Origin of the sequence: Pseudomonas linyingensis (assembly GCF_900109175.1) — a bacterium.
Taxonomy (GTDB): Bacteria; Pseudomonadota; Gammaproteobacteria; order Pseudomonadales; family Pseudomonadaceae; genus Geopseudomonas; species Geopseudomonas linyingensis.
In genome coordinates, this window is the sequence record NZ_FNZE01000008.1 from 169768 (window position 1) to 224562 (window position 54795).

Below are 54795 nucleotides of genomic sequence, written 5' to 3' on the forward strand. Positions count from 1 at the left end.
GCGCGCCGGCATCTACCTGCCGCACGCCTGCTGCCACGGCCTGTGCGCCACCTGCAAGGTGCAGGTCACCGACGGCGAGATCGACCACGGCGAAGCCTCCAGCTTCGCCCTGATGGACTTCGAGCGCGAGGAGCAGAAGTGCCTGGCCTGCTGCGCCACCGTGCAGAGCGATGTCACCATCGAGGCCGAGATCGAGGAAGACCCGGACGCCGAGAACCTGCCGGTACGCGACTTCCCGGGCACCGTCAGCCGCATCGAGAGCCTCACGCCGACCATCAAGGGCATCTGGCTCAAGCTCGACGCCCCGGAAGGCATGCACTTCCAGGCCGGACAGTACGTCAACCTGGAGCTGCCCAACGGCATCGGCAGCCGCGCCTTCTCCATCGCCAACGCGCCGCAAGAGGGCGGCGAGATCGAGCTGAACATCCGCATCGTCCCCGGCGGCAGCGGCACCACCTACGTGCACGAGCAGCTCAAGGTCGGCGACCGCCTGACCATCAGCGGCCCCTACGGGCGCTTCTTCGTGAAGAAGTCCGCCGAAGTGCCGGTGATCTTCATGGCTGGCGGCTCCGGCCTGTCCAGCCCGCGCTCGATGATCCTCGACCTGCTGGCCGAAGGCTTCAGCAAGCCGATTGCCCTGATCTACGGCCAGCGCAACCTCAGCGAGCTGTACTACCACGACGAGTTCCTCGCCCTGGCCGAACGGCACCCCAACTTCAAGTACGTGCCGGCGCTGTCTCACGAGGCGGAAGGCACCGACTGGCAGGGCTTCCGCGGCTTCGTCCACGAGGCGGCCAAGGAATACTTCGCCAACGACTTCCGCGGCCACAAGGCCTACCTGTGCGGCCCGCCGCTGATGATCGACTCCTGCATCACCACCCTGATGCAGGGCCGCCTGTTCGAGCGCGACATCTACACCGAGAAGTTCATCTCGGCAGCCGATGCGCAGCAGGTGCGTAGCCCGCTGTTCAAGGCGATCTGAGTCACCCCTTTTCGGCCGCCCACGGGCGGCCTCTTTTTTGGACCAGCCGTGGGAATCGCGTCCCGCTGTAGGGGCGAATTCATTCGCCTGACCGGGGTCACGCTGGCGAATGAATTCGCCCCTACAGCGGACTCGCGGTCGACCGTCGCTTCGGTTTTTCGGGCTACAGAGCAAGGAGATACAGAATGAGTGAAAACAAACTGGTCGGCGGCTGCGCCTGTGGCGCAGTGCGCTACGAAACTGCGGCCGAGCCGGTCATCGTCGCCCACTGCCATTGCCGCGACTGCCAGCGCGCCAGCGGCGCCGCCATGTCCACGGTGTTCGCCGTGCCCCGCGCCGCCTTCAGCCACAAGGGGCCGACCAGCACCTACGCCACCGCCGGCGACAGCGGCAACCCGGTGGTCCGCCACTTCTGTCCCGACTGCGGCTCGCCGCTGTTCTCGGACGTGACCGTGCTGCCCGACCTGCAGTTCGTCCGCGCCGCCAGCCTGGACGACCCGGCCGCGGTCAGCCCGACCATGCACATCTACTGCGACAGCGCCCAGCCGTGGGGCAGGCCGCTGGACGACCTGCCGCACTTTGCGAAGATGCCGGGCTGAGCAGCCCAGGCCGAGGTGCGCGTGAGCGCACCTCAGACATCCATGGTCGTGTTGGCGGCCAGCCAGACACATCCCACCTGACCAGCGGCAACTCGCCGCCTTGCCTCCTTTTCGGCAGAAGGATTCCGGCTCGCACCATTGATCCTTGCCAGGCTCACTGCGGTAAGTGAGAGCAAATAAGTTTCCGCGTATTTTCTGAAGCAGGCGGCTCCTGTGGAAGGCCGGCCACACAAGAGTTCTACGTGCGTGGCCGGCCGCTCAAAATATGCGAAGACTTTTTTCAGGTACTTAGTTGTATTGAACTCAGTCCCTGCAATTCCCAAGATTTAATCAGAACCTGTGAGTGTAATCAAGAACAAAGTTGTCTTGTGCGTGGCTGACGCGCATGGGAGCTGAAGTGTTTGGTAGGCTGGAGTTATCCATCGATTCTTTGAATGCATGGGAATAGGCAAAATCCACACTGTTCTCGTTCGAGAAATCATAGGTAAAGCCAGCCGAAGCATGCTTCCTTGGAATGGCGGGGATTACAGCAAACAACGTGTCGGAGCGGAGCGCTTGATCAGAGATGCGAGCTCCGGTGCGCAGCGTCCATTTACCCGTTTTGTAGGCCAGGCCAACTGCCAGAATATCCTGATCCTTGTAGTTTTGCGGAAGTAGGATATCTATATTTCCCCCACTGTCCGATGTGAATCCGACATTGATATCCTTCATTGCGTGTTTCCAGAATACGCGCGATACATCAACCGTAAAAAGCCACTGCGCGTTGAAATTGTGGCTGATGCCGAAGTCCAGCTTGGCGGGAGATTGGAAGTCACGCAGCTTGATCTTGCCATCCAGAGGTATCTGGCCTGCGATCCCGTCAATCGCGGTCAGCGTGGCCCGTCCATCCATATCACCCATCTGGCTTTCCAGGGTGTACGCTGCCCCCAGAATGGTGTTGTTGGACACTTTGTAGGTCATTCCGAAGCGCCCTCCAAAACCCCAGGCATCAACACCACTGTCAAGGGGTTGGTTTTTGCTCAAGCTGAAGTGCGCGCCACGAAGATCGGGTAAACCGCCAAGTACAGGTACAAGGCTACCGCTTACCCTGCCCGCGCCGATCAATGAGCCGACCTGGTCTGCGCCGAGGAGCAGTTCGAGGTTTAAGCCTTGCCACATGGCATCAAGGCTGGCGCCCACTGTCAGTTTATCGTTGACTTGGTAACTGACGGCGAAGGGGATGTTCAAGACCAGTAGTCGGCTCGAGTTCTCTAACGAAGTATCCAGGTTGCCGGAGGCGCGGGAAAGAAAGCTGTCGTTGCCATATTCTGTTCCCAGCCCGCCTTGGGCAAAGGCGCCGAGTCCCAGTGCAAGGGAGCCATTGTTGTAGGTATAAGCCAGCTGCGGTGCCAGATAAGGCCCGCGGTTCTTGGAGTGCGTGCTGGATGACGCCTTTTCGCCTGTTTCCAGGTTTTTTATGTCGATATCGGTAATCACTGCATCCATGCCCAAATGAAGCTCAGAGCCTTGGGGCATCAACGACAGTGTTGCGGGGTTGCTCATCATGCCCGCTGCGCCAACATTGAATGCCGTCGCGGTTCCGCCCATGCCGCGGGAAATTGCGCCGAAACCCTCCAGTCGGAAAACTTCGGTAGCCTGAGTCGCTTGTGAGCTGATGGCGAGAATTGCAGCTGAAAGCGTACAGATTTTTTTCATTGGCATATACCTTGCTTTATTGTTTTTTTAAGGTTGGCGTTGTTTGTGTTGCTGCTGGATGAGAGCCTTGTTTGCACTTTCGGGCTTTTAACGAGACTTCGAATTCACCGATAGGTTGTGGACGGTGTCGCGAGGCAGTGGGCAGGTACTGCGGTTGCGATCAGAAGAATCGATCGAAATGCACTTGGTCAAAAGGCACTCGATAGCCAACCATGAGCATTTCTTGCAGCGCTTTTGTCATGGGCGGCGGCCCGGCCAGATAAAACTCAAAGTCACTCATGCGGTCGTGAAGTTCTCGGCGTACCAGGTCGTGAACATAACCCGTTTCTCCGGACCAGATTTCGCCTGGATCCTGCTCGGGGAGAGATACCACCGGGTGGAAGTGGATGTTCTTGCCGAACTCGGTAAGTTGGCGCAACAAGGACTCGCCACAAATATCTCGTGGTGTACGACCGCCGTAGAAAAAGTGCAGGTTCCGCGTTTTCAGCAGGCCCGCTGCCGAGGCCCCACGTGCAATGGAGATCATCGGGGCAAGCCCTGAGCCTCCCGCAATGCAGGCGATGTCGCGCGAATTTTCCTCTCTTAGCCATGCCAGGCCATAGGGTCCATCGATTTCGATTTTGTCACCTATGGTCAGTTCGTGGAAAAGGCGCTCTGTTGCTTTTCCCGAAGGCACGCGGCGGATCTGGAAGTGCCACTCTCCCTGCGTGTTGGCCAGGTTGGACATGGAGTAGGCGCGTGGTGCTGCAACGCCGGGGATTGCTAGCGTGGCATATTGTCCAGGCAGAAAATCAGCATTGACTTCTGTGGCAAAGCGAAATTCACGAATGTCGTGAGTTAAGTCGACTGCGCCGATAAAGGTAGCGCTCCGGCGTTGCGGTGCAACAGGTGGAACATATTCTTGCGCGGGGCGCATCTTGATGCGCAAGTCTGACGTTGCCCGGCACTGGCATGCCAGCACGTAGTTTTTGCGCCGATCACGCTCAGTTAGGCCTGGTGCATCTGGCCACAAATTGTCGACTTCCCCCTCGAGCAGATCGAATTTGCAACTGCCGCAACCACCAGAGTTGCATTCGTAGGGAAAGCCCACGCCGGCCCGCAGAGCCGCACGCAACACGGTGTCGTGGCCCTCTTGCTGGAATTCGCAGGTGTTGCCATCGAGTGAAATTCGGTGAATAGCCATGATTTTTCCCACTTGTAGACTCTCCCTTCTCAACAAGCTGGCAAGCAATGTCGAGAAGGGAGAAAACGGCCAGTAACGGTCAATCCGACGGATCAGAGCTGTAGTGAACGCCGGAAGTCGCGTGTCGCGCTCTTGGCGTCGGCAGCTGCGTTGGGCGCATCGGACAGTGCCGAGCAATAGGCGTCGATCGCCTTGTCAGCCAGGGGCTCCCACTTGGCGATCCAGCCTTTGATGACTTCGGCGTTAGCCTGGTTATCCAGCGTCATCTTGACCAGTGCAGAAGCCCAGCGGCGGTGGCGGGTTGCATCGAGCAACTCGGCATCCGTCAACATGCCCAGCAAGGTGTCATTGTTATGCCGTGCCACCTCGCCCAGCTTGCGCAGGACGGTTTCCTCTATGGCCGGCTTGGCAACCAGGTTCAGGGCTACGAAGGCTTCACCCCAATCCCAGGTAGTCAGAACCTTCTCCATGAGCTCACGGAACCCCTGCCAGGCTTGATCGTTCTCCCAGTAATTCCGTTCGTCCTTGCCGAAGCCCTTGTCAGGGAATGTCAGCGACAGTTCTTTTGTCCGGTATGCCGTATGGCTCAGCCAGCGCAGCGAGTCGGCAGCCTGGAAGGCCACGCAGTTGGTGATGGTGCTGGCCGGTGACATTTGCTGCAGGTAGACCGAGGTCATCTGCACCGTGTGAAAGAGATAGCGCGCCGGTGTGTAGACCCGCGCGAGGGTGCCTGCCCAGTGAGCTTCCAGTGCTTTGTCATGCTCGCGTTCGTTGAACTGGTCAAGAAGGCCGAATACATAGGTTTCCTGGCCGTCCTGCAGCATGTTGTAGGTGCGATATACCAGCTCGTCAGGATCGCGAAAGGCATTCCAGTCGCCATGCTGCAGCGGGCTGGCGTTGCGGTACTGTTTGTACCAGCGATTCATGAACAGGTCGGGGTCGGCCTCGTAGGGCGCATTTTGATCGCGGGTGTTGTACAGCAGGTTGGCAGTTACTACCTCATATTCACTCGGCTTGCGACGACGCGCCGCCAAGTGACTCCAAGTTTTCAATGGCTTAAGTACTTCGACTTCGCTCATGGTTGGCATCCTCAGCAGTTCGGGTCAAAAGTGTTTGCTGTAATAGAAGCGGACGTGATCAACATGGGTGTCGATACGGCCGGCAAACGAAGATAGCTCCACTTCCAGCTCGTTCATGCTGAACGGGCGGCCAAGCATTTCCTCAATGGTTTTGCGATGGATGATCATCTCGTCATCGGCCTGGATGCGGAGGTAGGCAACTTTATCCTCGACGAGGATTTCCTTTCCCGGGTTGTCGATTTCAGCTGCCTCTGCAACTGCTACCGCCAGTTCGCCCTGGCGCATTACCGGTCCAACTTTGTTGTTCAGATGTGCCGAAGAAATTCCACTCACTTTGTTTTCCCCTCGTTGTGGTGGCGTCGCAGGTGTAGAAGCTGCCGCGACACCACCAGTCGGGTGCTGTGCGCCTTCAAGCCAATTCATGGCGCTGGCAGGCATGCACATTGGTCATTTGATCTGCAAGGCAGTCTTGGTGAGCCGGGAGATCAGTGTGCAAAGACAGGAGCAACGCCGTCGGTATCGACGAGCACGCTTTCACCATCGATCTTTACCGGGTACTCGGCCAAGCGGCAGTTGGCAGGATTGATGCTTTCGCCGGTGCAGCCATCGAATACCCACTGGTGCGCCCGGCAAATCACAACCTTGCCGTCGAAAGTGCCTTCTACCAGCGGGATGTCCTGGTGCGGGCATATGCCCTGGAAGGCGCGTATCTCGCTGCCCTCTGGACTCACCAGCAGGACTTCATGGCCATTGACCTCGAAAGACGCCATTTCGCCTTCCCAGAGATCATCCAGATTGCAAACTTTTAAAAATGCCATTGATCTTCACCAAAAATTGCAAATGAAACCCACGTTCTGGATTAGGGCGCTTCCCATACCACTTCGATACATTCCATGGGATTAAGATCTGTATCGTTGAGTTTCATCGTGCGTGGAAACGGCTTTTCCGAGCCTTGACGGCGGACTCGCATGATCTGTCCTGGACGGGCGGCGACACGCCTGCCCACCGAATGATGAGCAGCTGCAGCAGCAACTTCGTCCATGGTGTTTTCGCTATCCACGGCCAAGAGTTGCAAAACAAAATCCTCTTGGAAGTTGGAGATCAAGGGAAATAGTGCCATATCGATTGCCTCTCGAAATATCAGGTTTGCCGTGGCTCGCGGGGTGCGCAGAGTACGGCGTCCCTATGGGTCTGCAGTGTCGGAATTCAGGCCGTATTCTTCTTGTGGGCGGCCCGGAATTTTTCGACCCAGGCGTAGCCATGGGCATCGTCACCGATTTCCCCCGGTGCCAATTCCATGTATTTCAAGGCACCCTCTAGATTCATTGGCTGGATCATCCCGGCCAGGAAGCGATCAACGAGGGAAAGATGTCCGGCATAGCGTTCCGGCTCTTCCTCGAAGCACCACTTGCAGCCCTCTGAGCAGAAGTGATAGGTGCGGTCCTTATAGACCAGAGGAAAATCACGCACTTTCCAGGCTGGGCCAGGCGTCTGGTTGATCGGCAGCTGGCACATGTTGCAGACGACCGGCAGGGTTTCCGGATAGGTCAGTTCGCGCTTGCCAGCCAGCAGGTTTTCCGTGATGACATCCCAGTTTTTACCCCAGGTTGCATTCCAGCCCGGATATTTTTCCTCCAGCCAGTCACGCTCTTCCGGTGATACACCTGCTGCCGGATTCCACCATACCGTCGGCCGCCAGTACCAAACACCCAGGTGCATGCCATGGTGCTGAGAGTCGATCTCTTCCAGGAGCTGATTCCAGTACCAAGGGGTATCCAGGCCCAAATCGAGCAGCGAGCGTTCGAACTGGGTAACAATCCACTCCTGCATGAACTCCTTGAAGGACTGCTTGCGGTGCTCGAGCGGCGTGTAATAGTCCATCACCGGGCCGGTCAGTACCGAAAACAGCTTCCAGGCACGCCAGATGCCGATGTCCACCAGTTTTTGCGCTTCGGCTTTCTTGCCATTGGCAACCAGCACGGACACCAGAGGGGCGCCGATCTGGGCATGCCGCGATTCGTCAGTCTGAATGCTGGAAATCAGGTTCGAGAACGTCCAGTCGCCGGCTTCTGCGGCATCCGCCGCCAGACCCAGGAACTGCATGTTGGTGAAGCCGGTTTCGAAGGCGAAGGTGAGCATCAACGCGACACCCACCGCGCTGCGGGTGGTCATCATGTCGTCGAACATGTGGCGCGCGGCGATGATTGCCCATTCGTTGGTGCCATAAGACTTGTGGGCCCAGTCGAACTGACGATCCTTGGGGCAATGCTCGTGGGGGAAGAACAGCTGAATCTGGCCATGACGAATCTCGTCCATCATGCCGAGTGTCGCCATATTGCGCATGCCTGGCGCTTTACCGAAGCGTGCCATCCGCGCCTCGGCCGTAGAGGCTGAGTATTCGGCACGGGGAATGGCCCCGTAGTGTAACTTCATGACACTGAGCCAGCCCGGATCGGCCGTTTCGAACATCTTGCTGCGCTCCAGCGCAGCTTTTACCGAGTAAGCGCCGGCATCCTTTTCCCGCTGTACCTTGACGTACTCGTTATAGGTTTGCTTGTAGGGCTCGTCATAGTTTTCCCATTTCTCCATGCGGAGATCGAAGCTGCCACTCAGCTCCGGCGGGAACAACTCGTCTTCCGTGACATGCTTCGGCGTCCAGTTGGTCGTTCTGGCGATGTCGTACCAATCCATCCGGCTCAATACAGCCATGTCCGTCTCCTTTCTTATATTTATCAGTAAGGGCGGCGCTGCCCACCTAGGGAAGCCCATCAAGAGGGCCTGCGCGATTGAAGTATGCTGCGCGCAACCTTGTTCGGAACCTGTCAAAAAGGTGCACGGCGTTATACCAAGGTGTAACTGAATCGCCCGGCTTGACTGCCTTCCAGGCCGCTTCCCGAGGCCTATTAAGCAGGCGTGACGAGCCCGCGCGTCATGCCGAAGGGCTCAAGCACGGGACTATTGCGCAGGTTGCCGGTTGTTGGAGTGGTTGTTCGCCTGGGAATGTGCATGCACAGTTCGTAGCCGTGGATCTGGACGGCAAGCCGGATAAGAAACCGATCAAACGAACCTGCTATTGCAGCGGACGAAACCCGCTACGCTGCCGTCGACTGGCATCCTGTCGGACTTTGCGGTAAAGCTTGCACCACGTAGATTCTGCAGTGTTCGCCTCTTGCGGCGGAAATGCGCGTAGCAATGCTTGAATTTCTCACGCCCAACAGGCTTCTGGTGGCTGGAAGTCCTGCTGTTCACACGAAAGGTGAAACATGCCGACCATCAACCGCCAGCTATTCACGGACTCACCGATACTCCACGTCAGCGATGTGACGCTCTCCGCTACCGACGATCTCCAGGCCCACCGCGAGAAGCTCGCGCGCATCGTGTTGGATGAGATGTATCAGTTCGTAGGCCTGTTTGACGCGAACGGTATGACCCTCGAGATCAACCAGTCCGCGCTCGATGGGGCGGGTATCCAGCTGGATGACATTCAGGGAAAACCGTTCTGGGAGGCGCGCTGGTGGGCTGTCTCGAAGGAGACTCAGGACTTCCAGCGCGACTGCGTGCTCCGGGCAGGCCGGGGAGAGTTCGTGCAAAGCGAAGTCGAAATCTACGGTCAAGCCGCTGGCGAGGAAACGATCATCATCGACTTCTCGCTGCTGCCGATAAAAGACCAGAACGGCAGGATCATGTTTCTGCTCGCCGAAGGCCGCAACATCACCGAGAAGAAGCACGCCGAAGCCGAGATCGCGCGGAAGAACGAAGAGCTGCAAAGGTTGCTCGACAAGATCCGGCACATGGACGAACTGAAGAGCGACTTCTTCGCCAACATCAGCCATGAACTGCGCACGCCGCTGACTCTGATCCTCGGCCCGGTCGAGTCCATTCTCGCCAGCGGAGCGAATCTCGACGAGCTGCAGCGGCGCGACCTGGGGGTCATCCAGCGTAATGCCGCGACGCTGCTCAAGCATGTCAACGACCTGCTTGACCTCGCGAAGCTCGAGGCAGGCCAGATGACGGTCAATTACGCGCGCGTCGACCTGGCGCACGCCGTGCGTACGGTCGCCGCGCACTTCGACGCGCTGGCGCCGCAGCGCTCGCTTTCCTACGTGATCACCGCGCCCGACACGCTGGAAGCAGAAGTCGACCCGGAGAAATTCGACGGCATTCTGCTCAATCTGCTCTCCAACGCCTTCAAGTTCACGCCAGCCGGAGGCCGGATCAGGTGCGCCCTCGAGCTCAGCGGGAAGGATCGTCTGCTGCTCAGCGTCCAGGACAGCGGCTGCGGGGTCGCCCCCGAGATGCGCTCGACGATCTTTGACCGCTTCCGCCGGGCACAGGGGGGGAACACGCGCGAATTCGGCGGCACCGGCCTGGGCCTGGCGCTAGTCAAGGATTTCGTCGACCTGCACGGTGGCACCATAGTCACCCTGGATGCGCCGGGTGGCGGTGCGCTATTCCAGGTCGAGATGCCGCTGCGCGCCCCGCAGGGTGCTTACGTCCGCCATGCCGAAGCGCTCCTCGCCCCCCGGGAGAGCGGTGGCGTCGTCAACTTCGCCATCGAGGAGCTGCAGCGGACCACACTCGATACCCCTGCACCGCCATGCTCAGCGGACCGCCCGCAGGTTCTGGTGGTCGAAGATAATGGCGAAATGCAGCGTTTCATCGCCGAGGTGCTCGGCGACGAGTACCGTGTCGTGGCGGCCGCCAATGGTGCGGAGGCGCTGGAGCGAGCGCTTGCCGAACCACCGGATCTGGTGGTTTCCGACCTGATGATGCCGAAGCTTGGCGGTGACCGGCTGGTAGACGAGATGCGCGCGAGCCCAACCTTGCTTCACGTGCCGGTGCTCGTGCTGTCCGCCAAGGCAGACGAGGCGCTACGGCTGAAGCTGCTTTCCGAGTCGGTGCAGGACTACGTCACCAAACCGTTTTCCCCGCATGAACTGCGCGCCCGGGTTCGCAACCTGGTCATGATGAAGCGCGCGCGGGATGCGCTGCAGAAGGAGCTTTCGAGCCAGAACGAGGATCTGGCGCAGCTCACTCAGCAGCTCATTGCCAACAAACAGGCGCTGCAGCAGAGCCTAGCCGCTCAGCGCAAGTCCGAGCAGCTGTGGCGGGCCGTCTATGAGCACTCGGCCGCCGGTATTGCGTTGACCGAACCGGATGGACGGATACTGGCCGCGAACCCCGCCTTCCAAAAGATGCTCGGGTATACGGCAGAGGATCTGCAGAATCGCTTCCTGGCACAGATCACGCCCGAGGATGACCGTGAGATCACCCGCTCGCGCATTGACCAGCTGCTGACCGGCAAGGTCGATGAGTACTACGTGCAGCGCCGCTACGAGCACCGGGACGGCAGCATCATTTGGGCGAATGTGGGGGTATCGCTGATTCCCGGCAGCGAGGGTGGCGCCCCGATGCTCCTGCAAGTCGTCGAAGACATCACTGAGCGCAAACGGGCAGAGCAGGCGTTGGCAGATGCGCAGAACGAGCTGGCGTGCGTAACGCGGGTGACGGCCATGGGGGAGCTCGCCGCCTCCATTGCTCACGAAGTCAACCAGCCGCTTGCCGCTGTCGTCGCCAACGGGCATGCCGCTCAACGCTGGCTCAAGGTAGAGACTCCCAATGAACAGGAGGTGCATGATGCCATTCAGCGGATCATCCGCGATGCCAACCGGGCAAGTGAGGTGATCGCGAGGATTCGAGGGTTTCTCAAGAGGAAGGGGCCGGACAGGACCCAGGTTCACCTCGAGGAGGTCATCGGCGACGTTATCAGCCTGGTGCAAGACAAAGCCCGGACCCATGGCGTGTCGTTAAGCGTCAGATCGGCTGCAGGCCTCCCGCCGGTAATGGCGGATCGCGTGCAGTTGCAGCAGGTGGTGCTGAACCTCGTGATGAATGCCATTGATGCCATGAGTTCGGTCTCGGGGCGGGAGCCGGTATTGGAGATAGAAGCGGACCAGATTGGCCCGGACACCGTGCGGGTCACGGTACGAGATTCGGGGGGCGGGCTCGAACCGCAGGATAGGCTGCGGATTTTCGACGCCTTCTATACGACGAAGCCGGAAGGCTTGGGGATGGGGCTCGCGATCAGCAGCTCAATCGTTGAGGCACATGGTGGACGGCTGTGGGCGACGCCTAACGACGGCCCCGGCGAGACCTTTCAGTTCACTCTGCCGATCGGAGCACTATGCGGATCATGAAGCCAATAGATCCCACCGTTTTTGTTGTCGATGACGATTTGTCCGTACGCGAGGCTCTGAGCAGCCTGATCCGTTCGGTCGGCCTGCGTGTCGAAACCTTCGCTTCCGCGCAGGACTTCCTGCAATACCAGCGCCCTGACGCGGCGGCGTGCCTCGTGCTCGACGTGCGAATGCCCGGCCTGAGCGGACTCGATCTGCAGCGTGAGCTGGCCCATTCGCAGGAGCGGATTCCCATCATTTTCATCACGGGCCACGGTGACATCCCGATGAGCGTTCGCGCCATGAAGGCGGGGGCAATTGAATTCTTGCCGAAGCCTTTTCGTGATGAGGACTTGCTGGATGCCATTCGCGAGGGGCTCGAACGGAGCCAGGTAGCCCGGCAACAACGCGTCGAACTGGCTGAGATCCAGGAGAGGTACGCCACGCTCACATCCCGCGAGCGGGAGGTGATAATCCTGATCGTCAAAGGCATGCTCAACAAGCAGGTTGCTGCCGAGCTTGGCATCACGGAGATCACGATCAAGGTTCATCGCCGGCGCATACTGCAGAAAATGAACGCAAAGTCGCTGCCAGATCTGGTGCGTATGGTCGAAAAGCTCCGCCAGAGCGATCTCGCGGACAAAAACGCTCATACCTAGGCATTCCTGCCTGCAGGATCATCCACGCAACCCACCGACAATCGACTCGAACATGTGATCGGCCGCCGAGCGGCCATCGTGCAGCGGGTTGCAGAAGAGCGCCCAGGCATTGGCATGGTTGGTGTCCACTGCTTCGTCGATGTGCGGCTCGCCGGCGACATGCCACTTGCGGCCGAGCTGTGCCACCAGATCCGACGCATTCGACCGCCCCGGCTCGGCGCGCACGTTGATCCAGCAGTGGCAGTGCGGCGCCGGCCGGTGGTAGGGAATCCGCGAGCCCAGCCGCACCAGCAGCCCCGAACCCACCGGATCCAGGGTCACCAGCATCTCCACCCGATAGCCCCACTCGCTGAGCCGCTGCGACAGATGCGCGCCGCTCCAGGCGCCGAGGCTGTGGCCGACGATATAGATCGGCGTGGTCTTGTCGTGGATCTCGGCGGTTATCAGCCGACCGATGTCGATCGCGCTCCACATCTCGTGATAGCCCAGATAGAGCGACTGGTAGCCGTCCGCCACTCCGGCCTCGTCGATGCGCTGGTCGAAGGCGGCCAGCGCGTAGGCCATGTTGCGGTAGGGCCCGGCGAGGTAGTAGGACTTCTTATCGCCAGCGCCGCCGATGAACAGAGCGAGCGTCCGGTGTTCGGAGCCTGACGTAGCTCCGGAGCCTTGATCCTTGGCCGCAGAGGTCAGCCTCGGGTCGGGACGCGACTCTCGGGTTTCGCTGGGATGAAGGCGAGTGGTCCCCATCGTGGATTTCCCCGGATGTTTCAGGTGCCGTGACAGCAGCGCTTCAGCACAGCGCCGGATAGGTTCATGGTAGTCCCATCGCGCAAGGCTCAGTATCAGATGCTTGCCCCCGGGCAGCGTTATGGGAGGGGGCCAGCGCCGCGCAGCCGGCTATTCGTCTGGAGGACAAATCCGTCCCCCTGTCCATTTCGCAGCAGATCAAGTCACCGCAGGGCGAGCGGCCCAACCATACTTGCTGAAGTCCTCCAAGCCTGCACCGGAGCACTCGATGCCCGTTATCGACTCGATTGTCGCGCAAGCGCTACGCCTGGACATGGCCCTCCATGAGGCGAACGCCCGCATGGAGGCGCGCACCGACGACCAGGGGCTGCACGATCTGCGGGTCAAGGCCCGGCGCCTGAAAAGCCTGCTCAGGCCTATTCGCAAGCTGGACGACGTTAAGTCGCTCGATCAGGCCGCGTCGAAGTTCCTGAAGCTGACCAGTCCGCTGCGCGATCTCGAGGTTCTGGCCAATGAACTGGCGCGCAAGGGAGCGACCAAGCAGGCCCGCTCCCGACAGGCTGCCGTCGGCTCCGCTTATGCCGAGATCGTGCAGAGCCCGGAGCTTGAGCAGCTCTTTGCCGAGCTGGACGATTTCCCCTCGAACCTTCGCGCGGCCGATCGCAACGGAGAGCTGCGCCGGCTCAAGAAGCGGATCAGCCGGAAACTAAAGAAACAGCTGCGCCGCCTGCAGGCGGCACTGGACGCCCCGGACCATGACCGGCACAAGCTGCGCATCCTGATCAAGCGCCTGAGATACGCCCACAGAGCCTACCCCCAGCTGTTGCCCATCTCGAAAAAGACCGCCACCGCCCTCATGCATGCCCAGGCCGAGCTGGGCGACTGGCACGATCAGCACCTCTGGTCGCAGAACTCCAGCCAGGAGACGGACCTGCAACCCTTGCAGGCCGACTGGCTAACAGCCGCTGCCGCCGCACTCGAGGAGGCCGAAACAACCATCGCCGAACTCAGAACCCGGTTGCGGCGGGATAGCGAATGACGCGGCGCGAGGCCTACGGCAGCGCTGGAAGCCGCCGGAGCGTCGGCTAGAGTCGAACTACCACATGGGAACAGAGCGGAGACGACTATGCCTGCCCTGAGCAAGAACGATCTGACCCTGCTGCAGCTACGTGGCATCGAAGTCGAGAGCGGGCCCTCGGGAACGCGCTACGTCTTCTCGCTGACCGGGCTCTTCTGGCTGTTCAACCATCTGCGCGAGAAGCCCGCGAGGAGCCGCAAGCAGCGCCTCTCCATCCGCCTGCTCAAGGAGCTGGTCAGCGCCTCCATCAGGCCCGAGTGGCGCCAACTCCGGGTCAAGGCCATGGCGCTGCCGGTCTACTCCGAGAACCACTACCAGCTGGCGATCTACCTGAACGGCAGCCCGCCGCTGATGCTGCACATCCTCGACCTGCGCCGTGAGATCGAGTCGCAGGTCCCTTTCCTCGAACACTCGAGCTTCCTCGCCCCCGCCGAGGACACGGAAGTGGTGTGGAAAATCAGCGAAGAAGAGCGCAAACAGCTGGTTGCCGGCAAGTACCTGGCGTTTGGCGAAGTGGATCAGCCGTCGGTTCCGGGGTGAGGGCAGAGGCGGAACATCGATTCGAGCAGATGGCAGGGTGGTGTAGGGTGGGCAACTCGCGCAGCGATTGCCCACCTTCTGTCTCGGTAGGCGAGGCTGTGCTGTTGTCTAGCCTATGCGCTGTGGGCGCGTGACCAGAGGCTGATACGGCATGCTCGATACCTGTGAGGTATCGGATCAGAAGAAACAAAGTATTAGCTGGTATCGCTCCCTCTCCCTATCCTCACTCCCAAGGCCCAGCCCCTACGACCTCCACCCCGGTCGCCCTGGCTGGCCACCCCCAGAACAACAACGCGGAGTGACCATGCGCAAGATTGAGAACTTCATCGCCGGCGAGTACGTCGCCGCTGCCAGCGGCAAGCGTTTCGACAAGCGCTCGCCGCTCGATAACCGCGTGATCGCCTCCATTGCCGAGGCCGGGCGTGCCGAGGTGGATGCGGCGGTCAAGGCCGCGCGTGGCGCGCTGCACGGCGAGTGGGGCGGGCTGAGCACCGACCAGCGCGTCGAGCTGCTGTACGGCGTGGCCAACGAGATCACCCGTCGCTTCGACGACTTCGTCGAGGCCGAGATGGCCGACACTGGCCAGCCTTCGCACGTGATGAAGCACGTGTTCATCCCGCGTGGCGCGGCCAACTTCAAGGTGTTCGCCGACGTGATCAAGAACGTCGCCAGCGAATCCTTCCAGATGGCCACCCCGGACGGTCGCGGTGCCCTCAACTATTCCATGCGCGTGCCCAAGGGCGTGGTCGGCGTGATCTGCCCGTGGAACGCGCCGTTCATGCTGATGACCTGGAAGGTCGGCCCGGCGCTGGCCTGCGGCAACACCGTTATCGTCAAGCCGTCCGAGGAGTCGCCGCAGACCGCTGCGCTGCTCGGCGAGGTGATGAACGCCGTGGGCATCCCGAAGGGCGTGTACAACGTGGTGCACGGCTTCGGTCCGGATTCGGCCGGCGAGTTCATCACCCAGCATCCGGGCGTCAACGCCATCACCTTCACCGGTGAGACCCGCACCGGCGCGGCGATCATGAAAGCCGCCTCGGAAGGCATGCGCGACGTGTCCTTCGAGCTGGGGGGCAAGAACGCCGGCATCGTCTTCGCCGACGCCGATTTCGACGCGGCGGTGGACGGCATCTTCCGCTCCGCCTTCCTCAACTCCGGCCAGGTGTGCCTGGGCACCGAGCGCGTCTACGTCGAGCGGCCGATCTTCGAGCGCTTTGTGCAGGCGCTGAAGGTCAAGGCCGAGGGCGTCAAGTTCGGTCGCCCGGACGATCACAACGCCAACTACGGCCCGCTGATCAGCCAGGAGCATCGCGACAAGGTGCTGTCCTACTACCGCAAGGCGGTGGAAGAGGGCGCCACCGTGGTAACCGGCGGCGGCGTCCCGGAGATGCCGGGCGAGCTGGCCGAGGGTTCCTGGGTGCAGCCGACCATCTGGACCGGCCTGGCCGACGACTCGGCGGTGGTCACCGAGGAAATCTTCGGCCCGTGCTGCCACATCCGTCCGTTCGACAGCGAGAACGAAGTGGTCGCGCTGGCCAACGACAACGTCTACGGCCTGTCCACCACCATCTGGACCAACGACCTGGCCCGCGCCCACCGCATGGCGGCGCGCGTCGAGGTGGGCATCACCTGGATCAACAGCTGGTTCCTGCGCGACCTGCGCACCGCCTTCGGCGGCGCCAAGCAGTCGGGCATCGGTCGCGAAGGCGGGGTGCACTCGCTGGAGTTCTACACCGAGACGCGCAACGTCTGCGTGAAGCTGTAAGCCGCACCGCGGGTCTGTAGGGGCGAATTTATTCGTCAATGAGCATGAAGGCGAATGAATTCGCCCCTACAGGTCGGCCCTGCGCAGACATCCGAATGAATTCGCCCCTACGGGACAGAGACATGGACAACAACAAGATCGAGCAATACGGCGACGAGCTGTATGAAGCTTTCGTCGCCCGCCGTGCGGTGCCGCCGCTGCTGAGCCGCGAGCCGGACATCACCATCGAGGACGCCTACCGCATCCAGCAGCGCTTCGTCGCGCGCCGCCTTGAGGCCGGCGAGACGGTGGTCGGCAAGAAGATCGGCGCCACCAGCAAGCCGGTGCAGGATTTCCTCGGCGTGTACCAGCCGGACTTCGGCATCCTCACCTCGGGCATGGTCTACCAGGAGGGCGACACCATCGACCTCGGCGACCTGATCCAGCCCAAGGCCGAGGCGGAGCTGGCCTTCGTGCTCAAGCACGACCTCAAGGGCCCGGGCATCACCGCGATGGACGTGATCCGCGCCACCGACTACGTGCTGCCGTGCTTCGAGATCGTCGACTCGCGCATCACCAACTGGCAGATCAAGATCCAGGACACCGTGGCCGACAACGCCTCCTGCGGCGTGTACGTGCTGGGCAAGACCAAGGGCGACCCGCGCAAGCTGGACCTGACCCTGGCCGGCATGGTGCTGGAAAAGAACGGCGAGATCTTCTCCACCGGCGTCGGTGCCGCGGTGCAGGGTTCGCCGGCCAACGCGGTGGCCTGGCTGGCCAACACCCTCGGCGAGCTGGGCATCCCCTTCAAGGCCGGCGAGGTGATCCTCTCCGGCTCGCAGTCGGCGCTGGTGCCGGTGGTCGATGGCGACGAACTGGTGTGCACGGTCGGCGGTCTCGGCAGTTGCCGGGTGAAATTCTCCGGGAGGAGCGCAGCATGAGTAGCAACCTGACCCTGTCCCGCGAGGACATCGTGCGCCTGTGCGAGCGCGTCGAAGGCGCACAGACCCGCGCCTACGCGATCCCCAAGCTCACCGACGAATACCCGGACATGACCATCGCCGACGGATACGCCGTGCAGAGCGAGCTGCGTCGCCGCTTCATCGCCAAGGGCCACAAGCTGGTCGGCTGGAAGGCCGGTCTGACCTCCAAGGCCAAGATGCAGCAGATGGGCGTCAGCGTGCCGTCCATCGGCTTCCTCACCGACCGCATGGCGCGCCCGGAGAACTCGGCAATCTCCACCTCCGACCTGGTGCACCCGCGCGTCGAGTGCGAAGTGGCCTTCGTCATGAAGGAAACCCTGCAAGGCCCGGGTTGCACCGCGGCCGACGTGCTGGCGGCCACCGACTACGTGTTGCCGGCGGTGGAAATCATCGATTCGCGCTTCTCCGGCTTCAAGTTCGACCTGGCCAGCGTGATCGCCGACAACGGCTCCTCGGCGCGCTTCGTCGGCGGCGGCCGCCCGCGCTACGTCGAGGACCTCGACCTGCGCACCCTCGGCGTGGTCATGGAGAAGAACGGCGAGCTGGTCGGCATGGCCGCCAGCGCCGCGGTGCTTGGCCATCCGGCCGAGGCGGTGGCGATGCTGGTGAACATCCTCGCCGAGCTGGGCGAGAACCTGCCGGCCGGCAGCTTCGTGATGAGCGGCGGGATCACCGAGGCCGTGCCGGTCAAGCCGGGCGACAGCGTGGTCGCGCGCTTCCAGGAGCTCGGCTCCGTTTCCATGCGCTTCGTCGAATAACAACAATCAGGAATACAGCCATGCCCATCATTGAAATGCACATGATCGAAGGCCGCACCGTGGAGCAGAAGCAGCGCGTCGCCGCCGCCGTTACCGCCGCGGTCGCCGAGAGCCTGGATTGCAGCCCGGAAACCGTGCGCATCCTGATCACCGAACACCGCCAGCACGAGTTCTACGTCGCCGGGCTGAGCAAGCCGCAGCGCGCCGCACTGCAGGAGCAGGGACAATGAAGAAGATCCGTTGCGCACTGATTGGCTCGGGCAACATCGGCACCGACCTGATCTACAAGATCCAGCGCAGTGAAGTGCTGGAGCCGGTGTGGATGGTCGGCATCGACCCCGAGTCCGAAGGTCTGGCGCGCGCCCGCGAGATGGGCCTGAAGACCACCGCCGAAGGCGTGGACGGCCTGCTGCCGCACGTGCTGGAAGACAACATCCAGATCGCCTTCGACGCCACCAGCGCCTACGTGCACGCCGAGAACAGCCGCAAGCTCAACGCGCTGGGCGTGCTGATGATCGACCTGACCCCGGCGGCCATCGGCCCGCTGTGCGTGCCGCCGGTGAACCTGCGCCAGCACGCCGACAAGCTGGAGATGAACGTCAACATGATCTCCTGCGCCGGCCAGGCGACTATCCCGGTCGTGCACGCGGTGTCGCGCATCCAGAGCGTCGGCTACGCCGAGATCGTCGCCAGTCTGGCGTCCAAGTCGATCGGCCCGGGCACCCGCGCCAACCTCGACGAGTTCACCTACACCACCTCCAACGCCATCGAGAAGGTCGGCGGGGCGCGCAAGGGCAAGGCGCTGGCGATCATCAACCCGGCCGAGCCGCCGATGATCATGCGCAACACCATCTCCTGCCTGACCGACGACGAGCCGGACCAGGAGCGCATCACCGCCTCGATCCTCGAGATGATCGGCGAGGTGCAGAAGTACGTGCCGGGCTACCGCCTGGTCAACGGCCCGCTGTTCGACGGCAACAAGGTGGCGGTGTTCATGGAAGTGGCCGGTCTCGGCGACTACCTGCCGACCTATGCCGGCAACCTCGACATCATGACCGCGGCGGCCACCCGTACCGCCGAGATGTTCGCCGAGGAAATCCTCAAAGGAACCATCCAGCTGCCAGCCCCGGAGGTCGCGTGATGAGCGAGTCCAACAGTCTCAAAGGCCGCAAGGTCATCCTCCACGACATGTGCCTGCGTGACGGCATGCACGCCAAGCGCGAGCAGATCAGCATCGAGCAGATGGTCAAGGTCGCCACCGCCCTCGACGCCTCCGGCGTGCCCTACATCCAGGTCACCCACGGCGCGGGCCTGGGCGGCAACTCGCTGCAGCACGGCTTCGCCCCGCACAGCAACGAGGAGTACATCAGCGCGGTCGCCGCGCAGATGAAGCAGGCCAAGGTCTCGGTGCTGCTGATTCCGGGCCTGGGCACCATGAAGGAACTGCAGTCGGCCTATGACTGCGGCGCGCGCAGCGTGCACGTGGCCACCCACTGCACCGAGGCGGACACCTCGCCGCAGCACATCGCCTTCGCCCGCAAGCTGGGCATGGACACCTCGGGCTTCCTGATGATGGCCCACCTCAACGACCCGGCCGGCATCGCCAAGCAGGGCAAGCTGATGGAGTCCTACGGCGCGCAGACCGTGTACGTCACCGACTCGGCCGGCTACATGCTGCCCGAGGACGTCAAGGCGCGCATCGGCGCCCTGCGTGAAGTGCTCAACCCGGAAACCGAGATCGGCTTCCACGGCCACCACAACCTGGGCATGGGCATCGCCAACTCCATCGCCGCCATCGAAGCCGGCGCCAGCCGCATCGACGGCTCGGCGGCGGGTCTCGGCGCCGGCGCCGGCAACACTCCGTTGGAAGTGTTCGCCGCGGTGTGCGAGCGCATGGGCATCGAGACCGGCGTCGACCTGTTCAAGCTGATGGACGTGGCCGAAGACATCATCGTGCCGATGATGGAGCACGTGGTGCGTGTCGACCGCGAGTCGCTGACCCTCGGCTACGCCGGCGTCTACTCGACCTTCCTGCTGCACTCCAAGCGCGCTTCCGAGCGCTTCGGCGTGCCGGCGCGCGACATCCTGGTCGAGCTGGGCCGCAAGAAGATGATCGGCGGCCAGGAGGACATGATCCTCGATACGGCGATGACCATGGCCAAGGAACGCGGGCTGCTGAAGAGCGCCTGATGAGCACGCCGGACGGGGCAACCCATCCGGCGTTTCCGTTTATGGAGGTGACCATGAGTGCGAACCAGGAACTGGCCGTGGTGGTGGGTGCCACCGGCGCCTTCGGCCAGGCGATAGTCGCCAAGCTGTGCGCCGCAGGCCTGGACGTGGTGGCGGTGGCGCGCAGCGCGGAGAGCATCGACGCGCTGGCCAGCCGGCAGCCCGGCGTGATTGCCTGCGTGGCCGACATCGCCAGCGACGAGTCCATCGCCGCGATTGCCGCCGCCGTCGACCGCCCGGTGCGCATGATCGTGCACGGGCCGGGCGTGGCGGTGGCCGGCGGGGTGCTCGACGCGCCAACCAGCGCTCTGGTCGATGCGGTGAATATCAAGGTCGGTGGCCTGCTGCGCCTGGTGCGCGCGGTGGATTCCCGGCTGGTCAAGGGCTCGCGGCTGGTCGCCATCGGCGGCCACTACGGCTTCGAGCCGACCGCCTACGCCGCGGCGGCCGGAGTGGCCAACGCCGCGCTGGCCAACGCCAGCCGCCAGCTCAGCCTGGCCTATGGCCCGCGTGGGGTCACCGCGCACCTGATCGCCCCCGGCCCGGCCGATACCGAGCGTCTGCACCGCGTTGCCGCCGACCGGGCCGCGCTGCGCGGGATTACCACTGATGCCGTGCTGGCCGAGATGTGTGCCGAATCGTCCATCGGCGCCCTCACCACCCCGGAGCAGGTGGCCTGGGCGGTATCGCTGCTGCTGGCGCCGGAAGCCGATGCGATGACCGGATCGACCTTGATGCTGGATTCGGGAAGGCGGCGCGGCTTACCTTGATCGATAGCTCCAACGTAGTCACGCGCACATAAAAATAACTGGAGATGCGCCATGCCTGTCGTGAACTTCCACCTGCTGGCGGGGCATAGCTCCGCGGAGCAGGACGAACGCCTGCTCAAGGAAGCCTCCCGGCTCTATGCCGAGGTGCTCAAGGCACCCATGGAGCGGGTGCGGGCTCTCATCACTACCTATCCCGCCAGCCAATTCGCCGTCGCCGGCGCGCCGTGCAGCGCCAACGGTCTGCACGCTCCCTTCTTCGAGTTCATCGTCCTTGAGGGCCGCTCGCTGGAGGATCGCCAGCAGCTGCACCAGGGCTTCACCGAGCTGCTGGTGGAGGTGCTCGACGTGAGCCGCGAGCTGGTGCGCGGTATGTGCCGTCGCGTGGCGCCGGAGGACTGGTCCATCGGCGGTGCGCCGGCCAGCGTGCTGCGCGCCGGGGAAGTGGCAGCGCGCGCCCGTGCTGTAGCCGGGGAGGGCGCCGCATGAAGCACGAGATCCATATCGAGGATACCGGCGAGCGCTACGCCTGCGACGAGCAGGAGACCGTGCTCAACGGCATGGCCAAGCTCGGCCGCAAGGGCATTCCGGTCGGCTGCCGCGGCGGCGGTTGCGGGGTGTGCAAGGTGCAGGTCACCAGCGGCACCTACCAGACCACCCGTACCATGAGCCGCCAGCATGTCAGCCGCGACGAGGAGGAGCACGGCACCGTGCTGGCCTGCTGCATCCAGGCGCAGAGCAGCCTGAGCCTCAAGGTGGTCGGCAAGCTGCACAAGGCGGTGTGCCGGGGGCTGATGCCGCTGGCGCCGACACAGGCGCCGGGGAATCACCTGACCCTGTAGGGGTGAATTCATTCGCCGTTACGGGGTACTTTGGCGAATGAATTCGCCCCTTCAGGATCAAGGAGAGAAGCACCCATGAAGGTACTGATCGTCCACGCCCACCACGAACCGCGCTCGTTCAACAGCGCGCTCAAGGACTGCGCCGTCGAGCAACTCAGCGCTGCGGGCCACGAGGTGCAGGTCTCCGACCTCCATGCGATGGAGTGGAACCCGGTGGCCAGCGCCGCCGACTTCGGCTGCCGGGCCAATCCGGACTATCTGGTCTACGCCCTGGAACAGCGTCACAACTACGAGGCCGGCACCCTGGCGCCGGACATCGCCGCCGAGATCGCCAAGGTGCAGTGGTGCGACCTCTTGATCCTCAACTTCCCGCTGTACTGGTTCTCGATGCCGGCGGTCCTCAAGGGCTGGATCGACCGGGTGATGATTTCCGGGGTGTTCTACGGCGGCAAGCGCATCTACGACCGCGGCGGCATGCGCGGCAAGCGCGCGCTGGTGACCCTGACCCTCGGCGGGCGCGAGCACATGTTCGGTCCCGAGGCGATCCACGGCGAGATCCACACCCTGCTGCGCCCGCTGCTGCAGGGCAGCCTAGCCTACTGCGGCTTCGAGGTGCTGCCGCCGTTCATCGGCTACCACGTGCCCTATGTCAGCGCCGAGGCGCGGGGGCAGATCCTTGCCGACTACGGCCAGCACCTGCAGGGCCTCGACGACCTGCAGCCGCTGGTGTTCCCGAGCATGAACGACTTCGACGACAAGCTGATGCCGCTGCAGCGCTAAGGGCGCCTCACCCTGCTGGCCCCGGTTGGGGCCAGACCTGACCGGGCCGACCTCAGTCGTGCTGCACGCCGGCGCGCTTGAGCAGCTGCTTGCAGCGCTCGGACAGGTGCAGCACGCGCAGGTGCTTGCCGGCCTTGGCGTAGCGCTCGCGCAGGGTCTTCAGCGCGGCGATGGCCGAGTAGTCGACGAAGCTCAGGTGGCGACAGTCGAGAGTCACCTGGTCAGGGTCGCCCGCCGGGTCGAACTGGTTGAGGAAGGGCGTGCTGGAGGCGAAGAACAGCGTGCCGTGCAGGCGGTAGAGCTTGCTGCCGTCGGCCTCCAGATGACTGTCGGCATACAGCTCGCGGGCCTGCTGCCAGGCGAAGTTCAGCGCGGCGATGACGATCCCGCACAGCACGGCGGTGGCCAGGTCGGTGAACACGGTGATGATGGTCACCGCGAAGATCACCAGCGCATCGTGCAGCGGCACCTTGCCAAGCACCCGCAGCGAGGCCCAGGCGAAGGTCTGCTGGGCCACCACGAACATCACCCCGACCAGCGCGGCGAGCGGGATGCGCTCGATCAGCGGCGAGAGGAACAGCACGAACAGCAGGATCATCACCCCGGCAACCACGCCGGAGAGCCGGCCGCGGCCGCCGGAGCTGAGGTTGATCATGGTCTGGCCGATCATCGCGCAACCGCCCATGCCGCCGAACACACCGGACACCATGTTGGCCGCGCCGAGGGTCACGCACTCGCGATCCGGGTAGCCACGGCTCTCGGTGATCTCGTCGGTGAGGTTCAGCGTCAGCAGGGTTTCCAGCAGGCCGACCAGGGCCATCAGGATTGCGTAGGGGGCGATGATGCCCAGGGTTTCCAGGTTCCAGGGGATGTCCGGCAGGGCCAGGGTCGGCAGGCCGCCGGCGATTTTCGCCATGTCGCCCAGGGTGTGGGTCGGCAGGTCGAGCAGGTAGACCGCCAGACCGACGCCAAGGATCGCCACCAGCGCCGGCGGCACGGCGCGGGTCAGGCGCGGCAGCAGGTAGACGATAGCCATGGTAACCGCCACCAGCCCCAGCATCAGGTAGAGCGGCGTCCCGCTCAGCCAGGCCTCGCCGTGCTTGAAGTGCTCCTGCTGGGACAGAGCGATGACGATCGCCAGGCCGTTGACGAAGCCGAGCATCACCGGGTGCGGCACCATGCGGATCAGCTTGCCGAGGCGCAGCAGGCCGAAGGCGATCATCAGCAGGCCGCCCAGCAGCACGGTGGCGAGCAGGTACTGGGCGCCGTGCTGCACCACCAGCGCGACAATCACCACGGCCATCGAGCCGGCGGCGCCGGACACCATGCCCGGCCGCCCGCCGAACAGCGCGGTCAGGGTGCAGATGATGAAGGCGCCGTAGAGGCCCATCAGCGGATTGAGCTGGGCGACCAGGGCGAAGGCGATGCACTCGGGCACCAGGGCGAAGGAGGTGGTGAGTCCGGCCAGGACATCGGCGCGCAGACGGTTTGCTTTCATGGCTTACCTTGAAGACACAGACCGGCATAGCCGGCCGCAGCGAGTGGCGGAAAAAGGGCTGGGGATGTTACGGAACTGGAGGCGGTCCGGCCAGTGCGCACTCTACTTCGATTCCGCCCGCGGACTGAAAGGGCCAGCCAGGAAGTCCTGACCGGCCCTTTTGCTTCCTGGATGGCTCGTCGATTCACAAGGAAACGGCAGTTGCCTTGTTTTCCTGCTCCGCTGCCTCTGTCGGTGCGAGGCGAAACCACAATGCATACAGCGCCGGTACGAACAGCAGGGTGATCGCCGTGCCGACCGCTACGCCACCGATCAGCACGTAGGCCAGCGGCCCCCAGAAGCTGTCCTGGGTGAGCGGCACGAAAGCGAACACCGCGGCCAGGGCGGTCAGCAGCACCGGGCGGGCGCGCTGCACCGCCGCTTCCACCACGCCCTCGAACGCCGGCATGCCGGCCTTGAAGTTGTCGGCCACCTGCTGGGTGAGGATCAGGGTGTTGCGCATCAGGATGCCGGCCAGACCGGTCAGGCCGAGCAGGGCGACGAAGCCGAACGGCTGGTCGAACAGCAGCAGCGCGAGCACCGCGCCGATCAGGCCCAACGGGGCGGTGGCCAGCACGATGAAGGTGCCGGAGAAGGAGCGCATCTGCAGCATGATGAGGATCAGCATGAAGGCCACCATCGCCGGCTGCAGCTTCTGGATCGAGGCATCGGCCTTGCCCGACTCCTCGACCGCGCCGGCGGTGTCGATGCGGTAGCCTGCGGGCAGCTGGGCGCGCACGTCGCCGAGCGCCTGCCATACGGCGGCGGTCACGTCGTTGGGCTGGGCGCCCCGGACGTCGCCCTGCACGGTCAGGAACGGCTCGCGGTTGTAGCGCTTGATCACCGGGTCCTCGAAGCGCACCTCGACCTCGCCCAGCTGGCTGAACGGCAGCTTGTGGCCGTCGCGAGTCAGCACTTCCAGTTCGTCGAGACTGTCGGCGTCGAGCCGGCGGCCGTCGCTGCTGCCGCGGGCGATCACCTCGACGCTGCGGATGTCCTGGCGCAGCTGGGTGACTGGCACGCCGTCGAGCTGGAACTGCAGTTGCTGCGCCACCTCCTGCGGGGTAAGCCCCAGCAGGCGCAGGCGCTCCTCGTCCATGGCCAGATGCTGCACCGGGGTGCGCTCGTCCCATTCCAGGTGCGGGTCGACCACATGCTCATCGGCGGCCATCACCGCGCGGACCCGATGGGCGATATCGCGCAGCACCAGCGGATCGGGGCCGATGACGCGGAAGGCGACCGGCCAGATCACCGGCGGGCCGAACAGCAGCTGGTACACCCGCACCCGCGCCTCGGGGAATTCGCCCTGATCGATGTGCTGCTGCAGGGTGGCCATGACCTTGTCCCGCGCCGCGGGATCCTGCGCCACGGCAACGATCTTGGCGAAGGCGGGCGAGGGCGGCTCGGGGTTGGCGCCGAGGAAGAAGCGCGGCGCCCCGGCGCCGACGTAGGCGGACAGGCTGCGTACCTCAGGCAGCGGGGCGAGAATGGCCTCGAGCTTCCTGACCGTAGCATCCGTGGCGCCGACGCTGCTGCCCTGTGGAAGGTAGACGGCGACCAGCACTTCCGGGCGGTCCGAACTGGGGAAGAACTGCTTCTGCACCAGCAGGGCCATGCCGGCGATGGACAGCGCCAGTAACGCCACGGTCGCGCCGACCACCGTCTTGCGCCGGGTCACGCACCAGGTCACGACGCTGCGCAGGCGCCGGTACAGCGGGGTTTGGTAGGCCCCGGCGTGGCCGTGGCCGGTTGCCTTGGGAAAGTCCGGCAGCATCCTGACGCCCAGCCAGGGTGCGAACACCACGGCGACCAGCCAGGACACCAGCAGCGCGATGGCCAGCACCCAGAAGATGTTGCCGGCGTACTCGCCGACCCCCGAGCGGGCGAAGCCGATGGGAAAGAAGCCCGCCACCGTCACCAGGGTGCCGTAGAGCATGGGCGCGGCGGTGACCGTCCAGGCATGGGCGGCGGCGCGCACGCGGTCCCAGCCTTCTTCCATCTTCACCAGCATCATTTCCACCGCGATGATGGCGTCGTCGACCAGCAGCCCCAGGGCGATGATCAGCGCGCCCAGGGTGATGCGGTCGAGGTCGATGCCCATCAGCATCATCACCAGGAAGGTGATGCCCAGGGTCAGCGGTACGGCGATGCCGACGATCAAGCCGGCGCGCAGGCCGATGGCCAGCATGCTGACCGCCACCACCACGACCACCGCTATCAGGAACTTGACCTGGAACAGGTTGACCGCCCCGCTGATGGCGTCGGCCTGGTTGGTCAGCACGTCCAGCGCCATGCCCAGCGGCAGGCGCTGGCGCTCGGCGTCGAGGAAGGCGGCGAGCCGCTCGCCCAGTTCCAGGCCGTTTTCGCCCTTGGCCATGACCACGCCGAGCAGCAGCGCATCCTGCCCGCGCGAGCGCACCAGGTAGCTGGGCGGGTCCTCGTAGCCGCGGCGGATGGTGGCGATGTCGGCGAGCTTGAGCACTCGCTCGCCGATGCGCACCGGCACCGCGGCCAGCTGCTCGGGATCGGACAGGTCGGCGTCCAGGCGCAGATGCAGGCGCGGGCCGTCGGTCTCCATGCGTCCCGCCGGCAGCAGGCGGTTGCTGGCGTCGATGGCGTCGAACACCGCCTGCGGGGCAATCCCCAGGTTGATCAGCCGCGCATTGTCGAACTCGAGATACACGCGCTCGGTGCGCTCGCCCAGCAGCATGGCCTTGTGCACGCCGGCGACGCGCTGCAGGCGGTCGCGGATCGCCTCTGCGTCGCGGGTCAGTTCGCGCATCGGCAGGCCCGGGGCGGTGACGGCGATCAGGCTGAAGTACACGTCGGAGAAGTCGTCGTTGACGATCGGGCCGATCACCCCGGGCGGCAGGTTGCCGGCCTCTTCCTGCATGCGCTTGCGCACCTGGTAGAACAGGTCGGGGACCCTGGCCTGCGGCGAGTAGTCGTGGAACTCGATCTGCAGGTTGGCCTGCCCCGGGCGGATGGTGGTGTCGATCCGGTAGAGGTACTCCACCTCCTGGATGCGCTTCTCCAGGCGGTCGACCACCTGGCTCTGCAACTCCTCGGGCGTGGCGCCGGGCCACACTGCGGTGACCACCATGGCCCGCACGGTGAAGGAGGGGTCTTCCGCCCGACCGAGGGCAAGGAAGGCATAGATGCCGGAGAGCACGGCGAGGATCAGCAGGAACAGCGTCAACGAGCGCTCGCGCACGGCCAGCGCCGAGAGGTTGGGGAAGCTCATTGGCCGAGTTCCCTCACCTGCATGTTCTCGTCGAGCAGATGGGCGCCCAGCGCCACCACCCGGTCACCGGCCGTCAGCGGGCCGCGGATGCGCGCGGTTTCGCCATCCAGCGCCAGCACGCTGACGGCGACGGGCACGACGCGTCCCTCGCGCAGCCGCCAGACCCGCGGGCCCTGGCCTCGCTCGTCGAGGGCGCCGATGGGCACCGCGAAGTCGCTGGCGTTGGCATCCTGGGCAGCGAAGCGGGTGCGTAGCACCGCGCCGAGCACCAGGGCGTGCGACGGATCAAGAACCGTATAGCGGGCGCGCCGGGTGCGCCCCTGCGGATCGACGGCGCCGGCCGTTTCGCGCAGGCGCAGCGGCAGGTTTGCCCCGTCGTCGGCAACCACCTCGCCGTGTTCGGGCGGTGTCACGTCCTCGGGGAAGTACACCTCGATTTCGCGCTCCGCGGCCTGGGCGAGCAGGGCCACGGCCTGGCCGGCGGCGACCACCTGGCCGGCCTCGCCGGTCACGTCGATCAGCACCCCGGCGACCGGTGCCTGCAGGCGGCCGTAGCCGAGGGCATTGCGTGCCTGGACCAGGCGCGCCGTGGCGGCGTCGCGGCGGGTCTGGGCTTCGCGGCGGGCGAGTTCGGCACGCTCCAGGGCCTGGGCGCTGACGAAGTTCTGCGTTTCCAGCTGGCGATGACGGGCCAGGTCGGACTCGGCGGTGGCGAGCGCCGCGTTGGCGGCGGCCAGGTCCGCTGCGGCCGCGCCGACCGACTGCGCCAGATCGCGGGTATCCAGCTCGAACAGCACCTGGCCGGCGCGCACGGCCTGCCCGGCATCCACCGCGCGCCGGGCAATGCGCCCGCCCACCTGGAAGGCCAGCGGCGACTCGACCCGCGCGCGCACCGTGCCGGACAGTCCGAGCGTGGTACCCGCGCCTGTGCGCACGGTCACGGTCTTGACGAACGGCGGCAGGGCGGCAGTCGCAGCGGGCTCGGGGGTATCATTACAGGCTGTGAGAAATAGCACGTATACAGCGAGCAACAGCGGCGAGACACGCATGTGAATTCCGTTTCAAGGATTAATGTACGCGAATGTACAGTAATCGTTTTTACCCATCCAGCACCCTAAACAGGCCCTTAGCCATGTCAGCAAAAGCAGGACGGCCCATCGACCACCAGAAGGATCTGGACATCCTCCATGTCGCCCGGCAACTGGTATTTGCCGAGGGGCCGCAGGCCCTGACCATGGACAAGGTGGCCACCCTCGCCGGCATCTCCAAGGTGACCCTGTATGCCCGCTATGCCAACCGCTACGAGTTGCTGCGCGCGGTGGTGAGCAGTGAGGCGTTCGGTATCCACAAGTCGCTCGGACGCATTCCCGTAAACCGCGAGGAGCTGTGCGCCGATCTATGTGATCTGATCGAAGCGATCACCGCCTTCATTGGCAGCGACCGGCACCAGTGCCTGATGCAGGCCCTGGGCTCGATACCGCAACAGGCCCAGGATCTCAGCGAGGTGTACCGCAACGGCCCGGAACGCACCCATCGGGTCCTCGCCGAGTATCTGCAGGAGGCGGCGCAGCGCGGACTGATCCGCTGTCCCGAGCCGGTGGAAAGTGCGGAGATGCTGATGGGCATGGTGACCGGGCTCGACCTGCTGCGCGGACTCTACCGCGTGCCGCTCGAAGGGCGCTCCGAGGAGGTACGCCGGCAGCATGCGCTGCGGATCATGACGGCCTTCATGGCAATTCATGCCTGACGCGAGCAGGTGATGGTCAGTCCGTTCGACCGCACGCTACTGCTTCGCCCACACGCAGAGCGACCAAATGGAACCGCTTGACAGCGGTTCTGTGCAGTTCCTAGGATGTGAATCGGCGCCGATTTAAAACAGCAACTTGCGGGGCGCCAGTTCGGTGACGCTGCGTGACCGGATCAGAAATTCCGCTAAAGCGCTGGTCCGGTGCCGCCTCCCACCGTCGCCAGTCAAGCCTGGCGAGGTGGAGAGTCCCGATGAATAGCCCACAACCTCTGATACGTCTGGCGCCGATCACTACCGGTCTCGTATGCCGCAATCCACGCGTCCTGCTCGCGGGTCAGCATCAGCCGACCCTGCTGCGCTACCTCGATGGCTGGCCGAAACGCTGGTCCTCCCCACGCACCTTCCTGATCCAGTTCGCCCGCAGCGAAGCTGAAGATCTGCAGCGCTTCGCACCCGATCACTTCGACTTCGCGGTGATTCACGCACCCTGCGCGGAACAACTCGAATCGACCATCAGTGCCTTGGTGCGCGTGGCGCGCCAGGGGCTGATCACGCGCCGCCAGGGCTAGCTGTTCTCCCTGCCAGCGCTCACCCGCAGGGCTCCACAGAGCCAGACAATAGCTTGGGCGAATGCGGAGCCATCCAGTGGTTGACCGGTCGTCCGCAACCACTTGAGCATGGGCACTTACCTGCGAGTTGGCGGTCACTTCAAGCATCGAGGGATGCGCGGAGACACTGGGCAGGAGGGGCCGCTGGCGCTGCGACCCAGCGCGTTGCCGGGGATCCTGTCCTGGTTTCTGCGCTTCCTGGGCTGCTGGAACTCGAGAACATTGCCAGCGGTGTTCTACTCGCCAATGGGGGCCGCTATCCGGCCAGCAAGGTCGTGGTGGCAGCCGGCACTGGATCGCGCCGGCTGTTCGAACAACTGGCTGTCGACATTCCGCTGATCGGGATTGCCGGCCACCAGACATTGCTACCCGATCCCAGCGTTGAGATTCGCCATTCCGTCATCTACCAGCGGTCATGGTCAGTCGATTTTTCGCCAGCGGCTGCTAACCTTCAAGAGTTGTTCCTCTCGTTGGCTGGGACCGTTGCGGCGGTGTAGCCGGCAATGTGGAGGCTGCCCATGTCTCGTCCGATCGTTCGGGGGCCTGCCGATGCGGCCAGTGCCTCGCTCGGCGATAACTCAGCGAGTGCCCAGCTCGAATACTGGCTGGGCGAGCGCTGGTGGGCGTGCGCGCTGTTTCTCGATGTCGACGGCACCCTTCTGGATATCGCCGAGTCCCCCGAGGCGGTTCGCGTGCCGGGTGAACTGCGCGGCGCACTGCACATCCTTCATGAGCGTCTGGGCGGAGCGCTGGCCCTGATCAGCGGCCGAACACTGGACAATCTCGACCGCCTGTTCGCCCCCTTGCACCTGCCTGCCAGCGGTGGCCACGGCGCCCAATGGCGCGCGCGCGCCGACGAGTCGCAGCACGTTGCAACCGTTGCGCGTCTAGCCGCCCCGGTCCGCGAGCGTTTGCATGCTCTCGCCCGAGCCCATGCCGGCGTTCTGCTCGAGGACAAGGGCAGCAGCATCGCCTTGCACTACCGTGCGGCGCCGGACGCCGGCCCGCTGCTGGCGCCCGCCCTGCATGGCTTGCTGAGCGAGCCGCAGGCCGCGGGGCTGCGCCTGCTGCCCGGCAAGATGGTATTCGAGCTGCTTGCCCACGGCAGCGACAAGGCCCAGGCGATCAGGCGCCTGCTGGAGAAACCACCCTTCGCCGGCCGGCGTCCGCTGTTCATCGGTGACGATGTGACCGACGAGCCTGCCTTGGCGATGATGGCCGATCTGGACGGCCTGGCGCTGTCGGTCGGTCGCCGGCTTCCCGGCGCGAGCGCTGCCTTCGCCGATCCGGCAGCGGTGCGGGCCGCCCTGATCAGAGCCGCAGGAGGGATACCCCGATGAATGTCCCCCGTCACCACGGTGCCCTGGAACTCGGCCTCATCGGCAATTGCCACGTGGCCGCCCTGGTGAACACGCTGGGGCAGCTGGTGTGGTGGTGCTATCCGAACTTCGATGGCGATCCGGCCTTTTCGCGCCTGCTCGCCGGCGACGAGGAGAAGGGCTTCAGCGACTGCCTGCTGGACGGAATGAGCAGCAGCCATTCGGAGTACGTGCGCAACACGGCGATCATCTGCACCACCCTTGAAGACGCAGCCGGCAACGCCGTACGCATCACCGACTTCGCGCCACGCTTCACCCAATACGGTCGTCAGTTCCGGCCGGCGCAGTTGTGCCGCCTCATCGAGCCGCTGCGCGGCTTGCCGCGCGTGACGTTGCGCATTCGTCCCACCCATCACTACGGCAAGCCGTGCACGGCCTTTTCCGGATCCAATCACATCCTTTATGTGGGCGGCGAAAATACCATCCGTCTCACCACCGATGCGCCGCTGTCCTACATCCAGCGCGAGACGCCGTTTGTCCTGCGTCGCCCGATCAGCATGGTGATCGGCCTCGACGAGCCGCTGGACAATGCTCCGGGGGAAGTCGTCAAGACGTTCCTGAAGCACACCTTCACCTACTGGTACGAATGGGTGCGCGCCCTGGCGATCCCCTTCGAATGGCAGGAGGTGGTGATCCGCGCCGCCATCACCCTCAAGCTCTGCAGCTTCGAGGAGACCGGCGCGGTCATCGCGGCGGTCACCACCTCGATCCCCGAGGCGCCCGATTCGGGACGCAACTGGGATTATCGCTATTGCTGGTTGCGCGACGCCTATTTCGTGATCATGGCGCTCAACCGCCTCGGCGCGACCAAGACGATGGAGCGTTACGTCGACTTCATCGCTACCGTGGCCTCCGGGAATGCCGACCTCAAACCCCTGTACGGCATCGTTCCCGATCTGGACCTGACCGAGCGGATCGAGCCGGACCTGGCGGGTTTTCTCGGTCACGGGCCGGTGCGGGTCGGCAACCAGGCCGTCGAGCAGATACAGCACGACGTATTCGGCTCCGTGGTGCTGGCCGTGGCGCAGAGCTTCGTCGACCAGCGTCTGCCCAATCCGGGCGATGAAGGCATGCTGCGCATCCTCGAGCCGTTGGTCGCGCGGGCGGCCCGGCTGGCCTTCGAACCCGATGCCGGCATTTGGGAGTATCGCGGCCGGCAGCGCGTGCATACCCATTCGGCGCTGTTGTGCTGGGCCGCCTGTGATCGGGTCGGACATATTTCCGAGCGGCTGGGCCTGGCGCAAACGGCCGATCACTGGCGCAAGGAGGCGAAACGCCTGCGTGAAGTCATCCTGCGCGATGCCTGGAGCGACAGCCGCCAGACCTTTACCGGGACTTTCGGTCACGACGCCCTCGACGCCAGCGTGTTGCTGATGAGCGAACTCGGCCTGATCAACGCCAAAGACCCGCGCTTCGTCGCCACAGTGGAGTGCATCGGACGCGAACTCAACGTCAATGGCCATCTGCTGCGCTACGCCACGGCCGACGATTTCGGCCTGCCGGAAACCGCGTTCATGGTGGTGAAGTTCTGGTATCTGGACGCCCTGGCGGCCATCGGCCGCCGCGAAGAGGCCCGAGAGCTCTATTGCGAGCTGATCGGCGCACGCAATACATACGGATTGCTGTCCGAGGATATCCACCCACAAACCGGGGAGATGTGGGGCAATATTCCGCAAACCTATTCGATGGCCGGGTTGATAAACAGTGCAATGCGCCTGTCCATGAGCTGGGAGGAAGGGCTATGTCGCGACTCGTGGTGATTTCCAACCGGGTGGCGGTTCCCGACGAGCAAGGATGCCCGGCGCCGGGGGGCCTTGCCGTGGCGGTGCATGCCACCATGCAGGAGCGCGAGGGCCTCTGGTTTGGCTGGAGCGGGCAGGTGTCCGATGAGCCGCCACCACCCACGACCATCGATGGTGGGCACTTGAAGTACGTCCTGACCGACGTGCGCACGCGCGACTTCGATGAGTACTACAACGGCTTCGCCAACCGGGTGCTGTGGCCGATCCTGCACTACCGGGTCGATCTGGCGGAGTTCAGCGAGGCCGATTTCGGTGGTTACCAGCGGGTCAACGAGTTCTTTGCCGAGCGCCTGGGTCCGTTCCTCGCAGCGGACGACATTCTCTGGGTGCACGACTACCACCTGATCCCCCTGGCGCAGGCCTTGCGTACTCAGGGGCACAACAACCGCATCGGTTTCTTCCTGCATATCCCCATGCCGCCGCCCGACCTGCTGACCACGCTGCCCCACCATCTGGAGCTGGTCGGCGCACTCGCCGACTACGACCTGATCGGTTTCCAGACCGACAACGATGCCGGCAACTTCGCCCGCTATCTGACCCGCGTCGTCGGCGCGGCAACCCCCGACGGCCGCAACTACCAACTGGGCCAGCGCCGCTTTCGTGTCGGCGTGTTCCCGGTGGGGATCGACACCGATGGGTTCCGGCGCCTGGCAGAGGCTTCGATGCACAGCCCTGCTGCCGAGGAGTTCAGGGAAAGTCTTGTCGGTCGCGCGCTGATCGTCGGCGTCGACCGCCTCGACTATTCAAAGGGCATCGTCAACCGCCTGGATGGCTTCGAGCGCCTGCTCGAGAAATACCCGGAGTGGCACGGACGCATCACATACCTGCAGATTTCCCCCTGCAGTCGCCAGGAAATTCCCGAATACATCGATATCGACGCCGCGGTCAGCGCCAAGGTAGGACACATCAACGGCCGCTTCGGGGCCGTGTCCTGGTCGCCGGTGCGTTACGTGAGCCGCAACCACCAGCGTGAGGACATCGCCATGGTCATGCGCGTGGCGCGCATCGGCCTGGTAACGCCGCTGCGCGACGGCATGAACCTGGTGGCCAAGGAGTTCGTCGCCGCCCAGGATCCGGAGGACCCCGGTGTGCTGATCCTCTCGCAGTTCGCTGGCGCTGCCGCCGAACTGGATGCGGCACTGCTGATCAACCCGCACGACCGGGACGCGGTGGCCGACGCGATCCACACCGCGTTGCAAATGCCGCTGGAGGAGCGGCGCAGCCGATTTCAGGAGATGTATGCGGTGCTGGAATCCAACGACATCCGCTATTGGGGACAGCGCTTCGTCGACGCCCTGACTCGACCGGGACGCGGACCTACCTGGTAGGCGAGCCGGGGCGTCTGTCCGGGCCACCAAGGCTTGCGGATCGATGCGCCCCGGCGCGCCGAGAGGAACACCTCAGGCGATGCTCTCGACGATGCCGCCCTCGACGCGCAGGGCCGCGCCGGTGGTGGCGCTGGCCTGGGGGGAGGCGGCGTAGACGCACATGCTGGCCACTTCCTCGGGGTTGGCGAAGCGGCGCAGCAGCGTCGAGGGGCGGTTTTCCTTGAGGAACAGTGCTTCCATCTCCTCGAGGGTTACGCCGCGCTCGCGGGCCATCTCGCCGATGAAGGCGTTGACGCCCTCGGTGCGGGTCGGCCCCGGTAGGATGGTGTTGACGGTCACGCCGCTGCCGGCGAGCACCTTGGCCAGCCCGCGCGAAAGCCCCTGCAACGCCGCCTTGCTGACGCCGTAGTGGACCATCTCGCTCGGGATGTTCAGCGCCGATTCGCTGGAAATGAACTGGATCCGCCCCCAGCCGCGAGCCTGCATGCCCTGGGCATAGTGGCGCGACAGGCGCACGCCGCTCATCACGTTGACCTGGAAGATCTCCTCCCAGTCGGCGTCGCCAATCGCGAAGAAGTCCTTGGCGCCGTAGATCCCCAGATTGTTGACCAGGATGTCGGCCGCAGGCTCGGCGGCGATCAGCGTCTTGCAACCTGCAGCGCTGCCAAGGTCGGCGACCACGCCACGGGCCAGAGCGCCGGCCTTGGTGGGGCGCAGGGCAGCCAATGCCGTATCGACACGGCTCTGCTCGCGGCCGCAGACGACCACGCTGGCGCCGGCGTTGGCGAGTCCCTGAGCGATGGCCAGGCCGATGCCACCGGTGGAGCCGGTGACGATGGCGGTCTTGCCGGAAAGATCGATGATCATTAACGAACTCCTGTAGTTTCAGACAGATGAGCGGCGGAAAGGTCGACTTCCATTGCGTCTGCGGATACTACCTTGCCTGCGTGCGTTGCTCGACCACCTGCGCCTGCATCCGCCGGGCTTGCCCAGCACCGAGCAGGATCAGCGTCTGCTGCAGGTGGCGTCCCGGACTGAAGCGGAGCAGGTGAGGCTTGCGGCCATCTGGCCGACATCGCAAAAACTGACGCAAATCAAAACCACACCTAATCCCGCAGGAAATATCCGGGATTAGTCATGAAATGAAAAACCACTGTCGCCGATTGCAAAGTCGACATCGGGGCACACTCATAAATTCTCCTCACGGCCGCCGCGGCACGCCTGCCTTCCCGGCAGTTGGCGCGGCTGGCGCAATGCCCGGCCGAACGACCTTCGCCCCTGAGGAGAACAACAAGATGCGCGTAGAACCACTCACCTGCAGTATCGGCGCCGAGCTGATCGGCGTGAACCTCGCCGATGCCGTCCACGACGACGGTCTGTTCAACGAGATCAAGGGACTGCTGCTGCAGAACAAGGTGCTGTTCCTGCGCGATCAGGACATTTCGCGTCCGGATCACGTGGCCTTCGCCCGCCGCTTCGGCGAGCTGGAGGACCACCCGATGGCGCCGACCCATCCGCAGGCGCCGGGCCTGGTGCAGATCTACAAACGCCCCGACCAGCCGATCGACCGCTACGAGAACGCCTGGCACACCGACGGCACCTGGCGCGAGACCCCCGCCATGGGTTGCGTGCTGCGCTGCGTGGAGTGCCCGCCGGTCGGTGGCGACACCATGTGGGCCAACATGGCGCTGGCCTACGAGAAGCTGCCGATGGAGGTCAAGGAGCAGATCGAGGGCCTGCGCGCCAACCACAGCTTCGAGTCGTCCTTCGCTGCCGCCATGCCGCTCGACAAGCGCCTGGCGATGAAGGCCCAGTACCCGGACGCCGAGCACCCGGTGGTGCGCATTCACCCGGAAACCGGCGAGAAGATCCTCTTCGTCAATGCCTTCACCACCCACTTCACCAACTACCACACCCGGGAGCGCGTGCGCTTCGGCCAGGACGCCAACCCCGGCGCCAGCGACCTGCTGCGCTACCTGGTGAGCCAGGCGTTCATTCCGGAGTACCAGGTGCGCTGGCGCTGGAAGCCGAACAGCATCGCCATCTGGGACAACCGCAGCACCCAGCACTACGCCGTCATGGACTACCCGGCCTGCCATCGCAAGATGGAGCGCGCGGCCATCGTCGGCGACAAGCCTTTCTGATCCTCCCGAAAAACAAGCACAACACCGCTAATCCGAGGAAAACGCCATGAACTTCATCGATGGTTCGCTGTTTGTCGAAAACATGCAGAAACTGGTCATCACCGCCGCGCCCTACGGTCCGGAATGGCAGCCGTCCGACTTCCCGGAAGACATCCCGGTATCGCTCGAGGCGCAGATCCAGAAGGCCGTCGACTGCTACAACGCCGGTGCCACCGTGCTCCACGTGCATGGTCGCGAAGCCGATGGCAAGGGCTCCAAGCGTCTGTCCTTCACCAATGAACTGATCGCCGGCATCCGCGAAGCCTGCCCGGACATGATCCTGCAGGTCGGTGGCTCGATCTCCTTCGCCCCGGAAACCGAAGGCGACGTCGCCAAGTGGCTGAGCGACGACACCCGCCACATGCTGGCCGAGATCAAGCCGACCCCGGACCAGGTGACCATCGCCATCAACACCAACCAGATGAACGTGGTCGAGCAGATGTGCGCCGCCGACGTCAGGGGTACCTCGCTGGATGTCGGCACCCCCGGCTACGAGGCCTACCGCGAGATGACCATCCCGGCCGGCCCGGCCTGGGTTGAGGAGCACATCAAGCGCCTCAGCGACAACAAGATCCAGACCCACTTCCAACTGGCCAACATCGCCCAGCTGGAAACCGTCGAGCGCATGATGCGCCGCGGTGTGTGCAACGTGCCGCTGATCCTTACCTGGGTGGCCATCGGCGGTGGCTTCGAGGCGCCGAACATCTACAACCTGGCCAACTTCGTGCGTGCCTGCCCGGACGGCTCGGTGCTGACCCTGGAAACCTCCATGCTCAACACCCTGCCGCTGAACATGATGGCCATGGCCCTGGGCCTGCACGTGCGCTGCGGCATCGAGGACAACATCTGGACCCAGGACCGCTCGCGCAAGATGTCCACCGTCGAGCAGATCGAGCAGCTGGTGCGCATCTCCCGCGAGTTCGGCCGTGGGGTGGCCAACGGCAAGGAGGCGCGCGAGATCTACCGGATCGGCACCTTCTACAAGGACGCCGACGAGACCCTGGCCAAGAACGGCTTCGCGCCCAACCGCAAGCCGGGTCAAGTGGGCTTCACCCAGCACGCCTGATTCCCTGAGCAGCCAGCGCTGAGACTGGCTGCGCCTTGCCGGTGTGCCCGGCAGGACCTGCATGGTGGTGCAGGCCTGTCGCGCGCACCGGCTTTTTTTTTACATGAAGCACGCGCAGGTGCAGGAATCCCCGACGGCTGTCATGAAATGAATAATCACTGTCGCCTGATGAGAAGCGCAGTCCGGGGCAACTCCCTAAATTCCCTAGTACACGAGCGACATTGCTCAACAAGAATGCATTTGGGAGACAAGCATGGCCAAAGCCGTACGCTTCTATGAAACCGGTGGTCCCGAGGTCCTGCGCTACGAGGACGTCGAGGTCGGCGAACCCGGTCCCGGTCAGGTCCGTCTGCGCCATGTGGCGGTCGGCCTGAACTATGCCGACACCTATTTCCGCAACGGCACCTACCCGATCCCGCTGCCCAACGGCATGGGCGTGGAAGCCTCCGGCGTGGTGGAGGCGGTGGGCGAGGGCGTCACCAACGTGGCGGTGGGCGATCGTGTCACCTACACCGGCTTCCTCAACACCCTCGGCGCCTACTCGACCGAGCGTCTGATCCCGGCCGAGCCGCTGATCAAGCTGCCGGAGACCATCTCCTTCGAGACCGCCGCGGCCATGACCATGCGCGGCCTGACCTCGTCGTACCTGATGCGCCGCATCTATGACTTCAAGGCCGGCGACACCATCCTGCTGCACGCCGCCGCCGGCGGCGTCGGCCTGATCGTATCGCAGTGGGCCAAGCTGCTCGGCCTGACCGTGATCGGTACCGTGTCCACCGAGGCCAAGGCCGAAGTGGCCCGCGCCCACGGTTGCGACCACACCATCAACTACAGCCATGAAGACGTCGCCAAGCGCGTGCGCGAGCTGACCGATGGGGTCGGCGTCAACGTGGTGTTCGACAGCGTCGGCAAGAACACCTTCATGGCCTCGCTTGACTCGCTCAAGCGTCGCGGCCTGCTGGTCTGCGTCGGCACCGCCTCCGGCCCGATCCCGGCCTTCGACCCGGTGCTGCTGGCGATGAAGGGCTCGCTGTACCTGACCCGCCCGGCGCTGGCCGACTACATCGCCGACCCGGCCGAGAAGGCCGCCCTGGCCGGCGAGCTGTTCGACCACGTCGGTAGCGGCCGCATCAAGATCGAGATCAACCAGCACTACGCCCTGCAGGACGCCGTGGAAGCCCACCGCGACCTGGAGTCGCGCAAGACCACCGGCTCGTCGATCTTCGTCATCTGAGGAGGCCACTGCCATGCAAGTCGAACAACTGACCTGTGCCATCGGTGCCGAACTGGTCGGCGTCAAGCTGGCCGACGCCATCCACGACGATGGCCTGTTTGCCGAGATCCGCGCCCAGCTGCTCAAGCATCGCGTGCTGTTCCTGCGTGACCAGGACTTCAGTCGCGCCGAGCATGTGGCCTTCGCCCGCCGCTTCGGCGAGCTGGAGGACCATCCGGTGGCCGGCAGCGACCCGGAGCATCCAGGCCTGGTGCAGATCTACAAGCGCCCCGACCAGCCGATGGACCGCTACGAGAACGCCTGGCACACCGACGCCACCTGGCGCGAGGCGCCGCCGCTGGGCTGCGTGCTGCGCTGCATCGAGTGCCCGCCGGTCGGTGGCGACACCATGTGGGCCAATATGGTGCTGGCCTACGAGAACCTGCCGGCCGACGTGAAGGCGAAGATCGAAGGCCTGCGTGCCCGCCACAGCATCGAGGCGAGCTTCGGCGCCGCCATGCCGATCGACAAGCGCCTGGCGCTCAAGGCCCAGTACCCGGACGCCGAGCACCCGGTGGTGCGCACCCATCCGGAAACCGGTGAGAGGGTGCTGTTCGTCAACGCCTTCACCACCCACTTCAGCAACTACCACACTCCCGAGCGCGTGCGCTTCGGTCAGGACGCCAACCCCGGCGCTGCCGACCTGCTGCGCTACCTGATCAGCCAGGCGTACATCCCGGAGTACCAGGTGCGCTGGCGCTGGAAGCCGAACAGCGTGGCGATCTGGGACAACCGCAGCACCCAGCACTACGCCGTCATGGACTACCCGCCGTGCCATCGCAAGATGGAGCGCGCCGGGATCATCGGCGACAAGACCTTCTGATTCACCTTACGTGCACTTAACTGCCGTCCGCCGGCTCGACCCGGCGGGCGCACTACAAGAAAGCCCGAGGACCACAACATGCAATTCTTCGACGATTCCCTGCACCCCGAAAACATGGAAAAGGTGGTTATCACCGTCGCGCCCTACGGCCCGGAGTGGATGCCGGAAGACTTCCCGGAAGACATTCCCCTGACCATGGAAGAGCAGGTGCAAAAGGCCGTCGATTGCTACGAGGCCGGCGCCACAGTGCTGCACCTGCACGTACGCGAGCTGGACGGCAAGGGTTCCAAGCGCCTGTCCAAGTTCAACGAACTGATCGCCGGCGTGCGTGAAGCCGTGCCGGACATGATCATCCAGGTGGGCGGCTCGATTTCCTTCGCCCCGGAAAGCGAAGGCGAAGGCGCCCTGTGGCTGAGCGACGACACCCGCCACCTGCTGGCCGAGCTGACCCCGCGGCCGGATCAGGTCACCATCGCCATCAACACCACCCAGATGAACATCATGGAGCTGCTCTATCCGGAATACCTGGAAGGCACCTCCCTGGCCAACCCGGCCTACCAGGCCGCCTACAGCGAGATGACCGTGCCGGCCGGCCCGGGCTGGGTCGCCGAGCACTTGAAGCGCCTGTGTGCCAACGGCATCCAGCCGCACTTCCAGCTGACCGGCATGCACGCCCTGGAAACCCTCGAGCGCCTGGTGCGCAAGGGCGTCTACATGGGCCCGCTGAACCTGACCTGGATCGGCATCGGCGGCGGCTTCGACGGCCCCAACCCGTTCAACTTCTTCAACTTCATCCACCGCGCGCCGGACGGTTGCACCATCACCGCCGAATCGCTGCTGAAGAACGTGCTGCCGTTCAACGCCATGGCCCTGGCCATGGGCCTGCACCCGCGCTGCGGCATCGAGGACACCATCATCGACCAGCACGGCAAGCGCTTCACCTCCGTGCAGCAGATCCAGCAGACCGTGCGCGTCGCCCACGAGCTGGGCCGTGAAATCGCCAACGGCAAGGAAGCCCGTGCGATCTACCGCATCGGTGAGCAGTACAGCAGCATCGAGGAAACCCTGCTGGCCAACGGCATGGCGCCGAACCGCAAGCCAGGGCAGAAGGGCGTGCCGCAGCGCGGCTGAGCCAGGTCGGGTCGGGAGGCCAGTGGCTTCCCGACCCCCCTACGCTCCATAGCGGTTCTGCAAAGGCTTCACCCTGGGGCGAAGCCTTTGCAGAACCCGGTCAGGCATGACCCATAACAATAATTACCTTCGCCAGACAGACATAAGGAGGCAGCATGGCCGCCTACCACCCCACCGCCGACGACGGCGAAGACACCTCGATCGGCATCCCGCGCCGCTATGCCTGGATCGTCTTCGCGCTGACCTTCGGCCTGCTGATCTCCGACTACATGTCGCGGCAGGTACTCAATGCCGTGTTCCCGCTGCTGAAAGGCGAATGGGCGCTGTCCGACAGCCAGCTCGGCCTGCTCAGCGGCATAGTCGCGCTGATGGTCGGCCTGCTGACCTTCCCGCTGTCGCTGCTCGCCGACCGTTTCGGCCGGGTCAAGAGCCTGGCGATCATGGCCGTGCTGTGGAGCATGGCCACCCTTGGCTGCGCGCTGGCGCAGAACTACGAGCAGATGTTCATCGCCCGCTTCCTGGTCGGCGTCGGCGAGGCGGCCTACGGCAGCGTCGGCATCGCCGTGGTGGTGTCGGTGTTCCCCCGCGAGATGCGCGCCACCCTGTCCGGCGCCTTCATCTCCGGCGGCATGTTCGGCTCGGTGCTGGGCATGGCCCTCGGCGGGGTGATGGCCCAGCACTTCGGCTGGCGCTGGGCGTTCGCCGGTATGGCCTTGTTCGGCCTGGCGCTGGCGCTGCTCTATCCGGTGATCGTCCGTGAAGCGCGCATTGCGCCCCAGCGTGTCGCCGACGCCGCCAGCAAGGCGGCGCTCAAGGCCCAGCGCCCGCTGCGCACCCTGTACTCAAGTCGTTCGGTGATCTCGGCCTATGTCGGTAGCGGCCTGCAGCTGTTCGTCGGTGGCACCGTGATCGTCTGGATGCCGAGCTTCCTGAACCGCTACTACGGCATGGGTACCGACCAGGCCGGCGGCGTCGCCGCCATCATCGTGCTGTGCAGCGGTGTCGGCATGGTCCTCTGCGGCATGCTCAGCGACCGCATGTGCCGCAACCGCCCGGACCGCAAGATCAGCCTGGCGATCGCCTACTGCCTGGGCAGCTGCCTGCTGCTTTCGGTGGCCTTCGCCTTGCCGGTCGGCCCGGCCCAACTGGTGATGATCTGCCTGGGTATGTTGATCGCCGCCGGCACCTCCGGCCCGGCCGGCGCCATGGTCGCCAACCTGACCCACTACACCGTGCACGGCACCGCGTTCGCCACCCTGACCCTGGCCAACAACATGCTGGGGCTGGCCACCGGCCCGCTGCTCACCGGCAAGGTCTCCGACCTGATCGGCCTGGACAACGCCTTCCAGCTGGTGCCGCTGGTCAGCATCGGCGCGGCAGCGGTGTTCTTCTACGCCAAGCGTTACTACCTCGACGACATGGCCCGCCTCAAGGACAAGGGCGTCGACGATTCGGCGACCGAGGCTGTGCTGGAGGTGCAGTCGTGAGCCGCAGTCTGCATATCGAGGTGTTCTTCGACTTCATCTGCCCCTGGTGCCTGATCGGCATGCGCCAGCTGGAGCGCGCGCTGACCGAGCTGCGCGCCAGCCAGCCGGATGTCGAGGTGAGCCTGGAGTGGCACGGTGTGCAGTTGCTGCCCGACATGCCGGTCGCCGGCCTGCCGTTTGCCGAGTTCTACTTGCGCCGGCTGGGCAGCGAGCAGGCCGTGCAGATGCGCCAGGCCCAGGTCCGCGAGGCGGCTGCGGCAGCCGGGCTGAACATCGACTTCGCCCGCATCCTGCGCATGCCCAATACCGCCGATGCCCATCGCCTGCTGCAGCGTGCCACCGCGCTGGGCAGTGCGGAACAGGTCGAGGCCCTCCTGGAGCGGCTGTTCGCCGCCTACTTCCACAATGGCGAGAACCTCGGCGATCCCGCCACCCTGCGGGTCATCGCCGAAGACTGCGGTTTCGCGCCTGTGGACCTGGTCGACAGCCTGCGCGGCGACGGCAGTCCCTTCTTTGGCGATGAGGCCGGCATGGCCGCCAACGGCGTGCCGTATTTCGTCTTCGACCGCCGCCTGGCGGTATCCGGCTCGCAGTCGACCGAGGTGCTGCTCGGTGCCATGAACGCAGCCCTGGCCCGTTCGGCGAGACAGCAGGCATGAGCCGGCGCATCGCGGTTGCGGCCGAGAAGGTCCCGGCGCTCGGCATGCGCACGCTGGTCGAGTCCGACGGCAAGAGCCTGGCGCTGTTCAACGTCGACGGCCAGTTCTATGCCATCGACGACAGCTGCCCGCATCAGGGCGCCTCGCTGTGCGGCGGCCGTCTGGAGGGCAAGGTGATCCAGTGCTGCGCCCACGGCCTGCGCTTCAACCTGGCCAGCGGCTACCTGCTCAACTCGACCGCGCTCAAGGTCGCCAGCTATCCGGTCGAGGTCCAGGAGGACGGCCGGGTGTTCATCGTCATCGCTTCCGAGGAGTCCGCGCCATGAGCGCCATCGCTCTCGTTTCCATCAACAGCCGCGTGCGCGAACTGGCGCCCGGCTTCATGGTCAGCCTGATCGTCGCCGCGGCGGCGACCTTCCTCTCCGAGCATTACGACGCGCCGGTCATGCTGTTCGCCCTGCTGCTCGGCATGGCGCTCAACTTCCTGTCCGCCGACGGTAAGTGCAAGGCCGGCATCGAGTTCACCGCGCGCACCGTGCTGCGCATCGGCGTGGCCCTGCTGGGCATGCGCATCACCCTGGAGCAGATCGCCGGACTCGGCTGGAAGCCGGTGGCGCTGGTGGTGATCCTGGTGGCGGTGACCATCAGCGTGTCGGTGGTGGCGGCCAAGGCGCTCGGCTTCCAGCGCCTGTTCGGCATGCTCACCGGCGGCGCCACCGCCATCTGCGGCGCTTCGGCCGCGCTGGCGCTGGCCGCCGCGCTGCCCAACCACCCGCAGAAGGAGCGCGCCACCCTGTTCACGGTGATCGGGGTATCGGCGCTGTCGACCATGGCGATGATCGTCTACCCGATGATCGCCAACTGGTTCGCCCTGTCGCCGCAGGAGGCCGGGGTATTCCTCGGCGCCACCATCCACGACGTCGCCCAGGTGGTCGGCGCCGGCTACAGCATGTCCCCGGAGACCGGCGACACCGCCACCGTGGTCAAGCTGATGCGCGTCGCCATGCTGCTGCCGGTGATCGTCTGCGCGGCGATGATCACCCGCATGCAAGGTGCCGACCCGACCGGCAAGCGTCCGCCGCTGCTGCCCTGGTTCGCCGTCGGCTTCTTGATCCTCGCCTGCGTCAACAGCACCGGCTGGGTGCCGACGCTGGTGCAGGGCGGGGTCAACGAGCTGTCGCGCTGGTGCCTGGTCATCTCGATCAGCGCCCTGGGCATGAAGACCCAACTCAAGGAGCTGGCCTCGGTGGGCATCAAGCCGATCCTGCTGATGGTGGGCGAGACCGTCTTCCTGGTCGCGCTGGTATTGGCGCTGATGCACTGGGGCCTGTGATCGCAGGGCAATCGTAGGGGCGAATTCATTCGCCAAATTGCCTCGCCAAGGCGAATGAATTCGCCCCTACAGCGGACTCCCGGGCTGCGTGTAATCAACAAGAAAGAGACGATGCGATGAACAAGCTTTATCCCAACGCCCACGCCGCCCTCGACGGGCTGGTCGAGGACGGCATCACCCTGGCGGTCGGCGGCTTCGGCCTGTGCGGTATCCCCGAGGCGCTGATCGAGGCGCTGCGCGAGACCGGCAAGAAGGACTTCACCATCATCAGCAACAACTGCGGGGTGGACGACTTCGGCCTCGGCCCGCTGCTCTACAGCCGGCAGATCAAGCGGATGATTTCCTCCTACGTGGGCGGCAACAAGGAGTTCGAGCGCCAGTACCTGGCCGGCGAGCTGGAGCTGGAGTTCACCCCGCAGGGCACCCTGGCCGAGAAGCTGCGCGCCGGCGGCGCTGGCATCCCGGCGTTCTTCACCCGCACCGGCTACGGCACCCTGGTCGCCGAGGGCAAGGAGACCCGCCAGTTCGACGGCCACTGGTACGTCATGGAACGTGCGCTGACCGCCGACGTGGCGCTGATCAAGGGCGCCAAGGCCGACAAGGCCGGCAACCTGGTGTTCGACAAGACCGCGCGCAACTTCAACCCGCTGTGCGCCAAGGCCGGCAAGGTGTGCGTCGCCGAGGTGGAGGAGATCGTCGAGATCGGCGAGCTGGATCCGGACCAGATCCACCTGCCGGGCATCTACGTGCAGCGCCTGGTGCTCAACGCCAACCCGGAAAAACGCATCGAAGTCCGCACGGTGAGGAACTGAACATGGCCTGGACCCGCGAAGAAATGGCGCAGCGCGCCGCCCAGGAGCTGCAGGACGGCTTCTACGTCAACCTCGGCATCGGCCTGCCGACCCTGGTGGCCAACTACATTCCCGAGGGCATGGACGTCTGGCTGCAGAGCGAGAACGGCCTGCTCGGCATCGGCCCGTTCCCGACCGAGGAGGAGGTCGATGCCGACCTGATCAACGCCGGCAAGCAGACCGTCACCACCCTGCCGGGCAGCAGCTTCTTCGACAGCGCGGAAAGTTTCGCGATGATCCGTGGCGGCCACATCAACCTGGCCCTGCTCGGCGCCATGCAGGTATCGGAGCAGGGCGACCTGGCCAACTGGATGATTCCCGGCAAGCTGGTCAAGGGCATGGGCGGCGCCATGGACCTGGTGGCTGGCGTGCGTCGCGTGGTGGTGCTGATGGAGCACACCGCCAAGAACGGCGACCACAAGATCCTCGCGCGCTGCGACCTGCCGCTGACCGGCGTTGGCGTGGTAGATCGCATCATCAGCGATCTGGCCGTGCTCGACGTTACCGAGCAGGGCCTGAAACTGGTGGAGATGGCCCCGGACGTCGACTTCGACGCACTGCAGGCCGCTACCGGCTGCAACATCCTGCGCTGATCGGCCATTCTACCGCTTTCCCTGGCGGCGTCCCTGATGGGCGTCGTCGGGAGCGCGTGCCCGGCACCATGCCGGCCTCCGCCGATCCCTGAATCGGCCGCATGACCTGAATAACAACAAAAGAAGAGGGAAGGGACTATGCGAAGCAAACTGCTGCTCTGTGCACTGCTTGTGCTGACCTCGCAGGCCCAGGCCGACCAACGCAGCGCGTTGCAGTTGAGCGAGCTGGACAGCCGCAGCCAGCTGCTCGGCGCCAGCGCCATGCTCTACTTCGACCCCAAGGATCGCACGCCCGATCCACGCCAGCTCACCTCGGTATTCCAGCACCTGCGCACGCTGCAGACCGACGTGCAGCAGCTCGGCCAGCCACCCGAGCTGGCCGGGCCGGTGCAGGCCATGCAGCAGGTGTTCACCCAGCTAGAAGGCCTGCCCGCGGTGCGCCGGCGGGAGTATCCGCTGCTGGTGCGGCAACTGCTGGTCCACCAGCGCGATCTGCGCAAGGCGACGGACGCCGCCTTTGCCCGCGAGCAGCGCGCACTGTCCGACGAGGCTTCCGCACTGCTGTTCAGCGAGCAGAGCCGGGCGCTGGCCAGCTTCCTGTTCGACTACCAGTTGCGCCATTACCCCGTGACGGACAAGGCGCAGTGGCTGCTGTCGGCCGAGCAGCTGCGGACCTTGGACCTGGATATCGAGGAGCGCTTCACCCTGCTGAGCCAGCGGCATGCCGAGCACGGCGAAGCCCTCGACAAGATCCGTGGCAGCTACCAGTTCGTGCGCAGCCAGTTGCAGAAGGCCGGCAAGCGGGCCAACGGCGGCGCCGAGTTCTATCTGGGCCGCGCGGTGATCGATCTGGACGAGCTGGCGCTGACGGTGGCGCAGAGCGCGCCCTGAGCGAATCACTAGGTCTCGCGGCGCGACCTGATGGTCGCGCCCGCGTTGGCCGGTCTGCTGTCCGTTCCACCAGGTTGACTTCCCCGATGCCCAGTTCTTCGCTGTTCGTCCTTCTGGTCTCCGCGCTGGCCGCCATGGGCCAGTTCGCCATCGCCACCTACCTGCCGGCGTTCGACGCCATCGGTGCCGATCTGGCGGCCAGTCCTGACCAGGTGCAGCAGACTCTCACCGCCTATCTTCTGCCCTTCGCCCTGGCCATCGTCTGGCACGGCGCCATCTCCGATGCGCTCGGCCGGCGCAGCTTCATTCTCTGCGCTCAGCTGCTGTTCCTCGCCGGCTCCCTGGTCTGTGCGCTGGCGCCGAGCATCGACTGGCTGCTCGCCGGGCGCGTGCTGCAGGGACTGTCCGCCGGCGTCGGCATCGTGGTCGGTCGCGCCATGCTGCGCGACCGCTTCGACGGTGTGCTGGCGCAGAAGCAGCTGGCCATGGTGGCGATCCTGTTTTCCCTGGCACCGGCGCTGGCCCCGGTCTGCGGCGGATGGCTGCTGCCGCTGGTCGGTTGGCGCGGCATCTTCGCCTTTCTCGCCGTGCTCAGTGCACTGCTCTGGCTGGGTTGCTGGCGCTACCTGGACGAGACCCTGCCGGCGGAGCGGCGTCAATCGTTGCGCCCGCTGGCGCTGACCCGCGGCTTCGTTGGCCTGCTGCGCGACGGCCGCTACCTGCTGGTGTGCCTGGCCAACGCTGGGGTGAACACCGCCATCTACCTGTACGTGCTGGGCGCACCGACCTTCGTCACCCGTCATCTCGGCCTTGGTCCGCAGTCCTTCGCCTGGCTGTTCCTGCCGATCGTCGGCGGCCTCCTGCTCGGTTCCTTCGCTGCTCACCGGGCTGCCGGCCGGCAGGCACCGGAGCGCGCGGTACTGCTCGGCTACGCGCTGATGCTGGCGGCCGCTCTGCTCAACATAGGTGCGGCGCTGTGGCTGCCGGTCGGCGTGCCCTGGTCGCTGCTGGCGCTGCCGCTGTTCGGCTTCGGCCTGATGCTGACCCAACCCGGCCTGCAGTTGCTGGCCCTTGACCGCTTTCCCGAGCGCCGCGGCCTGGCGTCCAGTGGCTATGTGACCATTCAGCAGGCCTCCAACGCGCTGTCGGCGGCCGTGCTGGTGCCGCTGCTACTCGACAGCACGCTCGGCCTCGCGCTGGGCATGGGGGCCCTGGTGGTTCTGGCCCTGCTGGCCTTTGGCCTGGCGCAGGCCGGCGCGCAGCAGGCGCAGTCGATTTCCAAGGAGCAAAACGCATGAAACCTTTCGTACTGATCACCGGCGCCTCTTCGGGCATCGGTCTGGATTGCGCACGTCTGTTGGTCGATGAAGGCTACCGGGTGATAGGCACCGTGCGCCGTCAGGAGGACGGCCTGCGCATCCGCGCGATGCTCGGCGAGGACTTCACGCCGCTGCTGCTGGATGTCACCGATTCAGCAGCGCTGGATGGCGCTGTGGGCCAGATCGGGGCGCTGGTCGGCGACGCCGGGCTGGCGGCGCTGGTCAACAACGCCGGCATCGCCTCGCCCAACGGCCCGCTGCTGCTGCAGCCGCTGGAGGAGATCCGCGGCATGTTCGAGGTCAACCTGTTCGGTCTGCTCGCCGTCATCCAGGCCTTCGCCCCGCTGCTCGGCGCCCGCCAGGGCAGTGCGCGCCCCGGGCGGTTGATCAACATCAGCTCGGTATCCGGGCGGGTGGCCACGCCGCTGACCGGCGCCTACGCGGCCAGCAAGCATGCCGTGGAGGCGTTCAGCGACACCCTGCGCGTCGAGCTGGGCATCTACGGCATCGAGGTGGTGGCCATCGAGCCGGGGCCGATTCGCACGCCGATCTGGGACAAGGCCCGTCCGGACCCGCGCTACCAGGGGACCGACTACGAGGCGGCACTGCACGCGCTGCTCGACCTGGCGCGCCTAAATGCCCGGAAGGGCGCGCCGGTGGCCCGCGTCAGCCAGGCCGTGCTGCACGCGTTGCGTACCCCGCGTCCCAAGCCGCGTTATCCGCTGAACCCGATGTGGCATCTGGCCGCGCTGCTGCCGACCCGCTGGATCGACCGCATCCTGGCCAGGAAGCTGGCGCTGCCGCCGCGCATTTAGCACCAACTCGCTGCCCTGGCGGTACCCGCACGGAGCGGCTGTGCGAAAGCATGCTGTCCGAAAACCTCGCGCTCCCTACCCAGGCCTGAGCGCCGCGCCCAGGCGTGCCGCTACTTGTGCGGCACTATGTTGTGCTGCGCACGCCAGGCGGCCGGCGGCATGCCGAACTGGGCGATGAACCAGCGGGTGAAGGAGCTGGGCATCGAGTAGCCGAGCATGTCGGCGATGCGCCCCAGCGAGTAGCCGGGGTTCTCCAGGTAGCGGATCACCAGGTCGCGGCGCACGCCGTTGATCAGCTCGCTGAAGGTGGCACCGCCTTCCTCCAGGCGGCGCTGCAGGGTGCGCACGTTCATCCCCTGGGTCTGGGCGATCTGCTCGATGGTCGCGCGGCCCATCGGCAGCAGCAGGTAGATGGACTTGCGCACGTCGAACACCAGCGAGTGCTCGTCCTCGGTCTGCAGCGAGTCCAGGTAGCGTCGGGCATGACGCGCCATGGCCTCGTTGGCCAGCGGATTGGCGGCATCCAGGTCGGCGGCGGGGCAGACGATGCCGTTGAACTCGCTGCCGAACTCCAGCTTGCAGCCGAAAATGCGCCGGTGCACGGTCAGGTCGGCCGGTGCCTCGTGGGTGAAATTGACGCTGATCGGGTGCCAGTGCGCACCGAGCAGGGCGGCGCAGAAGCGGTGCATCACGGCGATCGCCAGCTCGATGGCCTGGCGGCTGTGGATCGGCACGTCGGCGACCACTTCCTCGCGAATGATCACGGTCTTGCCGTCTTCTTCGATGAAGATCGCCAGGGAGTCGTTGATCAGATGGCGGTACTGCACGATCACCTGCAGGGCCTCGCGCAGGGTGCGCTGGTGGCTGAGCAGCAGGCTGACCTCGCCGAAATCCGACAGTTGGCGCAGTTCGGCCATGCGCAGGCCGAACGTCTCGCAGCCGCTGACGTGCGCCGACTCCTCGAGCAGGTTGATGGCGGCGGCAACCGGTATGCGCTTGGTGGAATCGCCCAGCTGCGAGGCGCTGAGGCCCGACTGGGACAGCATGTTCTGTACGTTCAGGCCCAGGTGGCGGGCGACTTCCGGATAGTTGGTGAGAATGGCGGCACGGGCTAGGGTGGTCATCTTGTTGTATCCATCACTTCGCAAATGGCGTCCCGCTGCACTGGCGGGTTCGTTACTTATAGCTGCCTTGTCGCCAAATGAGAAGCTATCCGGTGATCAATCCCCAGTAAAGCCCTCGGTCATCAGGCGCCGCTGTCATCAAATGAGAAGTACCTGACGCAGAATGTAAAGCGGCCTGGGGGAGGGCTCTTTACTGTTGATCTCGAAGCATTCGGCTGGTGAGCCGAACTGAATATCGAGAGCAAGGGTGCTGACGTGGAAAAACTGCAAACCGCCGCTACCGTCCTGATCGTCCCTGGTCTGCGCGACCATGTTGCCGAGCATTGGCAGACATTGCTGGAGGCCCGCCTGGACAAGGTCCGCTCGGTGCCGCCGCTGGAGACCGACAAGCTCAGCTGTGCCGCCAGGGTCGAGGCGATCCAGCGCGAACTGGCGCAGATCGATGGCCCGGTGATCCTGGTGGCGCACAGCGCCGGCGTACTGATGGTGGCGCACTGGGCTGCCCGCTACAGCCATGACATCAAGGGCGCCCTGCTGGCCGCTCCGCCGGATCTGGACGCCCAGTGGCCGGAAGGCTACCCGACTCCGGAAACCCTGCGCGCCAACGGCTGGGACCCGCTGCCGAGCGGCCCGCTGCCCTTCCCCAGCATCGTCGCGGCCAGCACCAACGACCACCTGGCCAGCTTCGAGGCGGTGGCGCGCATGGCCGACCAGTGGGGCAGCGAACTGGTCAATTGCGGCGCCGTCGGCCACCTGAATCCGGCCGCGGGCTACGGTCCCTGGCCGCAGGCCGAGCAGTTCGTCGAGGCACTGGATCGTCGGCAGTCCGGCCAATCCTGCTGACGAGACAGGTATTCGCTGAAAGCCAACTATCGTTTGACAAGAATAAAAACAAGCGGAGTCAACAAATGCACAACAACAACCCGACCTCTCAGCCGCTGCGCCTCAGCCTGCTCGCCACCGCGATCATGCTCGCCTCGGTGCCCGCCGTGCAGGCCATCGAACTGGATCTCGGCAACGAAGACTGGTCCGCCCGTTTCGACAACACCGTGAAGTACAACTACGGCGTGCGGACCGAGAGCGCCGACAAGCGCATGCTGGGTACCCCGAACAGCAACGACGGCGACTACAACTTCCGCAAGTCCGGGACCAACATCACCAATCGCGTCGACCTGCTGTCCGAGCTGGACGTGGTCTACAAGAACTCGATGGGCTTCCGCGTCAGCGCCGCTGCCTGGTACGACAAGGCCTACGACAACACCGGCTCCAACTCCAATCCGTTCGTCAACGGCAATGGCGCCACCAGCGGCATGATCGGCCAGCATTTCCAGGTCGGGCCGTTCGCCGCCAACGATGGCAACGTGTTCGGCAGCAGCCACCTGAGCAACTATGCCCAGCGCTACTACAGCGGGCCGTCCGGCGAGATTCTCGACGCCTTCGTGTTCTACAGCACCGAAGTGGGCGAGGAGTCGCTGTTCAGCGTCAAGGCCGGCCAGCACAACGTATTCTGGGGCGAGACCCTGCTCAATCCGGTGCACTCGGTGAGCTACGGCCAGTCCGGCCTGGATCTGGCCAAGCTGGCGGCTTCCCCGGGCACCGAGGCCAAGGAGCTGTTCGTCCCGCGCAACCAGCTGTCGACGACCTTCACCGTCAATCCCGAGCTGACCATCGGCGCCCAGTACTTCCTGGAGTGGGACGCCGCCCGTCTGCCCGAGGCCGGCACCTACTACGGTGGCTCCGACGTAGTTGGCGAGGGCGCGCAGTCCTTCCTGCTCGGCCATACCGCGGTGCCCGCCGGCCTGCTCGGCCCGAATGCGCTGACCAGTGTGCGCCGTGGCCACGATCAGACCCCCGCCGACCGCGGCGATTGGGGCGTGATGGCCAAGTGGTCGCCGGAATGGCTGGACGGCACCCTCGGTGTCTACTACCGCCAGACCTCCGACATCCTGCCGCAGGCCGTGCTGGACGCCGGTTCGCTGACGCTGACGCAAGGCAGCTGCGTAGTTCCGGGCTCCATCCCCGCCACCGGCCTGTGCCGTCTGGTCGACTCGCTGGCCGGCACCAGCTACCAGTTTGCCTACGGCGACGAGATCGACATCTTCGGTCTCAGCCTGTCCAAGGAAATCGCCGGGGTCAGCGTCGGCAGCGACCTGAACGTCCGCCACAACATGCCGCTGGCCAGCATTCCGGCCATCTACAGCCCGCTGCTGGTGAGCGGGGCTCCCGGTCTGCCTGCGCGCAGCGCCGGCACCGGCGTGGTGGGCAGCCTGCCTGGCGAAGGCGACAGCATGAGCGCTACCGGCGACACCCTGCACTGGACCCTCAACGGCCTGATGACCATCGGCGACACCCCGCTGTTCGATGCGGCCACCCTGCTGACCGAGCTGTACTACAGCAACCTGCTGGAGCTCGATAGCGAGAACGAGGCGCTGTACAAGGGCAAGAGCACCTACCGCGGCATCGACAAGCCGACCCGCGACAACTGGGGCCTGGCGGTCAACTTCACGCCGACCTGGTACCAGGTGTTCCCCGGCATCGACCTGAGCGCGCCGATGTCCATCAACGTGGGCCTCGACGGCGTCTCGCCGGTCGCGGCGGGCGGCGCGGAAGATACCGGCAACTACTCCGTCGGAGTGAGTGCCTCCATCTACAACCAATACTTTGTCGACCTGAAGTACGTCGACGCCTTCGGCGATGCCGAGAAGTGCAACGACGGTGCCACTGACGGCGCCACCCCCAACGCTCTCGATGGATCCGAACGCTACACCTGCTACGGCGGCGGTTATGCATCCCTCTCCGGTGGCGGAGCCACCACTGAGGATCGCGGTGCGGTCTACCTGACCCTCAAAACCACTTTCTGATTGGCAAATTGCTTAGGCTCTGAGCTGGAGAACAATAAGATGAAATTCGCACGCACTCTGCTGGCTGCTTCGCTTGCGCTGGCAGCTTCCGGATCGGCTCTCGCAGCGGTATCGGCCGACGAGGCCGCCAAGTTGGGCTCCACCCTGACCGTCATCGGCGCCGAGAAGGCCGCCAATGCCGATGGCTCCATCCCTGCCTACCAGGGCGGCCTGACCACCGCGCCGGCCGGCTTCAAGGCGGGCGATACCTTCCGTCCCGATCCGTTCGCCGACGAGAAGCCGATCCTGGTGATCGACGGCAAGAACGTCGCCCAGTACAAGGACCAGCTGACCGCGGTCACCGCCGAGCTGGCCACCCGCTTCCCGAGCTTCCGCATCGAGGTCTACCCGAGCCACCGTAGCGCCGCGCTGCCCAAGGCGCTGCTCGACAACACCCTGAAGAACGCCACCGGGTCCAAGTCGCTGGAGAACGGCACGGCGATCGAGAACGTGCTGCCGGGCGTGCCCTTCCCTATCCCGCAGAGCGGCGCGGAAGCCATGTGGAACCACCTGCTGCGCTACCAGGGCGTCGCCTACAGCACCAAGTACGATTCCTGGAACGTCGACTCCGCGGGCAGGGCGGCCCTGGCCACCACCGGCATGGCGTTCAACGGCTTCCCGATCTACGAGGATCTGAACAAGGTCATCGACGCCAAGGACGTCTACTTCCAGACCAAGCTGTACTACAGCGGCCCAGCCCGTCGCGCCGGTGAGTCGCTGATGCTCAAGGACTCGGCCAACCCGCTGGCCCAGCCGCGTCGCGCCTGGCAGTACCTGCCCGGCCAGCGTCGGGTGAAGCTGGCGCCGAGCCTGGCCTACGACACGCCGAACCCGGGTACCGCCGGCTCCGGCACCTATGACGACATCTATGTCTTCAACGGCGCACTGGACCGCTACGACTGGAAACTGGTCGGCAAGAAGGAAATGTACGTGCCGTACAACACCTACGCGCTCACCTACGCCAAGGATGCCAAGCAGCTGACCACGGCGAACCACCTGAATCCGGATCTGGTGCGCTGGGAGAAGCACCGCGTGTGGGTAGTGGAAGGCACCCTGAAGGGCGACGCCCGCCACATCTACCACAAGCGTCGCTTCTATCTGGACGAGGACACCTGGAACGCCCTGGCTTCCGATCAGTATGACGCCCGTGGCCAGCTGTATCGCGGCTCCTACAGCTTCTTCACCCAGAGCTACGACGTGGAGACCCCCAACACCGCGCCGCACGTGATCTACGATCTGATTGCCGGCACCTACAATGTCAACGGTGTGGTCGGCCCGTACGGCGGCATCAAGTACATCGAGCCGCTCTCCAAGGCCCAGTGGTCGCCGGAGTCCCTGGCCGGCTCGGGCATCCGCTGAGCGTGATGTGAAAAGTCCCGTTCGGCCCGGCATTCCCCCCGAATGTCCGCCCGGACGGAGGCTGGCGGAGGCCAGCCGATGATCACTTACCGGGCGGCACTGTACGTGCCACCCGGTACGGCTTTCGCAAGAGGACGCGGTAATGGGTTCCTTCAATAAGTTCGCGCTGCTGGCGCTGGGTATCGCGCTGGGTTCGCTGCAGGGCATGGCCCAGGCAGCCACCTTCGTGGATGTGCTGGACTTGCCGGCCCGCTCGAGCGAACTGGCATCGCGCAGCCCGCTGCGCGATGTGGCGCGCGCGGGTGATCGGCTGGTCGCGGTCGGCCTGCGCGGTCACATTCTGTATTCCGAGGATGCCGGCAAGAGCTGGCAGCAGGCCAGCGTGCCGGTCAGCTCCGACCTCAACGCGGTGCATTTCCCCGCCGCCAAGCAGGGCTGGGCGGTCGGCAACGATGGCGTGGTGCTGCACAGCCGCGATGGCGGCGCCAGCTGGGAGAAGCAG

The 54795-nt window shown here is 64.8% G+C and carries 52 protein-coding genes (1 of these 52 only partly in view); 39 read left to right on the top strand and 13 right to left on the bottom strand.

The features are described from left to right. Together BMZ19_RS11790 and BMZ19_RS11795 are read left to right on the top strand one after the other, a co-directional pair. Positions 1–982 carry the 3' portion of an NADH:ubiquinone reductase (Na(+)-transporting) subunit F gene (locus tag BMZ19_RS11790; protein ID WP_090311125.1) on the top strand. It extends 80 nt beyond the left edge of the window, so 982 of the gene's 1062 nt are visible here — the last part of the coding sequence; the start codon falls outside the window, past its left edge; it ends in the stop codon at positions 980–982. A gap of 185 nt (positions 983–1167) precedes the next feature. Next, positions 1168–1581 (top strand): GFA family protein, encoded by a 414-nt coding sequence (locus BMZ19_RS11795; RefSeq protein ID WP_090311127.1) that lies wholly within the window; start codon positions 1168–1170, stop codon positions 1579–1581. 330 nt (positions 1582–1911) lie between these two features. Here the strand turns inward: BMZ19_RS11795 and BMZ19_RS11800 are convergent, their stop codons facing one another. The 7 genes from BMZ19_RS11800 to BMZ19_RS11830 all read right to left on the bottom strand — a co-directional run bounded on the left by BMZ19_RS11800 (position 1912) and on the right by BMZ19_RS11830 (position 8247). After that, on the bottom strand, positions 1912–3276 hold the full coding sequence (locus BMZ19_RS11800) for an OmpP1/FadL family transporter (protein ID WP_090311129.1): 1365 nt from the start codon (positions 3274–3276) through the stop codon (positions 1912–1914). 160 nt (positions 3277–3436) lie between these two features. Further along, positions 3437–4471 carry a 2Fe-2S iron-sulfur cluster-binding protein gene (locus BMZ19_RS11805; protein WP_244517182.1) on the bottom strand — a complete coding sequence of 345 codons (1035 nt, stop codon included), beginning with the start codon at positions 4469–4471 and terminating at the stop codon, positions 3437–3439. Positions 4472–4551: 80 nt separating this feature from the next. Further along, positions 4552–5538, bottom strand: a complete 987-nt coding sequence (locus BMZ19_RS11810; RefSeq protein ID WP_090311133.1) for an aromatic/alkene monooxygenase hydroxylase subunit beta — start codon at positions 5536–5538, stop codon at positions 4552–4554. A 24-nt stretch (positions 5539–5562) separates the two neighbouring features. Continuing rightward, positions 5563–5976 (bottom strand): MmoB/DmpM family protein, encoded by a 414-nt coding sequence (locus BMZ19_RS11815; RefSeq protein WP_212633223.1) that lies wholly within the window; start codon positions 5974–5976, stop codon positions 5563–5565. Positions 5977–6023: 47 nt separating this feature from the next. After that, on the bottom strand, positions 6024–6356 hold the full coding sequence (locus BMZ19_RS11820; RefSeq protein WP_090311135.1) for a monooxygenase system ferredoxin subunit: 333 nt from the start codon (positions 6354–6356) through the stop codon (positions 6024–6026). Positions 6357–6397: 41 nt separating this feature from the next. Beyond that, a complete protein-coding gene (locus BMZ19_RS11825; protein ID WP_090311137.1) occupies positions 6398–6658 on the bottom strand; it encodes a toluene-4-monooxygenase system B family protein in 261 nt (86 codons plus the stop codon). 86 nt (positions 6659–6744) lie between these two features. After that, positions 6745–8247 carry an aromatic/alkene/methane monooxygenase hydroxylase/oxygenase subunit alpha gene (locus BMZ19_RS11830; protein WP_090311139.1) on the bottom strand — a complete coding sequence of 501 codons (1503 nt, stop codon included), beginning with the start codon at positions 8245–8247 and terminating at the stop codon, positions 6745–6747. Positions 8248–8801: 554 nt separating this feature from the next. Here BMZ19_RS11830 and BMZ19_RS11835 point away from each other — a divergent pair. Next, positions 8802–11735, top strand: coding sequence for an ATP-binding protein (locus BMZ19_RS11835; protein WP_090311140.1), 2934 nt, complete (start codon positions 8802–8804; stop codon positions 11733–11735). Then, positions 11723–12373 (top strand): response regulator transcription factor, encoded by a 651-nt coding sequence (locus BMZ19_RS11840; protein WP_212633224.1) that lies wholly within the window; start codon positions 11723–11725, stop codon positions 12371–12373. The genes BMZ19_RS11835 and BMZ19_RS11840 overlap by 13 nt, the downstream gene beginning before the upstream one ends. Before the next feature lie 18 nt (positions 12374–12391). Here BMZ19_RS11840 and BMZ19_RS11845 read toward each other — a convergent pair whose 3' ends face one another. Beyond that, positions 12392–13120: an alpha/beta fold hydrolase gene (locus tag BMZ19_RS11845; protein ID WP_139214663.1), complete on the bottom strand. Its 729-nt coding sequence runs from the start codon at positions 13118–13120 to the stop codon at positions 12392–12394. Positions 13121–13388: 268 nt separating this feature from the next. Between BMZ19_RS11845 and BMZ19_RS11850 the strand changes: the two genes are divergently transcribed. The 12 genes from BMZ19_RS11850 to BMZ19_RS11905 all read left to right on the top strand — a co-directional run bounded on the left by BMZ19_RS11850 (position 13389) and on the right by BMZ19_RS11905 (position 22841). Further along, positions 13389–14159 (top strand): CHAD domain-containing protein, encoded by a 771-nt coding sequence (locus BMZ19_RS11850; RefSeq protein WP_170847749.1) that lies wholly within the window; start codon positions 13389–13391, stop codon positions 14157–14159. 87 nt (positions 14160–14246) lie between these two features. Continuing rightward, the gene (locus BMZ19_RS11855; protein WP_090311146.1) at positions 14247–14738 is read left to right on the top strand and encodes a hypothetical protein; all 492 of its coding nucleotides are present in this window, start codon (positions 14247–14249) and stop codon (positions 14736–14738) included. A gap of 304 nt (positions 14739–15042) precedes the next feature. Further along, complete coding sequence (locus BMZ19_RS11860; RefSeq protein ID WP_090311148.1) at positions 15043–16503, top strand: 2-hydroxymuconic semialdehyde dehydrogenase; 1461 nt, start codon at positions 15043–15045, stop codon at positions 16501–16503. A gap of 122 nt (positions 16504–16625) precedes the next feature. After that, positions 16626–17423, top strand: a complete 798-nt coding sequence (gene dmpE, locus BMZ19_RS11865) for a 2-oxopent-4-enoate hydratase (protein WP_090311150.1) — start codon at positions 16626–16628, stop codon at positions 17421–17423. After that, positions 17420–18223, top strand: a complete 804-nt coding sequence (gene dmpH, locus BMZ19_RS11870) for a 2-oxo-3-hexenedioate decarboxylase (protein ID WP_090311152.1) — start codon at positions 17420–17422, stop codon at positions 18221–18223. Before dmpE ends, dmpH begins: the two co-directional genes overlap by 4 nt. Before the next feature lie 20 nt (positions 18224–18243). Next, complete coding sequence (locus BMZ19_RS11875) at positions 18244–18453, top strand: tautomerase family protein (RefSeq protein WP_090311154.1); 210 nt, start codon at positions 18244–18246, stop codon at positions 18451–18453. Next, positions 18450–19364, top strand: coding sequence for an acetaldehyde dehydrogenase (acetylating) (locus tag BMZ19_RS11880; protein WP_090311156.1), 915 nt, complete (start codon positions 18450–18452; stop codon positions 19362–19364). The genes BMZ19_RS11875 and BMZ19_RS11880 overlap by 4 nt, the downstream gene beginning before the upstream one ends. Then, entirely contained in the window at positions 19361–20413 is a 1053-nt protein-coding gene (dmpG, locus tag BMZ19_RS11885) for a 4-hydroxy-2-oxovalerate aldolase (protein WP_170847750.1), read from the top strand. Before BMZ19_RS11880 ends, dmpG begins: the two co-directional genes overlap by 4 nt. A gap of 53 nt (positions 20414–20466) precedes the next feature. Then, entirely contained in the window at positions 20467–21222 is a 756-nt protein-coding gene (locus BMZ19_RS11890) for an SDR family NAD(P)-dependent oxidoreductase (protein WP_090311159.1), read from the top strand. Between the two features lie 51 nt (positions 21223–21273). After that, positions 21274–21708, top strand: coding sequence for a tautomerase family protein (locus BMZ19_RS11895; protein WP_090311161.1), 435 nt, complete (start codon positions 21274–21276; stop codon positions 21706–21708). Next, positions 21705–22061 carry a 2Fe-2S iron-sulfur cluster binding domain-containing protein gene (locus BMZ19_RS11900; RefSeq protein WP_090311162.1) on the top strand — a complete coding sequence of 119 codons (357 nt, stop codon included), beginning with the start codon at positions 21705–21707 and terminating at the stop codon, positions 22059–22061. The genes BMZ19_RS11895 and BMZ19_RS11900 overlap by 4 nt, the downstream gene beginning before the upstream one ends. Before the next feature lie 75 nt (positions 22062–22136). Next, positions 22137–22841: an NAD(P)H-dependent oxidoreductase gene (locus tag BMZ19_RS11905; RefSeq protein ID WP_090311164.1), complete on the top strand. Its 705-nt coding sequence runs from the start codon at positions 22137–22139 to the stop codon at positions 22839–22841. Between the two features lie 52 nt (positions 22842–22893). On the opposite strand, the gene BMZ19_RS11910 is transcribed toward BMZ19_RS11905, so the two are convergent. The 3 genes from BMZ19_RS11910 to BMZ19_RS11920 all read right to left on the bottom strand — a co-directional run bounded on the left by BMZ19_RS11910 (position 22894) and on the right by BMZ19_RS11920 (position 28671). After that, positions 22894–24339 carry a SulP family inorganic anion transporter gene (locus BMZ19_RS11910; protein ID WP_090311165.1) on the bottom strand — a complete coding sequence of 482 codons (1446 nt, stop codon included), beginning with the start codon at positions 24337–24339 and terminating at the stop codon, positions 22894–22896. Positions 24340–24523: 184 nt separating this feature from the next. Beyond that, entirely contained in the window at positions 24524–27622 is a 3099-nt protein-coding gene (locus BMZ19_RS11915; RefSeq protein ID WP_090311167.1) for an efflux RND transporter permease subunit, read from the bottom strand. Beyond that, the gene (locus tag BMZ19_RS11920; protein WP_212633225.1) at positions 27619–28671 is read right to left on the bottom strand and encodes an efflux RND transporter periplasmic adaptor subunit; all 1053 of its coding nucleotides are present in this window, start codon (positions 28669–28671) and stop codon (positions 27619–27621) included. Before BMZ19_RS11920 ends, BMZ19_RS11915 begins: the two co-directional genes overlap by 4 nt. An 83-nt stretch (positions 28672–28754) precedes the next feature. Between BMZ19_RS11920 and BMZ19_RS11925 the strand changes: the two genes are divergently transcribed. The 5 genes from BMZ19_RS11925 to otsA all read left to right on the top strand — a co-directional run bounded on the left by BMZ19_RS11925 (position 28755) and on the right by otsA (position 34486). Beyond that, entirely contained in the window at positions 28755–29369 is a 615-nt protein-coding gene (locus BMZ19_RS11925; RefSeq protein ID WP_170847751.1) for a TetR/AcrR family transcriptional regulator, read from the top strand. A gap of 251 nt (positions 29370–29620) precedes the next feature. Beyond that, positions 29621–29938, top strand: a complete 318-nt coding sequence (locus BMZ19_RS11930) for a hypothetical protein (RefSeq protein WP_090311171.1) — start codon at positions 29621–29623, stop codon at positions 29936–29938. A 557-nt stretch (positions 29939–30495) separates the two neighbouring features. Next, on the top strand, positions 30496–31317 hold the full coding sequence (gene otsB, locus BMZ19_RS11940) for a trehalose-phosphatase (protein WP_090311173.1): 822 nt from the start codon (positions 30496–30498) through the stop codon (positions 31315–31317). Continuing rightward, positions 31314–33116, top strand: coding sequence for a glycoside hydrolase family 15 protein (locus BMZ19_RS11945; RefSeq protein ID WP_090311175.1), 1803 nt, complete (start codon positions 31314–31316; stop codon positions 33114–33116). Before otsB ends, BMZ19_RS11945 begins: the two co-directional genes overlap by 4 nt. Continuing rightward, entirely contained in the window at positions 33098–34486 is a 1389-nt protein-coding gene (otsA, locus tag BMZ19_RS11950) for an alpha,alpha-trehalose-phosphate synthase (UDP-forming) (protein WP_090311177.1), read from the top strand. Before BMZ19_RS11945 ends, otsA begins: the two co-directional genes overlap by 19 nt. Before the next feature lie 72 nt (positions 34487–34558). Here the strand turns inward: otsA and BMZ19_RS11955 are convergent, their stop codons facing one another. Further along, positions 34559–35353 (bottom strand): SDR family NAD(P)-dependent oxidoreductase, encoded by a 795-nt coding sequence (locus BMZ19_RS11955; protein ID WP_090311179.1) that lies wholly within the window; start codon positions 35351–35353, stop codon positions 34559–34561. Between the two features lie 428 nt (positions 35354–35781). Between BMZ19_RS11955 and BMZ19_RS11960 the strand changes: the two genes are divergently transcribed. From BMZ19_RS11960 to BMZ19_RS12025, 14 genes are all read left to right on the top strand, one after another. Beyond that, positions 35782–36630 (top strand): TauD/TfdA dioxygenase family protein, encoded by an 849-nt coding sequence (locus BMZ19_RS11960; protein ID WP_090311180.1) that lies wholly within the window; start codon positions 35782–35784, stop codon positions 36628–36630. A 46-nt stretch (positions 36631–36676) separates the two neighbouring features. Next, a complete protein-coding gene (locus BMZ19_RS11965; RefSeq protein ID WP_090311182.1) occupies positions 36677–37735 on the top strand; it encodes a beta-keto acid cleavage family enzyme in 1059 nt (352 codons plus the stop codon). A gap of 253 nt (positions 37736–37988) precedes the next feature. Then, complete coding sequence (locus BMZ19_RS11970; protein WP_090311184.1) at positions 37989–38969, top strand: quinone oxidoreductase family protein; 981 nt, start codon at positions 37989–37991, stop codon at positions 38967–38969. A 13-nt stretch (positions 38970–38982) separates the two neighbouring features. Further along, positions 38983–39831: a TauD/TfdA dioxygenase family protein gene (locus BMZ19_RS11975; protein WP_090311185.1), complete on the top strand. Its 849-nt coding sequence runs from the start codon at positions 38983–38985 to the stop codon at positions 39829–39831. Positions 39832–39909: 78 nt separating this feature from the next. Next, the gene (locus BMZ19_RS11980; RefSeq protein ID WP_090311187.1) at positions 39910–40962 is read left to right on the top strand and encodes a beta-keto acid cleavage family enzyme; all 1053 of its coding nucleotides are present in this window, start codon (positions 39910–39912) and stop codon (positions 40960–40962) included. A gap of 155 nt (positions 40963–41117) precedes the next feature. After that, complete coding sequence (locus BMZ19_RS11985; RefSeq protein WP_090311188.1) at positions 41118–42449, top strand: MFS transporter; 1332 nt, start codon at positions 41118–41120, stop codon at positions 42447–42449. Next, positions 42446–43108 carry a DsbA family oxidoreductase gene (locus BMZ19_RS11990; protein WP_090311191.1) on the top strand — a complete coding sequence of 221 codons (663 nt, stop codon included), beginning with the start codon at positions 42446–42448 and terminating at the stop codon, positions 43106–43108. The genes BMZ19_RS11985 and BMZ19_RS11990 overlap by 4 nt, the downstream gene beginning before the upstream one ends. Then, complete coding sequence (locus BMZ19_RS11995) at positions 43105–43434, top strand: Rieske (2Fe-2S) protein (protein ID WP_090311192.1); 330 nt, start codon at positions 43105–43107, stop codon at positions 43432–43434. The genes BMZ19_RS11990 and BMZ19_RS11995 overlap by 4 nt, the downstream gene beginning before the upstream one ends. Further along, the gene (locus BMZ19_RS12000) at positions 43431–44441 is read left to right on the top strand and encodes a YeiH family protein (RefSeq protein WP_090311193.1); all 1011 of its coding nucleotides are present in this window, start codon (positions 43431–43433) and stop codon (positions 44439–44441) included. Before BMZ19_RS11995 ends, BMZ19_RS12000 begins: the two co-directional genes overlap by 4 nt. A gap of 116 nt (positions 44442–44557) precedes the next feature. Continuing rightward, on the top strand, positions 44558–45253 hold the full coding sequence (locus tag BMZ19_RS12005; protein WP_090311194.1) for a CoA transferase subunit A: 696 nt from the start codon (positions 44558–44560) through the stop codon (positions 45251–45253). A gap of 2 nt (positions 45254–45255) precedes the next feature. After that, the gene (locus tag BMZ19_RS12010; protein ID WP_090311195.1) at positions 45256–45885 is read left to right on the top strand and encodes a CoA transferase subunit B; all 630 of its coding nucleotides are present in this window, start codon (positions 45256–45258) and stop codon (positions 45883–45885) included. Between the two features lie 138 nt (positions 45886–46023). Then, the gene (locus tag BMZ19_RS12015) at positions 46024–46776 is read left to right on the top strand and encodes a hypothetical protein (protein ID WP_090311196.1); all 753 of its coding nucleotides are present in this window, start codon (positions 46024–46026) and stop codon (positions 46774–46776) included. A gap of 86 nt (positions 46777–46862) precedes the next feature. After that, entirely contained in the window at positions 46863–48074 is a 1212-nt protein-coding gene (locus BMZ19_RS12020; RefSeq protein WP_090311197.1) for a multidrug effflux MFS transporter, read from the top strand. Then, a complete protein-coding gene (locus BMZ19_RS12025) occupies positions 48071–48910 on the top strand; it encodes an SDR family oxidoreductase (RefSeq protein ID WP_090311198.1) in 840 nt (279 codons plus the stop codon). Before BMZ19_RS12020 ends, BMZ19_RS12025 begins: the two co-directional genes overlap by 4 nt. Before the next feature lie 110 nt (positions 48911–49020). On the opposite strand, the gene BMZ19_RS12030 is transcribed toward BMZ19_RS12025, so the two are convergent. After that, a complete protein-coding gene (locus BMZ19_RS12030) occupies positions 49021–50034 on the bottom strand; it encodes an AraC family transcriptional regulator (RefSeq protein ID WP_090311199.1) in 1014 nt (337 codons plus the stop codon). 255 nt (positions 50035–50289) lie between these two features. Between BMZ19_RS12030 and BMZ19_RS12035 the strand changes: the two genes are divergently transcribed. The 4 genes from BMZ19_RS12035 to BMZ19_RS12050 form a co-directional block, all read left to right on the top strand. After that, positions 50290–50877, top strand: coding sequence for an RBBP9/YdeN family alpha/beta hydrolase (locus BMZ19_RS12035; protein ID WP_090311200.1), 588 nt, complete (start codon positions 50290–50292; stop codon positions 50875–50877). A gap of 65 nt (positions 50878–50942) precedes the next feature. Next, a complete protein-coding gene (locus tag BMZ19_RS12040; RefSeq protein WP_090311201.1) occupies positions 50943–52895 on the top strand; it encodes a DUF1302 domain-containing protein in 1953 nt (650 codons plus the stop codon). A 39-nt stretch (positions 52896–52934) separates the two neighbouring features. Beyond that, the gene (locus BMZ19_RS12045; protein WP_090311203.1) at positions 52935–54293 is read left to right on the top strand and encodes a DUF1329 domain-containing protein; all 1359 of its coding nucleotides are present in this window, start codon (positions 52935–52937) and stop codon (positions 54291–54293) included. 142 nt (positions 54294–54435) lie between these two features. Further along, positions 54436–54795 (top strand): WD40/YVTN/BNR-like repeat-containing protein (locus BMZ19_RS12050; protein WP_244517183.1); only part of this gene is annotated, 360 nt, incomplete at its 3' end.

Bases quoted from the DNA above. Each gene is read 5' to 3' on its own strand.
- otsA (WP_090311177.1), top strand. From the start codon at position 33,098: ATGTCGCGACTCGTGGTGATTTCCAACCGGGTGGCGGTTCCCGACGAG.
- BMZ19_RS11825 (WP_090311137.1), bottom strand. From the start codon at position 6,658: ATGGCACTATTTCCCTTGATCTCCAACTTCCAAGAGGATTTTGTTTTG.
- BMZ19_RS12025 (WP_090311198.1), top strand. From the start codon at position 48,071: ATGAAACCTTTCGTACTGATCACCGGCGCCTCTTCGGGCATCGGTCTG.
- BMZ19_RS11855 (WP_090311146.1), top strand. From the start codon at position 14,247: ATGCCTGCCCTGAGCAAGAACGATCTGACCCTGCTGCAGCTACGTGGC.
- BMZ19_RS11845 (WP_139214663.1), bottom strand. From the start codon at position 13,120: ATGGGGACCACTCGCCTTCATCCCAGCGAAACCCGAGAGTCGCGTCCC.
- BMZ19_RS11880 (WP_090311156.1), top strand. From the start codon at position 18,450: ATGAAGAAGATCCGTTGCGCACTGATTGGCTCGGGCAACATCGGCACC.
- BMZ19_RS11995 (WP_090311192.1), top strand. From the start codon at position 43,105: ATGAGCCGGCGCATCGCGGTTGCGGCCGAGAAGGTCCCGGCGCTCGGC.
- BMZ19_RS11980 (WP_090311187.1), top strand. From the start codon at position 39,910: ATGCAATTCTTCGACGATTCCCTGCACCCCGAAAACATGGAAAAGGTG.
- BMZ19_RS11795 (WP_090311127.1), top strand. From the start codon at position 1,168: ATGAGTGAAAACAAACTGGTCGGCGGCTGCGCCTGTGGCGCAGTGCGC.
- BMZ19_RS11960 (WP_090311180.1), top strand. From the start codon at position 35,782: ATGCGCGTAGAACCACTCACCTGCAGTATCGGCGCCGAGCTGATCGGC.
- BMZ19_RS12015 (WP_090311196.1), top strand. From the start codon at position 46,024: ATGCGAAGCAAACTGCTGCTCTGTGCACTGCTTGTGCTGACCTCGCAG.
- otsB (WP_090311173.1), top strand. From the start codon at position 30,496: ATGTCTCGTCCGATCGTTCGGGGGCCTGCCGATGCGGCCAGTGCCTCG.
- BMZ19_RS12020 (WP_090311197.1), top strand. From the start codon at position 46,863: ATGCCCAGTTCTTCGCTGTTCGTCCTTCTGGTCTCCGCGCTGGCCGCC.
- BMZ19_RS12040 (WP_090311201.1), top strand. From the start codon at position 50,943: ATGCACAACAACAACCCGACCTCTCAGCCGCTGCGCCTCAGCCTGCTC.
- BMZ19_RS11905 (WP_090311164.1), top strand. From the start codon at position 22,137: ATGAAGGTACTGATCGTCCACGCCCACCACGAACCGCGCTCGTTCAAC.
- BMZ19_RS11850 (WP_170847749.1), top strand. From the start codon at position 13,389: ATGCCCGTTATCGACTCGATTGTCGCGCAAGCGCTACGCCTGGACATG.
- BMZ19_RS11875 (WP_090311154.1), top strand. From the start codon at position 18,244: ATGCCCATCATTGAAATGCACATGATCGAAGGCCGCACCGTGGAGCAG.
- BMZ19_RS12000 (WP_090311193.1), top strand. From the start codon at position 43,431: ATGAGCGCCATCGCTCTCGTTTCCATCAACAGCCGCGTGCGCGAACTG.
- BMZ19_RS11915 (WP_090311167.1), bottom strand. From the start codon at position 27,622: ATGAGCTTCCCCAACCTCTCGGCGCTGGCCGTGCGCGAGCGCTCGTTG.
- BMZ19_RS11975 (WP_090311185.1), top strand. From the start codon at position 38,983: ATGCAAGTCGAACAACTGACCTGTGCCATCGGTGCCGAACTGGTCGGC.
- BMZ19_RS11965 (WP_090311182.1), top strand. From the start codon at position 36,677: ATGAACTTCATCGATGGTTCGCTGTTTGTCGAAAACATGCAGAAACTG.
- BMZ19_RS11955 (WP_090311179.1), bottom strand. From the start codon at position 35,353: ATGATCATCGATCTTTCCGGCAAGACCGCCATCGTCACCGGCTCCACC.
- BMZ19_RS11835 (WP_090311140.1), top strand. From the start codon at position 8,802: ATGCCGACCATCAACCGCCAGCTATTCACGGACTCACCGATACTCCAC.
- BMZ19_RS11820 (WP_090311135.1), bottom strand. From the start codon at position 6,356: ATGGCATTTTTAAAAGTTTGCAATCTGGATGATCTCTGGGAAGGCGAA.
- BMZ19_RS11830 (WP_090311139.1), bottom strand. From the start codon at position 8,247: ATGGCTGTATTGAGCCGGATGGATTGGTACGACATCGCCAGAACGACC.
- BMZ19_RS11985 (WP_090311188.1), top strand. From the start codon at position 41,118: ATGGCCGCCTACCACCCCACCGCCGACGACGGCGAAGACACCTCGATC.
- BMZ19_RS11890 (WP_090311159.1), top strand. From the start codon at position 20,467: ATGAGTGCGAACCAGGAACTGGCCGTGGTGGTGGGTGCCACCGGCGCC.
- BMZ19_RS11900 (WP_090311162.1), top strand. From the start codon at position 21,705: ATGAAGCACGAGATCCATATCGAGGATACCGGCGAGCGCTACGCCTGC.
- BMZ19_RS11810 (WP_090311133.1), bottom strand. From the start codon at position 5,538: ATGAGCGAAGTCGAAGTACTTAAGCCATTGAAAACTTGGAGTCACTTG.
- BMZ19_RS11895 (WP_090311161.1), top strand. From the start codon at position 21,274: ATGCCTGTCGTGAACTTCCACCTGCTGGCGGGGCATAGCTCCGCGGAG.
- BMZ19_RS11860 (WP_090311148.1), top strand. From the start codon at position 15,043: ATGCGCAAGATTGAGAACTTCATCGCCGGCGAGTACGTCGCCGCTGCC.
- BMZ19_RS11925 (WP_170847751.1), top strand. From the start codon at position 28,755: ATGTCAGCAAAAGCAGGACGGCCCATCGACCACCAGAAGGATCTGGAC.
- BMZ19_RS12010 (WP_090311195.1), top strand. From the start codon at position 45,256: ATGGCCTGGACCCGCGAAGAAATGGCGCAGCGCGCCGCCCAGGAGCTG.
- dmpE (WP_090311150.1), top strand. From the start codon at position 16,626: ATGGACAACAACAAGATCGAGCAATACGGCGACGAGCTGTATGAAGCT.
- BMZ19_RS11930 (WP_090311171.1), top strand. From the start codon at position 29,621: ATGAATAGCCCACAACCTCTGATACGTCTGGCGCCGATCACTACCGGT.
- BMZ19_RS12030 (WP_090311199.1), bottom strand. From the start codon at position 50,034: ATGACCACCCTAGCCCGTGCCGCCATTCTCACCAACTATCCGGAAGTC.
- BMZ19_RS11945 (WP_090311175.1), top strand. From the start codon at position 31,314: ATGAATGTCCCCCGTCACCACGGTGCCCTGGAACTCGGCCTCATCGGC.
- BMZ19_RS11970 (WP_090311184.1), top strand. From the start codon at position 37,989: ATGGCCAAAGCCGTACGCTTCTATGAAACCGGTGGTCCCGAGGTCCTG.
- dmpH (WP_090311152.1), top strand. From the start codon at position 17,420: ATGAGTAGCAACCTGACCCTGTCCCGCGAGGACATCGTGCGCCTGTGC.
- BMZ19_RS11800 (WP_090311129.1), bottom strand. From the start codon at position 3,276: ATGAAAAAAATCTGTACGCTTTCAGCTGCAATTCTCGCCATCAGCTCA.
- BMZ19_RS12045 (WP_090311203.1), top strand. From the start codon at position 52,935: ATGAAATTCGCACGCACTCTGCTGGCTGCTTCGCTTGCGCTGGCAGCT.
- BMZ19_RS11910 (WP_090311165.1), bottom strand. From the start codon at position 24,339: ATGAAAGCAAACCGTCTGCGCGCCGATGTCCTGGCCGGACTCACCACC.
- BMZ19_RS11920 (WP_212633225.1), bottom strand. From the start codon at position 28,671: ATGCGTGTCTCGCCGCTGTTGCTCGCTGTATACGTGCTATTTCTCACA.
- BMZ19_RS11815 (WP_212633223.1), bottom strand. From the start codon at position 5,976: ATGCCTGCCAGCGCCATGAATTGGCTTGAAGGCGCACAGCACCCGACT.
- BMZ19_RS12005 (WP_090311194.1), top strand. From the start codon at position 44,558: ATGAACAAGCTTTATCCCAACGCCCACGCCGCCCTCGACGGGCTGGTC.
- BMZ19_RS11840 (WP_212633224.1), top strand. From the start codon at position 11,723: ATGCGGATCATGAAGCCAATAGATCCCACCGTTTTTGTTGTCGATGAC.